The following is a 57,671-nucleotide window of genomic DNA, read 5'->3' as shown; positions in this document are numbered from 1 at the left end:
GGGACCACGCCATGAACCGATCCGCTGATTTCGGCCCGCGCGCCATCACCTGCTTCAAGGCGTATGACATCAGGGGCGAGTTGGGCATCGATTTGGACGCCGACATCGCCTATCGCACCGGCCGCGCCTTCACGCAGGCGCGCGGTGCGCGCAACGTCGTCGTCGGTCGCGACAGTCGCGAATCTTCACCCCTCCTCGCCAATGCGCTGATCCGAGGCCTGACCGAGGGTGGCGCCGACGTGCTGGACCTGGGCCTTGCCGGCACGGAAGAGGTCTATTTTGCCACCGGCCATCTGGGGGCTGATGGCGGGATCGAGGTCACCGCGTCCCACAATCCGATCAGCTATAACGGCATGAAGCTTGTCGGTGTCGGGTCCGCCCCCCTTGATCCGGACAGTGAATTGCCTGCCGTGGCCGAGTTGGCGCGATCTGGCGACTTCGTGCCGGCAGCGCGCATGGGCCAAGTCCGCGATGCCCGCGAAACGCGCGCCGACTACGCACGGGCCCTGGTGAACATGATCGACGTCTCTGCGCTGCGGCCGATGAGGGTGCTGGTCAATGCTGGAAACGGCACTGCCGGTCCGACCTTCGACGCTATCGCCATGGAACTCGACCGCCGTGGTTCGCCGCTCGACTTCGTACGAATCCACCACGAGGTCGATCCCTCTTTTCCGAACGGTATTCCCAACCCGCTGCTGCCGGAAAACCAGCCCCCGACGGCGGAAGCCGTGCGTGAAGCCGGTGCCGATCTGGGCATCGCCTGGGACGGCGATTTCGATCGCTGTTTCTTCTTTGACAGCACCGGGCGGTTCATCGCCGGCGAATACATTGTCGGTCTGCTGGCTGCGGCGTTTCTTGAAAAATTCCCGGGCGAAAAAATCGTTCACGACCCCCGCGTCGTTCTGAATACGCGCGATGTAGTCGCGGCCAGCGGCGGTGTCGCGGTCCAGTCGCGCACCGGTCACGCCTTCATCAAGCGGAAGATGCGTGAGACCGGCGCGATCTATGGCGGCGAGATGTCGGCGCACCATTATTTTCGCGACTTCTATCACTGCGACAGCGGCATGATCCCCTGGCTGCTGGTCGTCGAACTGCTGTCGCGCGAAGGTCGCGGTCTCGACGCGCTACTGTCCGAGCGGATGACGCGGTTTCCATCCTCTGGCGAGATCAACTGGCGATTGGATGATCCGGACGCGGCGATCGCGCGTGTGCTGGCGCATTATGCACCCGAGGCGCAGTCGCGCGACGACAGCGACGGTGTGTCGCTCGAATTCAAAGACTGGCGCTTCAACCTGAGGCAATCGAACACCGAACCGGTCGTCCGCCTGAACGTCGAGTCGCTGGGTGATGCCGCGCTGGTCGCCGAAAAACAGGCGGAGATCGCGGCAATCCTGACCGGCACTGGCTTCTAGACCAGATCTTCGAAACCGAAGGTGATGTAATCTCGCAGGTAAGCCGCGCGCGCCGCCGCGATATGAGCGCGGACGGTGATAAATGCGGGCCATTCCTGGGGGGCCAAGTCATTTGAGGTCGGAGGATTGATACCGACCGCGCGAGCCAGCCAGCCCATGTCCTCCGCCAGACGATCCTCTCGTACGATCGCGTCGGGGCTGCCGAAGCGCGCGAAACCTGCCACCACCTCGGACTGGCTGGCCCAGCCGGGATGTGTGGGCAGGCTGGTCTGACCGTTCAGATTGCGGCGCAGGAAATCCAGGAACTCGCCGAAATGCCGACTTTGCTGATCGTCGGTCATTGATCCCAGCCCATCATCCGGGGGCAAAGACACCCGATGAACATCGCGCAGCACCTGCCGCAACTCGGGCTTGGCGTCGACGATCAGCGTGCGGAAGGCCTGCCAGGCGCGCAGCAGCGGATGGCGCAGGATCGTGAAGCTGCGATGGCCTGGATGTCCGCGTTTCCATTGACGCAAGGTCTTCTGGGTGAAGTCCCGCTGCACATCGCCCTGAGTTGCCAGCCACTGCGCAATCCTATCCGACGGCGCGCCTCGGACCGGCATGAACAGCAGGCCGCGACCCGCATCGGACGCCATGTAGGACGGTACCGCGGGCCCGCGGCTCGTTTCAAAACTGGGGATCCGCGTCGTGCCAAACAGGTCCATCTCGACCAGCGCGCGCTGCATGTCGTCGTAATTCGTCACCTTGTCGCGCATCTCGCGCGGATTCTGCGGCACCTGATCCTGCGCGGGACGAACCTCTTCAAGGTCGGTGCGTCCCAGCCAATGCAGCAGCCCCCGCAGGACGTCCGCATCGCGCAGGTCGGCATAGTCCAGCAGGAACGGAACCTGACCGCTGCGTTGCAGCGCCCCCAGGATGCGAGACTGGAATGCCGCGTTCTCTGCCGCAACCTGCCTGAATTCGTCGGCCTTGAATTCGATCGCTGCGGGGACCGGCACCTCGCTTTCGTTCAGCTTCCACTGGTTGGTTTCCCAAGCAAGCCGGGTAGAGACGTAGCTGTCGAGAATAGAACGGCTGAGAATGATCTTGGCGCAGGACCGATCCTCGATGATTGCATCGAACACGCGCGGATCGTGATCGTGGAAGTAGCGGAAGCCGGGCAGATGATCCGGTCTGTCGAAGAGCGTGGCGAGCAACCGGTGGGGATCGGCCTCGCGCTCGGCCATCGTAATTCCTTGAAGCTCGGCCTTTCCTGGCCAGCCCAGCATGTAGGGGTTGAATGCCTCGCCGAAGCAGGTGACGCCGCGGAGGCCGTTCAGCGTCGCCTCGAGCAGGTTCGAACCGGTGCGCATGCCTGCAAAGATGACGAAGCGGCCGAACGGCTCAGCCAAGTCCGCCCCCTTTGCTGCTGTCGGAGCGTTCGTGAAACAGCCCGGTGACGCGCTGATGCAGTCCAGCGTTGCGCAGCCGACGCAGGAAATCCGGCAACCCCGCCACGTCGCGCATGACCGGCAGATCTTCGCCGGGCTCGGCGCGAGGGTCGGCCATTTGCACGGCGGTTTTCAGGGCTCGTTCAGGATCGTCGAGGAACTCCGACAGATCCCAGCTGCGGACCTGCGCCTTGACCCACACTGAACGCAGCGCCGTCTGCTGGTCCAGTTCGATCCGCTGCAACTGCGCGGCAACCCTGCGTATATCGTCGAACGGCATATCGGATTGAAGCAACGGAACAACCCAAGCGCCGGTGACGACCATCAGGCGGGCGTTCGGATCCGTGACGATGAACCAGTTCAGCGCTTGATTGTCGCGCGGGCTGAATTGGAACGCCTGCATCCGTCTGGTGATGCGGATCAGCGCGGACAGGAAACCTTGTGGGTCATGGTCGCGCAGGACGGGGTGCGTCGACAACGCACCGGGGCCAACTTCTGGACGGCCCGAGAACTCGACCTCACCCGGCCCCAGAAGGTGTCCGTGGACATCGGCATCGATCCGGGTGGCCAGCCAGTCCTCAAATTGCGGAAAGAGATCGCTGAACCCCTGGAAGACGGCGTAGGGGGCCGAGGTCTTGCCGTTCTCCCGATCCTTCGCGGGAAACCGGCTCTGCATGTAAAGTCCGGGTCGACCCAATCGACGACGGGCCACCGCGCGGTCAAAGACGCTCGCCATGAGCGAGGAGTCAGGTTGCGTGGCCGCGTCCCGACCATCGCCCGCGTCTGTCGTAGCCGGGAAATGCGCATAAAGGCCACGCGCATCGGCCCAGATTTTGCGCGCAACGAAACAGCGCGATTCCGCCAGCAACTGCAGGTGATCATCGTAAAGCAGATAGGGCCGTCCGAACGGGTCGAACTTTGCAAGTGTCAGCGAGTGGTTTTCGATCCGGATCGAATGGATGCGCGCAAGGGACTGGAAATAGCTTTCGTCGGGAATCCAGCTGAAGCGGAAGAACGCCTCGAAGGTCGATCGCCGCGGATCATCCAGAATCGCGCGCAGCGTCGAAGCCGTCAGGCACCACCACTGGGAGCCCAGATGCGGCGACAGGCCGGCGGGCAGGCGGCGTCGGATGCGCAGTCTCCGCTGCACTTGCACCAGCCGATCGAAAAGGATCCGTCGCCGCCGCCAGTCAACGGGAAACCAGAGCAGAAACCGTTCCATGTCGAACCCGCCTGCTGTCCACCGTCCTTCGCGGGCATCGACGCTTTCGATATGATCGGCGGTTGGATCCTGGGCCAGATACGCCCGCAGTTCGGAAACGGGACGCAATGGCAGGCAGGCGCCAGAGGCCAGATAGACATGCGTCGTGTCCGGCCACTCGTCCAGCAATTGCCGGGCCGCGTTCTGGGTTGCATGAACCAGGCTCATGTCACCCCAGGTGCAGGCTATGCGATGGCTGAAGCGAACCGTATCCAGATCGGCCAGCGCGCTGCGCATCTTCGCAACGTCGTTTTTCGACGCCTTGCTGTCTACGTGGATCATGACCACCGCGCCGCCGCTGGCCCAGATGCGCGCCATTCTCGCGGCCAGATCCAGCGCCGCGTGACACAACATCACGACGCCCAATCGAACGGCATCGGACGCGCCGGAATTATTCGCGACGGGGTTGTGGTTTCGCGCCGCGGCCGGGACGCGGGCGTTCCAGGTTGCCGCGTCCGGGGCGAGGGTGCCGCGGACGTTCACGCCCAGTGCCCGCGCGACATCAGGCCAAGGTCCTCAAGCTGATGCCAGTCACGATATTCCTGCGACTGCGCGCACCACAATCGTGAGCGGCCCATCAGCCCCGCCTGGTAAGCACGGTATTCGCGACTGTTGGCATAGTGCTGCCGCCGGTCCAGTTCCTCTGTCGCCTTCGCGCCGAAAGTGGACAGAAACTTCGCATGCAGCAGACAGCCAGAGGCCATCTCACCGCCCTCCTCATCATAGGTTCGGTTCAGGCCCCGGGGAAGCAGCATGTGCGTGGAACTGACGTAGGCGTAGCGGCGATTCCACTTCACCAGCGGAATCTTGTTCAGCGCCGGGCCGGCCAGCGGGTCATCGGCGAAGAAGGTCCGCGAACGCGGTCCCCCTTGTATCCATAGGTTGTCATAGGTTCGGTTCTTGCGAATCGTGTAGTTCGCCGGATCGAACCAGCGCGCGATCGAGAACGGGTCTTCGCCTGGCGCGTAGGGCTTCGCGTCCAGCGCATCGTCGGGATACATGTCGAGCAGCATCGCCGGAAAGCTGCGGGTCCCCGACGATTCCAGCCAGTCGGTAAGCGCGCGCAGGGGGCGTGCATCGCAGTGGGGGTAGACAAGGAATTCGTCCGGATCGACCGTCAGACACCAATGGCCATGGCCGTGCCGAAAAAGCAGCCAGCCCAGCCAATCCATGCCAAAGCGTGCGGCCTTGTAGCTGGCCTGCGTCCGCCAAAGCGATACGTCGGGCTGTTGCGCAAGGAAGTCCGAACCACCATCGGTGCTGGCGTTGTCGACGATCAGGAAGTGGTCGATGCCAATCTTGCGATAGTAATCCAGGAAATAAGGTAGGCGGGCGGCCTCGTTGCGCAGGGTGGTGAACACCAGCAGATCACGCGGTCCAATCCCTCCGGTCCGGTCCCGGACGATTGTGATCTGACGGCGGCGGCGAATCGCACGGGCCAACAGGCGCTGCCGCTCGGCGCGACGACGCAACTGCTTCAGCGCGGCTCGAATGCGCGCGATCAACCCATGCCTCCCGGTTGTGCCCTTTCAACTTTACAATCAAGCGTTGTCTGCAAACTGGCGCAACCGGATCGGCAATCGCAAGGATTTTTCGCATCATATTTCTTAGTGCCAGTCGCCTGTGCCCATCAGCCCGGCGGACACGAAATCGCGCCAATCGCCGAGCTGACGAGATCTTGAATGCCAAAGGCACGGAGCGCTTGCGAGCGCATCATAATAAGGTCGGAACGCGTCGGGGTCGGCGAAGTGCTGACGGCGACTGATATCCTCCCGACCCCGGGCAATCGCATCGGGCAGGAATTTCGTGTGCAGCAGAATGCCTGACAGGCGCGGATCGCCGGGGCCGTCCCACGCGTCGTTCAGGCGGGGCGGCAGCGCCGCATGGGTCGAATTGGTATAGGCGAAGCGCCTGTTCCAGCGCACCAATGGCAGCTTGTTCAAAGTCGGTGCGCGATGCGGGCGGTCGCTGAAGAAGACGCGCGCCCTGACCCCGCCCCGCGTCCAGCGGTTGCGCCTTGGTTGCTGGATCTGAGTCTCGTAGGGGCCTGCATCGAACCAGCCCAAATAATCCAGTGGCGACTGACCCCCGTCCATCGGTGTTCCCAGCGACGCGCGCGGATAGAGATCGACCATGAGCGCGCCCATCGCCGGAACGCCCATCGCCTCGAGCTGTGTGACGAGCTTCCTCAGATCGTGGCTGTCATGATGCGGGTAGATCAGCAATTCGTCCGCATCGACGGTCAGACACCAGTGACCGTGTCCATAGCGGAGAAGCAGCCAACTCAGCCAATCCATGCCGAATCTAGCCGACCGGTAGGCGTGATCAGTGGACCACAGCGAGACATCGGGCTGCCCAGCAAGCATTTCTGTCGAACCGTCGTGGCTTGCGTTGTCCACGATCAGGAAATGCGCCACCCCCAACGAGCGATAATGATCGAGCCAATGCGGTAAACGCTGGATCTCGTTGCGCAGGCAGCAAAAGGCCAACACGTCACCTCGGCGGATTTGATCCGTCCAGTTCTTGACGAGCGACAACGCTCCCTTTGCTCGGATCGCGCGCCACAAAAGCTGGCGTCGCTTCCAGCGCAACCGCCAAGCCGACCACAAACGTCGTAGTCGCGCGGCAGAGCGATCGCTCAACGGTCGTAATGTCCGTTCTGGTGCCACCGCCATGCGTCAGCGATCATCTGCGCCATGGTCGATCGGTCGGCTTGCCAGCCCAGTTCGGTGCGCGCGCGCTCGCTACCGCAGACCAGCGTCACTGCATCGCCGGGGCGACGCGGACCGTCCTGCATCGGCACCGTACGGTTTGTGACATGGCGCGTCTCGGCCACCACCTCTCGAACCGAAAAGCCCGTCCCTGTGCCAAGGCAGAAGACACGGCTTCCCTTGCCTGCGCGCAACCAGTCCAGCCCGGCCACATGTGCCTCCACCAGGTCCATGACGTGGACATAATCGCGGATGCAGGTGCCATCCGCCGTCGGATAATCGGTCCCGTTGATGGTCAGCGCAGGTCTGCGTCCGTCCACGGCATCGAGGATCAAGGGGATGAGATGCGTTTCGGGTTGATGATGCTCGCCGACCTCTCCTTCAGGGTCGGCACCCGCCACGTTGAAATAGCGAAAGATGACGCTTTCCAATCCATCCGACACAGCAAAATCCGCCAGCATGTCTTCGATCGCACGCTTGCTGGCCCCGTAGGCGTTGAGTGGTGCTTGCGGCGTATCCTCGGTCAGGACGACACCATCCTGATCGCCGTAAGTCGCGCAGGTCGAAGAAAAGACGAAGCGTTTGACACCCGCGGCCAAGGCCGCTTCGATCAGGTTCAGCGAACCGCCGACGTTCACGCGCCAGTACAGGCCCGGCTCTCTTACCGCTTCGCCGACTTGGCTCAGCGCCGCGAAATGCATCACCGCGTCAGGGCGGTGCTTTTCAAACGCTGCGTCCAGTGCGCCGCGGTCCAGCAGGTCACCCTCGACCATTGGACCAAAGCGAACGGCGTCGCGCCAGCCGGTCGAGAAATTGTCGAATGTGACTGGGATGTGGCCCGCCCGAGCCAGTGCCTTGCAAGCATGCGAGCCGATATAACCCGCGCCGCCGGTGACCAAAACTTTCTCGGGCATGACCCTATTCTGCGGCGCGACGCATCGCCATGACGTCGGCAAGGTAGTCGCCGAACTCATCCTTCAGCTCATCCCGTGCCAGTCCGAAGGCGACCGTTGCCTGAAGGAATCCAGCTTTGGACCCGCAGTCGAAGCGCTGCCCACGGAAGCGAAGGCCATAGACGTCCCGGCCTTCCTGAATGTCGTCGGCGATGGCGTCCGTCAACTGGATTTCGCCGCCCGAGCCCTGCTTCAGCTTGTTGAGGTTTTGCATCACGGTCGGCGAAAGAATGTAGCGTCCGATGACCGCGAGGTTTGAGGGCGCAGTACCGGGCGCGGGCTTTTCGACCACGCCACGCGCACGGACGATTGCGCCCATATCTTCAACCACGTCGAGAACGCCGTAGGCCTGCGTCTTGTCGGCGGCGACCTCCATCGTGGCGACCATACTGCCGCCGGTCTCCTCATGCGCTTCGATCATCTGCTGCAGGCAGGGCGGTTCGCCCATGATCACGTCATCGGTCAGAATCACCGCGAATGGCTCGTTGTGGACCAAACGGCGCGCACACCAGACCGCGTGCCCCAGGCCGAGCGCCTTGTGCTGCCGGATATAGGCAATTGCGCCCGACTCCATGTTCGTGGTGCGCAGGATGTCGAGAAGCTCGTTCTTGCCTGACTTTCGCAGGCTGGCTTCCAGTTCGTGCGCGTGGTCGAAGTAATCTTCCAGCGCGCCCTTCCCGCGCGACGTGACGAAGATGAATTCCTTGATACCGGCAGCGCGGGCTTCATCGATCGCGTATTGGATCAAGGGCCGGTCGACCAGCGTCATGATCTCTTTCGGGATGCTCTTGGTTGCGGGCAGGAAACGCGTTCCTAGACCGGCGACGGGGAAGATCGCCTTCGTGACCTTGCGACTCATTCGGACAACTCCTGTCTGAGCGGCCGTCGCGAGGACGGTTCCGTTTCGGTTCGTTTATGGTGCGCCCAACGGCGCGGATCAAGGTTCTAACAGAAGTAGGGTAAACTGGCCGATCTTGTTTTGTCCAATATGCACGCCAACAAGCGAGATGACGCGTTGTGAATACACTTGGCGATCACCTGCCACATGAATTTCAACTGATCGACATATCCGCCATCATCCGTTCCAGACGCGGAACGTCTTCAGGGTTGTTCAGTTCCCAGAACTGACGGCCACGGGCCTCGACACGAACGCAAAGGACGCGACGTCCGTTTTCCAGGAAGCGCAGCTGTTCAAGCCCCTCCAGCCGTTCAAGCGGCCCTTCGGCCCAGGTCGGATAGGCTTTCAGCGCGTCTGGACGGTAAGCATAGACACCGACGTGGTGAAAAACCGGGCTTGGCTCGGCAGGATCGAACGAGCCGGCCGCGAACGGGATCACCTCTTTGGAAAAGTAGAGGGCGCCCATGTCAGCGGCGAAGACGGCCGTGGTGCCGCCCACCCGGCCCGCATGGCGATCGGCGATCAGGTCCTGACGCATGGCTCCCGAAGTCGGCAGAACCGGCGTCGCCACGCCTGCGGTGGCGTCTGCGCGAAGGCCGGCGACCAAGTCCTCGATGAACCATGCGGGTGTCAGTGGCGCATCGCCCTGCAGGTTGACGACGATATCAGCGCTCAGGCCAAGATTTTCCACGGCTTCGGCACAGCGCTCGGTTCCGTTTCTGCAGGAGGTCGACGTCATCGCGACGTCCGCTCCAAAATCGTGCGCATGGGCAGCGATGCGCTCATCGTCGGTCGCCACGATGACGCGGTCGATGCCGGCAACCTCCATCGCGGCATCCCAGCTGCGACGGATCAGGCTGCGCGCCTCGCCCGTCGCACCGCGGAGCTCGACAAGCGGTTTGCCCGGATAGCGGGTCGAGGCGAAGCGGGCGGGAATGACGATGACGACGCCCGACATAGGCTCAGTCCTTGACCAGCAAAACGCCGGGCGCGAAGGAGATAAAGAACGGGTTCTCGAAGCCCGGCTTGCCGTAGGCGAGCGGGGTGTGATCGTCGAAGCGCACCACTTCGCCGCCCGCGCCGCGCAGGACGGCGTCGCCAGCCGCCGTGTCCCATTCCATCGTCCGGCCAAGCCGCGGATACAGGTCCGCCTCACCCGTCGCCACCAGGCAGAACTTCAGCGAGGAGCCGGCCGACGTCATGTCGCGCACGCCGTATTGCGCGATATACGCATCGGTCGCGGCATCACGATGTGATTTCGATGCAACGACCATGAGGCCACGATTGTCGGGCGTCGGATTGACGCCCACGGGCTCGACGCTACCTGGTGCCTCACCGAACGGCCCCTTTTCCTCGACCGAGCGGCCGTCCGCAGTCGTGTAAAAAAGCCGTTCTTTCGCAGGCGCATAGACGACGCCGCGAACCGGTACGCCGTTTTCGACATAAGCGATGTTGACGGTAAAATCGCCGCGACGCTGAACGAACTCCTTCGTGCCGTCCAGCGGATCGACGATCAGGAAGGTCTGCGCCTTTTCGTCGTGCGTCGCCGATTGCTCTTCGGTCACCAGCGGGATGTCGGGGAAGGCTGCGCGCAGCCCCTCGGCGATCAGGGCGTCCGCCGCCTCGTCGGCCTCTGTCACTGGGGAATCGTCGGATTTCGAGCGGACCTCGAAATCCTCGGCCGAATAGACCGCCATGATCCGATCGCCGGCGGCGATGGCGAGGCGACGCATCTCGGCTGTCAATCGTTCGAAATCCATCTACTTTCCCTCGGTCGTACGGGCCCTGCCGGCGCGGCGCAGGTTGAGTTTGCGACCCTGTTTGCCTATGATTTCGAGGAATGCAATGGGCAAGCGCTTGTTTGCCGGCACCCTCATCGAGCGACAGCGCCTGCCATGTTCGTCCCGCGCAAGAATCAGAACCTGGCCCAGGCGGCATTGACGACGCTGGCGTTGTCCTATCACCAGACCGTCTACAACCTGCGCCAGAACGATCGCAACGCGATCCTCGGGCTTCTGATGGTGATCGCCCAGAACCTGCTGATGCTTCTGGGCTTCCTGCTGATGTTCTACCTGATCCGCGTCCGCACGTCGCCCGTGCGCGGGGACTTCATCATCTACCTTTTCAGTGGGATCATCATGTTCATGACCCACATCAAGGCGGTCGGTGCCGTTTCCGGCTCGGGTGCCCTGACCTCGGGAATGAACAACCACGCGCCCTTGAACAGCGTGATCCTGATGGCCGGTGCGGCGCTGGCAGCGTTGTATCATCAGATCATCGCCTGTTTCGCGTTGCTCATCCTGTACCACGTCGTCTTTCAACCGGTGCATCTGGAAAACTGGCGCGCCTGCCTTGCGATGCTGATCCTTGCCTGGACTTCGGGCTGCGCGGTGGGTCTGGTCTTCCTTGCGATCAAGCCCTGGTGGCCAAGGGGAACGAAGCTGCTGACGCTGGTCTATCAGCGTCTGAACATGGTCGCTTCGGGCAAGATGTTCGTGGCTAACCTGATGCCGACAGCGCTGATGCCATACTTCGCGTGGAACCCGCTGTTCCATCTGATCGACCAGACCCGCGGATTCGCGTTCATCAATTATTCACCGCATCGGACATGGGTCCTGTATCCTGTCTATTTCACGCTCGCCGTGCTGATGGTCGGCTTGATGCTCGAATTCACGACGCGCCGTAAGGTCTCGCTCAGCTGGTCTGCCGGGCAGTGACGAGGTTGTCGCGCCCCGGGTGAAGGGCGAGCGTGCCGCGGCGCTTGCAGCCGTAAAATCGCCTTCCTATATACCCTTCCGAACCAACCGGCCCCCTGGCCGGACACGTCAAGGGATAGGTCCGCGGGGGCCGATCTGGACCCGAAGACCATATATCGCCGCAAGAAAGGTTGTGAGAAACATGTCCAAAGTCATCGGCATCGACCTCGGCACGACGAACAGCTGCGTCGCCATCATGGACGGCAGCCAGCCGAAGGTTATCGAGAACTCCGAAGGGGCGCGCACCACGCCGTCGATCGTCGCCTTCACCGACAGCGAACGTCTGGTCGGCCAGCCTGCCAAGCGCCAGGCGGTGACGAACCCCACCAACACCATCTTCGCCGTCAAGCGTCTCGTCGGGCGCCGTCTGACCGACCCCGAGGTCGAGAAGGACAAGAAACTCGTCCCCTACACGATCGTCGATGGCGGCAATGGCGACGCCTGGGTCGAGGCGAAAGGCGAGAACTATTCGCCCGCGCAGATCAGCGCCATGATCCTGCAGAAGATGAAGGCCACCGCCGAAAGCTATCTGGGTGAAAAGGTCGAGCAGGCCGTCATCACCGTTCCGGCCTATTTCAACGACGCCCAGCGTCAGGCGACCAAGGACGCCGGCAAGATTGCCGGTCTTGAAGTGCTGCGCATCATCAACGAGCCGACCGCCGCCGCGCTGGCCTACGGGCTCGACAAGAAGGAAAGCAAGACGATTGCGGTCTATGACCTCGGCGGCGGCACCTTCGACATCACCATCCTGGAAATCGACGACGGCCTTTTCGAGGTGAAGTCGACCAACGGGGACACGTTCCTCGGCGGCGAAGACTTCGACATGCGGATCGTCAATTACCTCGCCGACGAGTTCAAGAAAGAGCACGGCGTCGATCTGACCAAGGACAAGATGGCATTGCAGCGGCTGAAGGAAGCCGCCGAAAAGGCCAAGATCGAGCTGTCGTCCTCCAGCCAGACCGAGATCAACCAGCCGTTCATCTCGATGGACAAGGACACCGGCACGCCGCTGCACATGGTCATGAAGCTGACCCGCGCGAAGCTGGAATCGCTGGTGGGTGAGCTGGTCAAGCGCACGCTGAAGCCCTGTCAGGACGCGATGAAGGACGCCGGCGTCAAGAAGGACGACATCGACGAGGTGATCCTCGTCGGCGGTCAGACACGGATGCCGATGGTGGTCGAGGAAGTGACCAAGTTCTTCGGCAAGGAGCCGCATAAGGGCGTCAACCCCGACGAGGTCGTGGCACTTGGCGCTGCGGTTCAGGGCGGTGTTCTGCAGGGTGACGTCAAGGACGTCGTGCTGCTGGACGTGACCCCGCTGTCCCTGGGCATCGAGACGCTGGGTGGCGTGTTCACTCGCCTGATCGATCGCAACACCACGATCCCGACCAAGAAGAGCCAGATCTTCTCGACCGCCGAAGACAACCAGAACGCGGTGACGATCCGTGTCTTCCAGGGCGAGCGCGAGATGGCTGCGGACAACAAGATGCTGGGCCAGTTCAATCTGGAGGACATCCCACCCGCACCGCGCGGCATGCCCCAGATCGAGGTGACGTTCGACATCGACGCCAACGGCATCGTTTCGGTCAGTGCCCGCGACAAGGGAACCGGCAAGGAACAGAAGATCACCATCCAGGCGTCGGGCGGTCTGTCCGATGAGGACATTGAACAGATGGTCAAGGACGCCGAGGACAATGCCGAGGCTGACAAGGGTCGCCGCGAGCTGGTCGAGGCCAAGAACCAGGCGGAAAGCCTGATTCATTCGACCCGCAAGTCGCTGGAAGAGCACGGTGACAAGGTCGACGGCTCGACCGTCGAGGCGATCGAACTCTCGATCGGGGCGCTGGAAGAGGCGCTGAAATCCGAGGATTCCGGCAAGATCAAGTCGGGCATTCAGAACGTGATGGAAGCCTCGATGAAGCTCGGCGAAGCGATCTACAAGTCGCAGCAATCCGAGGGTGAGGCCGGTGAGTCCGACGAAGACAGCCCGCGCGATGTGGACGACGACATCGTCGACGCCGATTTCGAGGACCTCGACGACGACAACAAGAAACGCGGCTGATCCCAGGCCGCAACGCTTGGGCCGGCCCGGTTGAAACCGAGGGCCGGCCCTTCTTCATTCAGGACGTGACGACGCCATGGCCAAACGCTGTTATTACGAGGTTCTGGGGATCACGCGCGGTGCATCCGTCGACGAGATCAAGCGCGCCTATCGCCAGAAGGCGAAGGAGCTGCATCCCGACCGAAACCGCGGAAACGAACAGTCCGAAGCCCAGTTCAAGGAGGTGAACGAGGCTTATGACTGTCTCAAGGACGACCAGCGCAAGGCCGCCTATGATCGTTTCGGCCATGCTGCCTTCGAGGGCGGGCAAGGTTTCGGGCAGGGCTTTGGCGGCGCGCGCGGCGGAAACGCCGATTTCGGTAGCGCTTTTGCCGACGTTTTCGAGGATCTGTTCGGCGACATGATGGGGGGCCGTCGTGGCCCCGGTGGCGGCGGGCGCTCGCGCGCCCAGCGCGGTCAGGATCTGCGATACAACCTGCGCGTTACGCTGGAAGAGGCTTTCGGCGGGCTGCAGAAATCCATCACCGTTCCGGGCTCGATCGCCTGCAGCGAATGCGAGGGCACCGGGGCCGAGGGCGCGACCCAGCCTGCCACCTGTCCGACCTGTGCGGGCATGGGCAAGGTGCGCGCCCAGCAGGGTTTCTTTACCGTCGAGCGCAGCTGCCCGACTTGCGGCGGCCAGGGCCAGATCGTCAAGAACCCGTGCACCTCCTGCGCCGGCGCTGGCCGGGTGCAGAAGGATCGCACACTGTCCGTCACCATTCCCGCGGGTGTCGAGACCGGCACCCGAATCCGCCTTGCTGGCGAGGGCGAGGCCGGCCTGCGTGGCGGACCAGCGGGCGATCTCTACATCTTCATCGAGGTGCAGGAGCACGCGATCTTCCTGCGCGACGGCAAGATTCTGGCGTGCCAGGTGCCGGTGAGCATGGCCTCGGCCGCACTGGGTGGTGAAGTCGAGGTTCCGACCATCGATGGCGGTCGCTCGCGCGTGAAGGTTCCGGCGGGCAGCCAGTCTGGCCGCCAGATGCGCCTGCGCGGCAAGGGGATGCCGCCCCTGCGGCACGGGCCGGGTGCGCATGGCGAGGCAGGCGACATGCTGATCGAGCTGATCGTCGAGACGCCGGTCAATCTGACCCCGCGGCAGCGCGAACTCTTGCGGGAATTCGACGCGGTCAAGGCGGACAACAGCCCCCAATCCGACAACTTCTTCCGCAAGGTTAAGAACTTCTGGGACGGCATGACCCGCGCCTGAGCGGGTTAACCGTTTGTTCACCCTGCATGTGCGAACGTCGCGCGTATGGGTGATCCGAATCGCAGTTTTGCCGAAGCACCGATGCCGCTGTTCTCACCGGCAGAGGATGAGGTCGTGCCGACCGCGCTTCCCGCAGCGTCGGTTCGTGGCAAGCAGCCTTCCTACCTCGCAGACCACCGCGCCCGTCTTCGCGACCGCTTCATGCAGGGTGGCGCGGACGCCCTGCCGGATTACGAATTGCTGGAACTGGTTCTGTTCCGGGCGATACCGCGACAGGACGTCAAGCCGCTGGCGCGCCGCCTCATCGATCACTTCGGCGACTTCAACCGGGTGCTGTCGGCGACGCCCGCGAGGCTGGCAGACGTGCCTGGGGTCGGGCAGGCTGTCGTGACAGAATTCAAGATTGTCGAGGCTGCCGCGCAGCGCTTGGCGCGTGCGCGGGTGATGAACCGCCCGATCCTGTCCAGCTGGGACAGCCTGCTGGACTACTGCCATACCGCGATGGCGCATCGGGAAACCGAACAATTTCGGGTTCTTTATCTAGACCGCAAGAATGTGCTGATCGCCGACGAAGCGCAGGCGCAGGGCACCGTCGATCATGTGCCGGTGTATCCGCGTGAAATCGTGCGCCGCGCGTTGGAACTGAATGCCTCGGCCCTGATCCTGGTCCACAACCACCCATCGGGGGACCCGACACCGTCGCAATCGGACATCGCGATGACTGCCCGCATCGAAGCGGCGGCCGGCAGCATGGACATCACGGTCCACGACCATCTCATCATCGGCAAGTCGCGAGAGCTGAGTTTCCGCGCGCAGGGGCTGCTTTAGTGCGGACCTTCGCTTAGCGGTGCCACCGCCGTCGGTCTGACGCGGTATCGCAACAGGTAGGCTGGTTGCACCCTCCATCGCGACGAGCACGCTGATAACGTGCCCGAACCCGCTGGACTGGCGCGGAATTGGCCGCTACAACCGCCCCCGCACAGGCTGCGGTTTTCCGCGGCCTCACCATATGCATCGCCCGGTTGCGCGGCTTGAGAACTGGAGAAAAACCCGTGTCCCACGCAGAAGACCACGTAGGCACCCGGAGGGACTTCCTCTATTACGTCACCGCAGGCGCAGGCGCCGTCGCCGCCGGGGCTGCGGGCTGGACCCTGGTCAACCAGATGAATCCCTCGGCCGACGTTCAGGCCCTGGCCTCGATCCAGGTCGATGTAAGCGGCGTCGAGGTCGGCCAGCAGCTGACCGTGAAATGGCTGGGCAAGCCCGTCTTCGTCCGTCGCCGCACCCCCGAAGAGATCGAGGCCGGTCGTGCCGTCGATCTGTCCGAACTGATCGATCCAAGCGCCGAGAACGCAAACCTGCCGGGCGAGCCTGCGACCGACGAAAACCGGACCTTGGACGAGGCCGGCGAGTGGCTGGTTCAGATCGGCGTCTGCACCCATCTGGGCTGCGTGCCGATCGGTGACGGCGCGGGTGATTTCGGCGGCTGGTTCTGCCCCTGCCACGGTTCGCACTATGACACGGCGGGGCGCATCCGCCGCGGCCCGGCGCCGCAGAACCTGCATATCCCCGTCGCGGAATTCCTCGACGAAACCACCATTCAGCTGGGTTGAGGAGAGACGCCGATGGCCGGAATCCCGCACGACCATTACGAGCCGAAGACCGCGCCCGAGCGCTGGCTTAATCGCCGTCTTCCGATCGGGGGCATCATCTACGACACGCTGATGATCCCGACGCCGAAAAACCTGAACTGGATGTGGATCTGGGGCATCGTCTTGGCTTTCTGCCTGGCGCTGCAGATCATCACCGGTATCGTTCTGGCAATGCACTACACGCCGCATGTCGACATGGCCTTCGCCAGCGTCGAGCACATCATGCGTAACGTGAATGGCGGCTACATGCTGCGCTATCTGCATGCGAACGGCGCCTCGCTGTTCTTCCTGGCCGTCTACATCCACATTTTCCGCGGTCTTTACTACGGGTCGTACAAGGCCCCGCGCGAGGTGACGTGGATCGTCGGTATGCTGATTTATCTGTGCATGATGGGCACCGCCTTCATGGGCTACGTGCTGCCCTGGGGTCAGATGTCCTTCTGGGGCGCGACCGTGATCACCGGCCTCTTCGGCGCCATTCCGGGCATCGGGCCGTCGATCCAGCAATGGCTGCTGGGCGGACCAGCCGTCGACAACGCGACGCTGAACCGCTTCTTCAGCCTTCACTACCTGCTGCCATTCATCATCGCGGGTCTGGTCGTCGTCCATATCTGGGCGTTCCATACCACCGGCAACAACAACCCGACCGGGATCGAGGTGCGTCGCACCAGCAAGGAAGAGGCAAAGAAGGACACGCTGCCGTTCTGGCCGTACTTCGTCATCAAGGACTTCTTCGCGCTCGCGGTCGTTCTGGTCGTCTTCTTCGCGATCGTCGGCTTCATGCCGAACTATCTGGGCCACCCCGACAACTATATCGAGGCGAATCCGCTGGCGACGCCCGCCCACATCGTCCCCGAATGGTACTTCCTGCCGTTCTACGCGATCCTGCGCGCTTTCACCGCTGATGTCTGGCTGGTTCAGCTGGTCAATTTCCTGTCGTTCCGCATCATCGATGCCAAGTTCTTCGGGGTGATCGCGATGTTCGGCGCGATCCTGGTCATGGCGCTGGTGCCTTGGCTGGATACCAGCCGCGTCCGTTCGGGCCGCTACCGGCCCCAGTTCAAGTGGTGGTTCTGGCTGCTCGTCGCGGACTTCATGATCCTGATGTGGACTGGCGGGCTGTCGCCGGACGCGCTCGGGGGCTACGTCCCGGCGATTTCGCTGGCCGCGACGGCCTACTGGTTCGGATACTTCCTCGTCATCCTGCCGCTTCTTGGCGTGATCGAGAAACCCGAGCCGATGCCCGCAACGATCGAGGAAGATTATCTGAGGCACCGCGGCGAAGCCACGCGGATGGCCGAGTAAGGAGAGCCGTCAATGAATCTGAGAACCACGACTCTCTCGGCCGTCTCGGCCCTTCTGATCGGCAGCGCGGGTGCGCTCTGGGCGCAGGATGCGGCCACGACCGAACCGGCGCCCGAGGCTGAACAGCAGGCGCCGGCGACGGGTGACACCGCGACCGAAACCCCTGCGGAAACGGAACCGGCAGCAGCGCCGGAGCCCGAAGCAGCGCCAGCCGAAGAACCGGCGGCGGCGGAACCCGCCGCCGAAACTGCAGAGGAGCCCGCGGCGGCGGCCGAGCCTGCCGAGAATGCTTCGGCCACTGAGGAACCGGCGGCTGAGGGTGCAGAGCCCTCTTCCGAGGAACCAGCGGCTGAATCGGCTGAGCCTGCTGCTGATGCAGCTGCCCCTGCAGATGAGGCTCCGGCCGAAGAACCCGCTGCGGCGGACGCCGCGACCGAGGAACCTGCCGCGACCGAGGATGCCTCGGCTGAAGAACCTGCTGCGGAAACAGAGCCGGCGCCCGCCGATGGCGAGGCAATGCCAGAGGACGAAGCGGCTGCCGAGGGCGAGCACGCGGCCGAGGAAGATCACGCTGCGGGTGGCCATGGCGCCGCTCATATCGAGGACATCACCTTCAGCTTCGAAGGTCCTCTGGGCAATTACGACCAGTTCCAGCTGCAGCGCGGTCTTCAAGTCTACACCGAAGTCTGCTCGGCCTGTCACGGACTGCGCTATGTCCCCCTGCGCACGCTGGGTGACGAAGGCGGCCCCGGCCTGCCCGAGGATCAGGTCCGCGCTTATGCGGCGAACTTCAGCATCATCGATGCCGATACCGAGGAAGAGCGTCCGCGCGCCCCGACCGATGCCTTCCCGACGGTCAGCGGTGACGGAATGGGCCCGGATCTGTCGCTGATGGCCAAGGCGCGTGCCGGCTTCCACGGCCCGGTGGGCACCGGGATTTCGCAACTGTTCCGCGGCATTGGCGGTCCAGAATACATCCATGCGCTGCTGACCAGCTACACGGGTGAAGAGATCGAACAGGCGGGGTCGGTGCTTTACGAAAACACCGCTTTCTCGACCGGTGCGCTGTCGATGCCGCCGCCGTTGTCGGACGATATCGTCACCTACGAAGACGGCACACCTGCGACGGTCGACCAGATGTCACGCGACGTCGCCGCTTTCCTGATGTGGACGGCAGAGCCGAAGATGATGGCACGCAAGTCCGTCGGGCTGGTGTCGGTCCTGTTCCTGATCGTGTTGGCCGGACTGCTGTACTACACCAACAAGGCGCTTTGGTCGCCGCACAAGCCCAAGCACTGATCGGACGCTCAAAAGACAAAACGCGCCCCGAGGGGCGCGTTTTTTCGTTTCCAGACCTCAGCGCGTTAGCCGATCTGACCGCGTCGACCGCCGGTCTGGGCGCGGTCCATGAGCAGATGATCCAGGATCACGCAGGCGGCCATCGCCTCTGCCACCGGGACCGCGCGGATGCCGACGCAGGGATCGTGCCGGCCCTTGGTGATCAGGTCGATCTCCTCGCCCGCTTCGTTGATCGTCTGGCGTGGAGTCGTGATCGATGAGGTGGCCTTGACCGCGAACCGGACGACGATGTCCTGTCCGGTCGAGATGCCGCCCAGAATGCCCCCAGCATGGTTCGACAGGAACCGAGGCCCGTCATTGCCCATCCTCATTTCGTCGGCATTCGCGGTGCCGGTGAGCGACGCGGCACCCATCCCTTCGCCGATCTCGACGCCCTTGACCGCGTTGATCGACATCATCGCCGCCGCAAGATCCGTGTCGAGCTTGGCATAGACCGGCGCGCCGAGACCTGGTGGGCAGCCGCGAACCAGAACCTCGATCGCGGCCCCGACGCTGTTCTGGTCTTTGCGGATCCCGTCGAGATAGTCGGACCAAGCGTCGACGCTTTCCGCGTCGGGTAGAAAAAACGGATTGTCCGGAATCGCGCCGATATCGAAGCGGCTCCGGTCCAGATGCATGTCGCCCATCTGCACCATGTAGCCGATGATCTGAAGGTCCGGCAGCATCTGATGCAGAACCGCCTGCGCGACGCCGCCCGCAGCCACCCGTGCCGCGGTCTCGCGTGCGCTGGATCGTCCGCCGCCGCGATGATCCCGCAGCCCGTATTTCAGATGATAGGTGATGTCCGCATGGCCAGGTCGGAAGCTTTGCGCGATCGTGCCATAATCCTTGCTGCGCTGGTCTGTGTTCTCGATCATCAGCTGGATCGGGGTGCCGGTCGTGTGGCCTTCAAACACGCCGGACAGGATCCGCACCTGGTCGGCCTCGCGCCGCTGTGTCGTATGCTTGCTGGTGCCAGGACGGCGGCGATCCATGAACTGTTGGATGAACGCCTCGTCCAACGGGACGCCGGGTGGCGTGCCATCGACCGTCGCGCCAAGCGCCGGGCCATGGCTTTCGCCCCAGGTGGTGAAGCGGAATTCGCGCCCGAAGGTGTTGTAGCTCATGCGTCCTCGCGGGTCAGGGATTTCAACTCGTAGATCAGGTCCAGCGCCTCGCGAGGCGAGAGCGAGTCAGGATGAATGTCCTTCATCCGGCCATCAAGGGCGCTGTCCTTCGCCTTTGCGGGCGCCGGTGCCGGCGGGGCCGCGCGAAACAGGGGCAGGTCGTCGATCAGCGCCGTGGGGCGGGCAGCGCCCTCGCGTTCGCCTGATTCCAGCGCATCCAGAACCTCGCGCGCACGATCCACGACGCTGGCCGGCAGGCCGGCAAGCCGCGCGACCTGGACGCCGTAGCTGCGATCTGCGGCACCCTTGCGGACCTCGTGCAGGAAGATCACGTCACCCTCCCATTCGCGCACCGCGACGGTCGCGTTCTCGACCCCGTCAAGACGCGCGCTGAGCGCTGTCATCTCGTGGTAATGCGTCGCGAAGAGCGCCCGGCAGCGGTTCACCGCGTGCAGATGCTCCATCACCGCCCAAGCGATCGACAACCCGTCCCAGGTCGCGGTGCCGCGTCCGATCTCGTCCAGGATCACCAATGCATGGTCGTCGGCCTGGTTGAGGATCGCGGCGGTCTCGACCATCTCGACCATGAAGGTGGACCGTCCGCGCGCCAGATCGTCGGCCGCGCCGACGCGGCTGAAGAGCTGGCTGACCAATCCGATATGCGCGACCCGTGCAGGCACGAAACTGCCCGCCTGCGCCAATACCGCGATCAGCGCGTTCTGACGGAGAAACGTCGATTTACCCGCCATGTTCGGCCCGGTCAGCAGCCAGATCGCGGGCGTGTCGCCCGTGGTAAGCGCGCAATCGTTGGCAACGAAACTGCCCGACTTGCGCTTCAGCGCGCGTTCCACGACCGGGTGACGGCCGCCTTCGATCTGGAAGGCCCGGCTTTCGTCAACCTTGGGACGGGACCAGTTCTCGCCCGTCGCCAGATCGGCGAAGGCGGCCGTCAGGTCGATCTCTGCCAGCGCGCGGGCGGCCTGACCAACCTGCGGCGCGGCGTCAAGGATCGCGGCACGCAGTCGCTCGAAGACACCGCGTTCGATCTCCAAGGCGCGGTCACGAGCGTTGAGGATACGTGTTTCCAGTTCCGACAACGCGACGGTCGTAAACCGGATCTGGTTGGCGGTGGTCTGGCGATGGATGAACGTGTCGGGCAAGGCGCGCATCCGCTCTTCATGCGTCGCCGTGGTTTCGATGAAGTAGCCCAGCACGTTGTTGTGCTTGATCTTCAGGCCAGGGACACCGGCCTGAGCCGCGTAATCCGCCTGCATCCCGGCGATTACGCCGCGCCCCTCGTCACGAAGGCGACGCGTCTCGTCCAGATCGGGGTCATGGCCTTCGGCCACAAATCCACCATCGCGCGCCAGAAGGGGCGGCTCGGCCACCAGCGCATCGTTCAGGAGGTCGATCAGGGCGTCGTGACCGGTCAGGGCCGCTGCTGCGTCAGAGAGGACCGTGACCGTGTTGGCAGGCAGGCGAGACGCAATCGCGGCGCCCTGCGTCAGACCTGCTCGGATCGCGGCAAGATCGCGAGGGCCCCCACGGTCCAGTGCGAGCCGCGACAGCGCCCGGTCGATGTCGGGCACGCGCGACAGCGCATCCCGCAAATCGGCCGCAAGTCGCGTGTCATCGGCCAGTTGTGCCACCGCATCATGGCGCGCGTGGATCAGGGTAAGGTCCCGTGATGGCGCAGAAATCCGTCGTTCCAGCAACCGGGCGCCGCCGGCGGTAACGGTGCGGTCGATCGCTGTCAGCAGCGACCCCTCGCGCCCGCCCGACAGCGCTTGTGTCAGTTCCAGATTGCGCCGGGTCGAGGCATCGATCTGCATCGTGCCGCCCGATCGTTCCTTCGACGGCGGCCGCAGCAGCGGCAGCTTTCCCTTCTGGGTCAGCTCCAGATAATCGACGATCGCGCCCATCGCCGACAGCTCGGCACGCTCGAAATTGCCGAAACCGTCCAGCGTCTCGACCCCGTAAAGCGAGCAAAGCCGCCGCGTGGCCGACGCGCTGTCGAAGCTTCCAGCATGACAATCGGTCAGAGCCGCCCCAGCCTCGGCCGCCAGATCGTCCAGACCCGAGCCGTCCACAGCCAACAACTCTCGCGGTGAAAGCCGGGCGAGCTCGGGCGCCAGCCGTGGCAGCGCACAAGGCATCACCTGGAAGGCGCCGGTCGAGATGTCGACCCAGGCCAGCGCGCTGTCGTCGCGCACCGTTGCGAAGGCGGCGAGAAAATTGTGGCGCCGCGCGTCCAGCAGGGCGTCCTCTGTCAATGTGCCGGGCGTGACCAGACGCACCACGTCGCGCGCGACCACAGACTTGGCACCTCGCTTCTTCGCCTCGGCCGGATCCTCCATCTGTTCGGCAATGGCGACGCGAAAGCCCTTGCGGATCAGCGTCAGAAGATAGCTTTCGGCGGCATGAACGGGGACCCCGCACATCGGAATCGGCTGGCCCGCATGGGTGCCGCGCTTCGTCAGCGCGATGTCCAGCGCCGCAGCGGCAGCGACCGCGTCGTCGAAAAACATCTCGTAGAAGTCGCCCATCCGATAGAACAGCAGCGCACCGGGATTGGCGTCCCGGATCGCCAGATACTGCGCCATCATCGGTGTCGGCTCATCGCTCATGCCGGCCGTTCTAGCCGTGTGCGCGAGGCTTGCAAACCGCCGCCTTGCGCTGGCCCGCGAAACCCTTACATTTCGCCTTACCTCGGGGTGCCCAAGCTGGGCTGAGACGCGAAAGCGGACCCGTTGAACCTGATCCGGCTCATCACCGGCGGAGGGAAGGTGTCGCGATCCTTCTTTTCGGCAATCGAAACCTAGGAGGATGCGATGCGATTTCGACCATTGATGCTGGCCTTGTTGGCCGCGACCCCGGCCGCCGCGCAGGACAAGCCTGTGCTGACCGTCTATGCCGGCGACTACATCACCAGCGAATGGGGCCCCGGCCCGAAGATCGAGGAAGGGTTCGAAGCCTTCTGCAACTGCGACCTGCAATTCGTCACCGGCGATGTCCTGCCGCGCGTGCTGATGGAAGGCGAAGGGACCGAAGCCGACATCGTCTTCGGCCTGAACACCGACGTGACGGCGCGCGCCCGCGCCTCGGGGCTGTTTGCGCCGCACGGGCAGGACACGACCGACATGTCGCTGCCGATCGAATGGACCGACGATGTCTTCCTTCCCTACAACTGGGGTGAGACGGCGTTCATCTATGACGAGACCCGGCTGGAAAATCCGCCCGCCAGCTTCCAAGAATTGCTCGACGCGCCCGACGATCTGAAGATCGTGATCCAGGACCCCCGCTCGTCGATCTCGGGGCTGGCGATGCTTTTGTGGGTCAAGGCGGTCTATGGCGATCAGGCGCCAGAGGCGTGGGCAAAGCTGGCCCCCAAGGTGCTGACCGTGACCAAGGGCTGGTCCGAAAGCTACGGCATGTTCACCGAGGGCGAGGCGGATATGGTCCTGTCCTACACCACCTCGCCTGCCTACCATATCGAGGCCGAAGGGGATGAGACCAAGCACGCCGCGATCTTCGCCGAGGGGCATTACTTCATGGCCGAACTGGCCGCGCAGGTCGCGGGCACCGATCAGCCGGAACTGGCTCAGGCTTTCATGGACTGGATCCTGACGCCGGACTTCCAGACGACCGTCCCGATCGCGAACTGGTCGCTTCCCTCCAAGTTGCCAGAGGATCAGTGGCCCGAGGTCATGCGGAACCTGCCGCGCCCCGACAAGACGATCTTCTACACCGAGGATGAGGCCGAGGCGCTGCGAAAGCCTGCGCTGGACGAATGGCTCGCCGCATTCTCGCGCTAAGGCGACCCTGGGCGGTGCTGGCGACGGCTGCGGCGCTGGCCGCGCTGATCCTCGGGACGTTGGCGGCGGTCGCGACCTTCGCTGGCGGTCTGGGGGGCTTGGGACCGTGGGATTGGCGCGCGGTCTGGTTCACGCTGTGGCAGGCGGTCGCGTCGGCGTCGCTGTCGGCCCTGCTGGCCATTCCCGTGGCGCGGGCGTTGGCGCGGCGGCGCTTTCCGGGACGCGCGGTGCTGGTCATCCTGCTCGGCGCGCCTTTCATCCTGCCGGTGATCGTGGCGATCATGGGGCTGATCTCGGTCTTCGGGCGCACGGGCGCGCTGAACGGCCTGGTCCGGTCTGTGGGTCTGCCGGAAATCAGCATCTACGGCTGGCAAGGTGTGATCCTGGCGCATGTGTTCTTCAACCTGCCGCTTGCGGTGCGAATGATCCTGCAAGGCTGGCAGGCGATCCCGGCCGAGCGCTTTCGTCTTGCTGAAAGCCTCGACTTCGCGCCCGCCGACCTCGCGCGGCATCTGGAGCGTCCGATGCTGCGCGCGGTCCTGCCCGGCGTCTGGCTGGCGATCTTTCTCGTCTGCCTGACCTCGTTCACCGTCGCCTTGGCGCTTGGCGGCGGGCCGCGCGCGACGACGGTGGAACTGGCGATCTATCAGGCGTTCCGTTTCGATTTCGATCTTGGCCGCGCGGCCACCCTGGGGCTGGTTCAGGTCGGGCTTTGCCTTGCCGCACTCGCGCTTGCATCACGCGTCACGCTTCCCTCGGCCTTCGGCGCCGGGCTGGATGCTGGGCACTCTCCCGCCGCACCCAGGGGTTGGCGCCGGGCTGGCGATGCGATGGCGATCGGCCTGGCGGCAGGCTTTCTGTTATGGCCGATGGCGGCCGTGACACTGCGCGGGCTGCCGCGAATGGCGGCGCTTTCAAGTGACGTCTGGGCCGCGGCGGGACGGTCGGTTGCGATGGCGCTTGGATCGGCGGGCTTGACGCTGGTCGTCGCACTGGTTCTGGCGCTCGCGATGACGCGGGCCGGTCGCGCGCGTGGCTGGATCGAGGCTGCGGGGATGCTGCCGATCGTCGCCTCGCCGCTGGTTCTCGGAACGGGTCTTTACCTGATCCTGCGACGTTGGGCGGGGCCTGACGATCTGGCGTTGCCGGTGACGATGGCGATCAATGCGGTGATGGCGCTGCCCTTTGCGTTGCGGATCCTGATCCCGGCGGCACGGGTGATGGAGATGGATTACGGCCGTCTCGCCGCGTCGCTGGATCTGCGTGGCTGGGCGAGGCTGCGCGTGCTGGTTCTGCCGCGGCTGAGCGGCCCGCTGGGCTTCGCTGGCGGGCTGGCGGCGGCGCTGGCGATGGGCGATCTGGGGGTGATCACCCTGTTCGCGAACGACAATCCGACACTGCCGCTGAAGCTGTATCAGCTGATGAACGCCTACCGGATGGAGGATGCGGCGGCGTGCGCCGTGTTGCTGATGGCGATCAGTTTCGCCTTGTTCTGGGGGTTCGACAGGATGGGCCGACGTGCTTGAGTTTCGCGATGTCTCTGTTTCGCTGGGGGAATTCCGGCTGAGCGCGGATTTCGCGGTCCGGCCGGGCGCGCGGGTCGCGGTGATCGGGCCGTCGGGGTCGGGGAAGTCCACGCTGCTGTCTCTGGTTGCGGGATTTCTGATGCCGGATCAGGGGGTTGTCGCCTGGGACGGGCGCGATCTGGGCGGGGTGGCGCCGGGGAAGCGGCCGGTGTCGATCCTGTTTCAGGATCAGAACCTGTTTCCGCATCTGAGTGTGGCGCAGAATGTCGGATTGGGGGTGCGGCCAGATCTGAGGCTGAGTGCCGAGCAGACGGATCGTGTCTCGCAAGCAATTGAAAGGGTTGGGCTTTCGGGGATGGAGGATCGGCGGCCCTCGGCGCTGTCGGGCGGGCAGCAGAGCCGCGTGGCGTTGGCGCGGGTGCTGTTGCGCGCGCGGCCGGTGCTGCTGCTGGACGAGCCGTTCGGAGCGCTGGGTCCGGCGCTGAAGATCGAGATGCTGAACCTGCTGTCCGAGATCGCGCGCGAGAGCGGGGCGACGGTGCTGATGGTCACGCATGATCCTGAAGACGCACGGTTTTTCGCACCCGAGACGGTGGTGGTCGAAGGCGGGGTCGCGCATGCGCCGACCGCGACGGGGCCGCTTCTGGACGATCCGCCGCCGGGGCTGCGGGCCTATCTGGGTTAACCCGTCTTAACGGCAACACCAGCGTACGGAAGGGCGCAACAGCGCAACACCAGGCGGCGTCGAAAGCCCAGCATGTGCTGGGCCGAAGGCTGTGACATCCGTACACCGGGCGTACACAGGCCGTACACAACCTGTACACAGGCTGCGCACGCGCGGTTCGGGGATCGTTAACCCTTGATGTGCAGAATGGGCGCCATCGACAAAAGGGTTCCTGCGATGGCGATCACCAAGGCGGCCGAGGCGCGGCGGCGCAATTACCACTACATGGCCGACGCGATGCGGAAGCTGGAATGGGACCTGCACCAGGCGGTGTTCCGCGACTTGCGCATCCCGGCGGACTGGCACGCGATCGCGAAGGAGAAGGGCGCGGAGGGCAAGACCCGCGTCACGCTGCGGCTGGACGACGACGTGCTGAAATTCTTCCGCTCGATGGGCTCGGACTGGCAGCCGCGGATGAACCGGGTGCTGTCGGTCTGGATGCACGCGCGACTGGCCGGGCTGATCGACGGGGCCGAGACGATGGACTACCTGCGCCGCACCAGCGACGACGACATCGACTTCGACGGCAAGCGCCCGGACTGGGCGGACCAGTCCCGCGATCTGGAGGAGTTCGGCGAGGACATCGCCTGGGGCGATTTCGGCCGCGACAATCCGGGCGTGCCGATGGAGACGCCGGAGGGCGTGAAGAAGGGGCGCGAGTCCGTGGCGCAGCGCTACGCACGGATGAAGGCGGAGTGGGGGGTGAAGTGAGACTATGATTGACTCGCGGCACAAGCGCTTAAAGTAATAGCATCCTAAGACTGTCGCAGACTACAGCGAGCTTTGCCGTGGGGAAGCCGGACGGGCGGCCGCATATGGGTCGTGGCATGGCTTAATTAAGCTTGTAGAGCGGGATTACTCTCAGGATGCCAACACTTGTTCCGATCGATACACTCGACTTGCTAAGGAGGAGCATTCATTCAAGTCAATCCACGCCCTTGACCAGTTCTAATTTTGATATTGGTCAGTGGCAGCGCATAATTGACGAAGCTGATGCAGCAACCGTTGTCGATATGGATCTTTTTAATATTGCTGACTGTTTAAGCAGTAAGTATAAGACTGAGCGAGCAAAGCTTACCAAATTAAGTAAATACGCTACAGATGGTTTGGTCGAACTAATCCTTTCTGAACTCGACAACGTGGTGAAAGAGGCTAGGCACAAATTTAATCCTCTGTTATCAAATACACCGGGGGTCGCGCAGAAGCTATATCAAGCTACAATCACCTCTGCCGTCGACAGTGCAAGTCAACTTGTGTCATATGCACTTTTGTCAGATGGGTCATTAAACCCTAATAGTCTTAATCTTGACGATCTGTACCAAGCAAATCAGAGGGTTCAAATGATTCAAAGCCTCTGGGAGCAGGCAATCTGGGAGAATTCGCACGTTTACTTAAAGGATCAATCCTTCTGGATCGAACCGCAGGATGTTCATCTTGCGAAGCACTGGGAGGCCGCGAGAATTCTCGAGGAAGTTAGGGATGAGAGCCTTGGAAACCAGCCGAATAAAATCCTAGAATTTTCATATCTTAGCAAGAAGATTATACGAGTTTCTGATGAGGGTGAGCGATTTATTATTGAACACGCGCCAATGAATAATGGCGAAGTTCTAGATCTTGGTTATTTGTCAGGCGATTCCCGATCTGAACTATTCGATATTCCATTTCGTTACCAACAAGAGGAAATTACTCTCAGGGAAGTCCTCAGCGCATGGCATGTCATTGCTCGATATGTTTTGCTAACCGTCAAAAAGCGTCAGTCGACAGGAAGTCAGAACCGCATATTTGAAACTAAGACACTTTTAGATGCATTGGCGGCTGTCATGTTCAGTGGGATACGCGAGAGCTATCCTAGATTTTATCAGCTTCCGGCCCTTTCCAGATCGATCGGGGCTATGGTCTTCGCCCATTATACCTCTCAAACATGAGCGAACGGCGATCTGTCATCAGGCCCTATACATAACGAACATGCAGACTAGATTTTCAGACTGGTGTTCCCGCGCAAAATTGTTTTCCGGAAAAAGTAATCCGGCGAAATCTCTTTTTGAAAAAAATATGCGACTAAATCTTTTAGAAAAGAGAAAAGATATGAACGAGGAAGACTTTTTCCCGCTAGCGCACGCTTTTGATGCGGGTGAAAGTGGCGATATCGATCTAGTGCTCAGGGTCGGTCCTATCGTATTAGTCTGCGAGATTAAAACCTACCTTAACGCTAATGAGCCAAGAAGACGGCACCGCATCCTTGAAAGTCTGAGAGATGCAGGCGGCCAGTTAGAAAGCAAGCTAAGCTGGGTCAGGCATAATCGCGCGGTCTTAAGTCAGGCTATTAAATGAAATGGCGACGTCAAGAAACTTCAATTTATTGGGTTAATTGTGGTTAATAAATTCTCAGGTCATGGGCTTTCTGTAAACGGAATACCAGTAGTTAGAGGCAGCTACCTTCTAGATTCGCTGACTGACATCGTTGTCGCCGCTCAAGATAGTGCTGATCCAAGCGGTAAAATTGCAAATATACTAGCAGAGCCCTTTGACATTCGGTCAAAGGAGTCCTCACTTACGATGATGCTAGACCGGGTCGGATTTAACTTTTTCGCCCGAGTGGCCTTCGACACCAGTTCAAGCCTGCAAACTTCGCACCCCAACTTCACCCTCTTCCCGTGACTTGATCGCCGCGACGGCCGCGATGCTTCCCGCCGCCGTCGTGTAATACGGGATCTTGTCATAGAGGGCGACGGCACGGATCTCTCGGCTGTCGGCGATGGCCTGGGCGCCCTCTGTCGTGTTCAGGACCATCGCGATGTCGCCGTTCTTCAGGCGGTCGACGATGTTCGGGCGGCCCTCGTAGACCTTGTTCACGCGTTGCGCCTGAACCCCGTGGGCGGCGAGCCAGTCGGCGGTGCCGCCGGTCGCGACGATGTCGAATCCCATCGCGATCAGGTCGCGGCTGGCCGCGGCCAGCGCATCGGACTTGTCGGCATCCTTGATCGAGACGAAAACCATCCCCTCGGACGGCAGGATCGTGCCCGCGCCCATCTGCGATTTCAGGAAGGCGCGGGGGAAGTTGCGGTCCCAGCCCATGACTTCGCCGGTCGAGCGCATTTCCGGGCCCAGCAGCGTATCGACGCCGGGGAAGCGGGCGAAGGGCAGCACGGCTTCCTTCACGGAAAACCAGGGCGTGATCGGATCGGCGAGCGTGAGGGGGTCGGCGAAGGGCAGGTCGTCTTCGGGGCCGACCCCTTCCGGGTAGGGGTCGCGCGCGGGGAAGTTCGCCATCGGCTCGCCCGCCATCAGGCGCGCGGCGATCGACGCGATGGCGCTGTCGGTGGCCTTGGCGACGAAGGGGACGGTGCGGCTGGCGCGGGGATTGACCTCGAGCACGTAGATCTCGCCGTCCTTCAGCGCGAATTGCACGTTCATCAGGCCGACGACGTGCAGCGCGCGGGCCATCGCGACGGTCTGGCGCTTGAGTTCGTCGATGGTCGCGGCGTCCAGCGTGTGCGGGGGGAGCGAGCAGGCGCTGTCGCCGGAATGGACGCCCGCCTCCTCGATATGTTCCATGATGCCGGCGACGTGGACATCGGTGCCGTCCGAGAGCGCGTCGACATCGACCTCGATCGCGCCGGAAAGGTAGCTGTCGAGCAGGACGGGGTTACGCCCCGAGACGGTCACGGCCTCGGTGATGTAGCGCTTGAGGTGGTCCATGTCGCGCACGATCTCCATCGCGCGGCCGCCGAGCACGTAGGAGGGGCGGATGACGAGGGGGAAGCCGATGCGGCGGGCGATGTCGAGCGCCTCGGCATCGCTGTGGGCGATGCCGTTGACGGGCTGCTTGAGGCCGAGGCGGTTGAGCAGGTCTTGGAAGCGCTCGCGGTCCTCGGCCAGGTCGATCGCGTCGGGTGTGGTGCCGAGGATCGGGATGCCCTCTGCCTCCAGCGCGTTGGCGAGTTTCAGCGGCGTCTGGCCGCCGAACTGGACGATGACGCCGTGAAGGGTGCCGTTCTCCTGCTCCACCCGAAGGATTTCGAGGACGTGTTCGAGGGTCAACGGCTCGAAATAGAGGCGGTCCGAGGTGTCGTAATCGGTGCTGACGGTTTCGGGGTTGCAGTTGACCATGATGGTCTCGAACCCGGCATCGGTCAGCGCGAAACAGGCGTGGCAGCAGCAATAGTCGAATTCGATCCCCTGGCCGATGCGGTTGGGGCCGCCGCCGAGGATCACGACCTTGCGGGCGTCGGTGGGGCGCGACTCGCATTCGACGTCGCCCATCGCGGGGGCTTCGTAGGTGGAATACATGTAAGGGGTTTGCGCCTCGAACTCGGCGGCGCAGGTGTCGATGCGCTTGAAGACGGGGCGGATGCCGGCGCCGGTGCGGGCGCGGCGGATGTCGGCTTCGTCGCGGTCGGTCAGATGAGCGAGACGGGCATCGGTGAAGCCCATCATCTTGAGCCGGCGCAGACCGTCCGTGTCGGTGGGCAGGCCGTGGTGGCGGACCTGATGTTCGGCGTCCACGATCTCGCGCAGGCGCGACAGGAACCACGGGTCGAAGCGGGTGACGCGCTGGATCTCATCGTCCGAAAGACCGAAGCGCATCGCTTCGGCGATGATGCGGATGCGGTCGGGCGTCTGTTCGGACAGCGCCTTGATGACCGCGGGCTTGCCTTCGTCGGCGGCACCGGGGATGGCGATCTCGTCAAGGCCGGTCAGGCCGTTTTCCATCGAGGTCAGCGCCTTTTGCAGCGATTCGTGGAAGCTGCGGCCGATCGCCATGACCTCACCCACCGATTTCATCGCGGTGGTGAGCTCGGGCTTGGAGCCCGGGAATTTTTCGAAGGCGAAACGGGGGATCTTGGTCACGACATAGTCGATCGACGGCTCGAAACTTGCCGGCGTGACCTTGGTAATGTCGTTGTCGAGTTCGTCCAGCGTGTAGCCGACCGCCAGTTTCGCGGCGATCTTGGCGATCGGGAAGCCGGTCGCCTTCGAGGCCAGCGCCGAGGAACGCGAGACTCGCGGGTTCATCTCGATCACGACCATGCGGCCGTCATCGGGATTGATCGCCCACTGGACGTTGGAGCCGCCGGTTTCGACACCGATTTCGCGCAGGACCGCGATCGAGCCGTTGCGCATCCGCTGGTATTCGCGGTCGGTGAGCGTCAACGCGGGGGCCACGGTGATCGAATCGCCGGTGTGGACGCCCATCGGATCGACGTTTTCGATGGCACAGACGATGATGGCGTTGTCGTTGCGGTCGCGCACGACCTCCATCTCGAATTCCTTCCAGCCGAGCAGGCTTTCGTCGATCAGGACCTGGGCGACGGGGCTGGCATCGAGGCCGGAGCGGACGATCCGTTCGTAGTCGTCGCGGTTGTAGGCGACGCCGCCGCCGGTGCCGCCCAGCGTGAAGGCGGGTCGGATGATCGCGGGCAGGCCGATCTCTTCCAGCGCCTCTACCGCCTGGGCGACGCCGGCCTTGATGTCGTATTTGCCGGTTGGCAGCTTCGGCGCGCTGATGATGGTCGCGCGCGGGTTTTCCAGTCCGATCCGGTCCATCGCCTCGCGGAACAGCTTGCGATCCTCAGCCATCTCGATCGCGGTGCGCTGGGCGCCGATCAGCTCGACACCGTAGCGGTTCAGCACACCTGCATCGGCCAAAGCCAGCGCGGTGTTCAGACCCGTCTGACCGCCCATCGTGGGCAGCAGCGCGTCGGGACGTTCCTTGGCGATGATCTTTTCGACGACGGCCGGCGTGATCGGCTCGATATAGGTCGCGTCGGCCATTTCCGGGTCGGTCATGATCGTCGCGGGGTTGGAGTTGACCAGGATGACCCGGTAGCCTTCCTCGCGCAGCGCCTTGCAGGCCTGTGCGCCTGAATAATCGAACTCGCAGGCCTGCCCGATCACGATCGGCCCGGCGCCGATGATCAGGATCGACGAGATATCCGTACGTTTCGGCATGAGTGTCCCCGGCTGGCTGTCATCGGCGCAAATCGTCCGGGGTTATAGCCATGGAGGTCTTGGGCGCAAGGGCAGGTGAGGGCGAAGCCCGCCGGAAGCTCGACCGTGCCCGCCGCAAGTGACGGAAGAGTATCGCCGAAAGATCCGGGGGCATGTGGTTCGCGGTCGCCGGCAACCGCTGGCCAGGCTCGGCGGCACGTCAGGTGCGGACCAGTCTAGCCCCGCGTCAGCAGTGCCAGCGCGTTGGCATAGCGCGACGTGTTCACGCCGCCGCCTTCGGCCAGCTGCGCCCGGACGAGAAAGGTGCGGATCAGTTTTTCCGATCCCGCTGCCTCGGCATATCCCTTGAACGAGGTCGTCCCCGTCACCTTCACGGCACGGGTCATGAATTCTTCGACCTGGCGGTCCACCGGCAGTTTGGCGTAGGCGGGACCGAAGCCGAAGGCGGTTTCGAAGAACTGGCGCAGGGGCGGATTTCCCAGGACCTCGAACCACAGCGTTCGGTCGGTCGAATTGCGCGTCGCCATGCCCGAAAGCTCGCGCTGAGCGTTCATGGCCAGCCGCAGCGTCTCGTCCGCCTCGCCGACGCGACGTTCGAATTCGCGGGTGATATAGAGTGCGGCGAAACGGTCACCGAACCCGGGCTTGCTCGTCTGTTCGGTGCCGCGATCCATCTGCAGCGCATCGGCGAGACGCCGATAGCGCTTGTCGCTCAGCCGGTTGACCAGCGACGTGTCGTCGTTGCGGTCTGATTCCAGCACCTTTCGGATGAAGGCCTTGTTGGCAATGTCGCCCTCGAGCCCGAAGGCGCCGAGAGCGACGGAGAGCATCCGGTAATCACCGACCAGGGATTCCGGCGTGGCCTTTGCGATATTCGCGCGGAAATGATCCACCGCCCGATTGACCACAGGATCGCGCGCCATCGCCTGTCGCTGGGCATCGCCCGAACGTTTGAGAACGGCCCAACCGGTCAGACCCCCTGCGCCGATGGCGATGGGCGGGCTCATTGGACCCGGCTGGCCATCAGGCGCGCCTCGCGGGGCAGCAGATCACGCAGCTTGCGCAGCGCCTGGTAGACATTGCCCGCGATCGCGTGATCGCTGGCTGCGGTCAGCAGGGTCCGGCTGTCGCGATCGTCGAACACCTGCGTCAGCTGCTCGATCCCGCGCAGCAATTGCCTTTGTCCTTCTTCGGGGTCGGCATCGCCTGACAGGATCAGCTGGGCGACGTAGCAGACGCGCGCGGTGGGCGTCCTGACCGCCTCGGGGTGTATCGCGTCCTTGAGGCGCAGCACATGGGCGTTCGGCGTCATGATCGAGATGCGCGAGCGGCGGTCCCCGTTCTCGACCACAGCGCCGTTGATCAGCACGCGTTCGTTCGGGGCGAGCTTGATGACCAGGCCGCTCATCGGCTGACCTCGGGGCGCAGGCCTGCGAGGATCGCCCGGTTGATGTCGATCAGCGCACCGACCTGCGCCTGACGGCGGATGACCGCCATGCCGTGGCGGATCGAGAAGATCGCGAGCGAGGCCAGTTCGGCCCTGAGCGACCGGGGCAGCGCATTGTCCGGATTGGCCAGGTCGGCCGCCAGCGTCGTCCACAGCTCGTTGTTCTTGTGGACAGCGGTGATCCGCTCGATCTCGGTCTGGGCGTTGCTCATCATGCGCGTAACCCGCGCGAAGGCTTCGTATTCGTTGTCACGGGGATTGCGCACGGCGTTCATGCCGTAGCCGTTCTGGTGGAGGGGGGTCACCGCGTTCAAGGCTCGGGTTCCGATCTTCTGGGGTCAGGGAAATTCAGTCTGGGTCGTCGTTCCGGAACGTGTCCGGATCAGGCAGAAAGGGGGCGCCCTGACGGACGCCCCCGTTGAGGATCAGCGGAACAGGGCCAGGATCGAGGACGGCGCCTGGTTTGCGATCGACAGCGACTGGATGCCCAGCTGCTGCTGCGTCTGCAGCGCCTGCAGGCGGGCAGAGGCCTCTTCCATGTTCGCGTCGACCAGCGCGCCGATGCCCATCGTCAGGGTGTCGGTCAGCTTCGACAGGAAGCCGATCTGGGTATCGATCCGCTTGCCCGACGAGCCGAAATCCGACGCCGCGGCGATGACGTCCTGCATCATCGTCTCGATATTCGCCAGCGCGGTCGAGGCATTGGCCGGGGTGTCGACGGTGATCGTGCTCAGAAGGCCAAGTCCGCCGGCGCCGGCGTTCTTGTACTGCGCCGAAACACCCAGATCGCTGGCCCCGCCGTTGGTCAGGACCAGGGTCCCGGCGGTGCCGCTGTCGTAATCGACCGTCAGATCGGCGATGCCCAGGGCTTCGATCGCGCCTTTCAGGCCCACTGCCGCAAGATCGGCGGGGGTCGTCGAGGCGACATCGGCGGCGCTGAACGTGTAGGACGCGGTCTTGCCGCCGATCGTGACCTGCAGCTTGTCGCCGGCCGCGTAGGTGGCGCCCGCATCGACCACCAGCGTGCCGGTGCCCGTCGCCGCATCCATGGTGAAGGCCGCGGTGTCGGCCGCCGTCGACGCGCCGGTCGAGCCGGTGAAGGCCGCTTGCGCCACGTAAGCGCCTTGCGACAGGTCGTGTCCGGTCACGTCGATCGTGCCGGCGGTGACGGTGCCGCCCGCGCTGCGGTCCAGCGAGGCGAGGAAGCCGAACGAGGCGGTCGAGCCGTCAAGCAGGTTCATCCCGTTGATCTGGGCGCTGCTGACGATCGTGCCGATCTGACCCACCAGTTGGTCGATATCGGCCTGGACCTTGTCGCGCGACGAGGTGTCGCCGGCGCCGAGGTTCTGCGCCGCGATGACCGCGTCGCGCATCTGGGTCATCAGCGCGCTGATCTGTTCGGCGCCGTTCTGCGCCGTCGCGACCGCCGAGGAGGCCATCGACAGGTTGCTGGAGATGGTCTTGAACCCGCTGACTTCCGCTTCCATCACCTTCGAGATCGACCAGACGGCGGCGTTGTCCTTGGCGGTGGCGACGCTTTTGCCGGTAGAGATCTCGTTCTGGGTCTTGGTCAGGCTGGAATTGATGTTCTTCAGGGTCTGCAGCGCGACGATGGCGCCGTTATTGGTCAGAATGCTGGACATGAAGTCCTCCATTGGAAAGGCGCTTTTGCGCCTGATTTTCGGAAAGGACGGCCTTCTGACCGGGTGGGCGTCTTGCCCCGCACCATCCAGTGCGTTCCCCCTTATTACGGGTGGAGTGTCAATGAATAATGAATGGGTTCCTCTTCGGCAAAAGCTTCGAACCGAACATTTTATTCAATACCGCCGCGCCGTGGCGGCCTGGATCGAGGTGCTGCGGCGCTGACCGGCCTGATCGTAGGTTTGCAGCGATCGGGCGCAGTCAAAGATCGCCTGAATGTGCTCGACCGCCGCGCGGGTCCCCGCAAGGGCGGCCTCGGACATGGCGCGCAGTTCGGTCAGCGCGGCCTCGACCGCGGGTCGTTCGGCCGAGGGCAATCCCGATTTCTCCAGCGACGCCGTGAAAGAATCGAGCAGGTTCTGCGCGGTAGCGGAATCGCCCTGACGCAGTGCCTTGCGGATCTCGGACAACGACCGTGTTGCAGCGGTGGCCATTACAGATTCCCCTTCATCGCTTGGGCGAGACCAAGATCGAGCGAGCCGGTCAGCAGACCGGCATATGATTCGGTCAGGAAGGACGCGAACTGTTCCTCGCCGATGCCACCCGAAAAGCTGCCTTCGCCCGGCTTGGGTCCGGCATATTTCAGCATCTCCTGGAGGAACGCCCGTTCAAGTTTTTCAGCCACGATTTCGGTGTCGCCGGAGCGGGACGCGGGCATTAAAGAAAGCTGGTTTGAATTGATCTGCATTTTTCCAACCGGGTGAATGTCATGGGGTTTGGATAACAGGCAACGGTAAACAAATTGGCAATGCTTTGGGGTTATCACCGATGAAAGCGAATCGATTGGACGGCGATGGAAAACTTGCTCAACCTGATCCTCGGTCCCCTGCGCCAGCCCGCCGCGTTGCCCGGTGCCGGCGACGGCGTTGAAACCGTCAGCGGCGATGTCGCGGCTTGGCTGGAGGCTGTCGCACCAGAGGCTGATGGGATCGACGCGCGCGATGATCTCGCAGGTTCGGAAGCCGAAACATCCGCAGAGGACGACGACCAGGATCACTGGATCACTGTCGGCTCGGCGATCGAACGCGAGGTCTGGGCCTGGACCGGTATCTCTGGCGGCGTCGCTGCCAGCCTGGATGGCAGCGACATTGCGGGTGAAGCAGAAATATTGACCGCGGAAAGCGGTCGTTTGCTTGGCCTGGCATCGAACCCGGCGCCGACAGCGGTGGCCGTCGAGCATGGGGGCAGTGTTCGTCGGGAGGCTGAAGGAGAAATGGCGGTCACGCCGCCTGGTGCGGCTGCACCCAAAGCCGTCGATGATGGCGCCCTGTTCGTTCAGCGCGAAGGTTTAGGTGCGGGCTTTGGAACGGACGACAAACCGAAACTGCCTGAAGCCAGTGTTCTCGGAGGGGGCACGACCCAGGGTGAGACGACGGATCCAGCTATCGATCAGATCGCTTCGCGGACGCGGCGGGCCGGAGGCGCCGAAGCCGCGGCGGTGTTTACGGGACCAGCGGCTGCTGGTGTTTCGGCGGATGATCGGACGCCCTCTGAGAGTGGTCCTGTCGCTGCTGTCCAAGGTTCGCGTGACGATGCCGAACGGCTTGAAGGTGATCGAGTGGTGCGGCGAGCAAATGCCGATTCTGTCGACAATTCCCGTCCCGCCGATCCGCGTGTGCACCATGCGCCGCTAGTGTTGGCGAGGCGCGATACGCTCGATGGGGGTCAGCACGATTTTCTCGACCCGGCCGCCAAGCCAGGCTTTGCCGGCGATGATGTGGCCATCGGCGCGGTTGCGGCCAGAATCGACGGCGCGACCGTAAGCGCCTCGGATTCCGCCGCGCTTACCGCTCATGGCCGTTCGCCCGAGGTCACCGCCCAGAATGTCGCGCGACAGATCGGCGAGGCGACGCTGAGGCATCGGCAGGGCGAGATCGAGATCGCGCTGTCACCCGAGGAGCTGGGCCGCGTTCGCCTAGTGGTCAGCGGCGGAGAGCGGGGTGCGATCGTCACGGTTTTCTTCGACCGGGCGGATGTTCTGGATCTGATGCGCCGCCATCCCGAACAGCTGCTGCAGGATCTGCGCGACAGCGGCTTTGCCGATGCGCGGCTGGATCTTCGCGACGGATCAGGCGGACAGCGCCAGCGACCCGAACAACCGGGGTCCCGGACCGACAGGACGCCGTCCGATCCCGTCGAGTCGCTGGCCGCCGCTGCGCGCGCCGCCAATCCGATCCGCCCTGCCGCACAAGTGGTAGCGAGCGATCGTCATCTTGATATTCGTCTGTAGGGAACGATCATGGTCACATCCGTCAACACATCGCCCACCGTCGCCGGCACCACATCGCAGGCAAAGGCTGCATCCGGCGAGGCGGCGCGCGGCGCCTTCGCGAACGGGGACTTCGAAACCTTTCTGCGCATGCTGACGACTCAGCTGAAGAATCAGGACCCGCTCAATCCGATGGAAGGGTCGGATTTCGCGGTCCAGCTTGCCACTTTCTCGGGGGTCGAACAGCAGGCGCAGACCAACAAGCTTCTGACGCAGATGGTCGGGCAAAGCGGCGGCTCCAGCCTGACGGAGCTTTCGGGATGGATCGGCAAGGAGGCGCGGACCACGGCGCCGGTCTGGTTCGGGGCCGATCCGCTGACGCTGGATGTTGCGCCCGATTCGCGGGCCGACAGCGTGATCTTGGTCACGAAGGATGCGGCCGGACGCGAGATCATGCGCGAAGAGATCGGGCCCGGCGCGGGTCAGGTGGACTGGCTGGGACGCGATGCCTCGGGTGTGAAGCTGCCTGACGGCGTCTATGCCTTCTCGATCGAAAGCTGGGCCAAGGGCGAGAAGATCGGTGAAAGCAAGGTCGGTGCCTATGGCCGCGTGATCGAGGCCGAAACCGGCCCCGAGGGCGCCACCCTGACCTTCGAAGGCGGCGGCTCGGCCCTGGCTGACGACGTGACGGCCATCCGGGAGCCGGATGCGGCCTGATCGGGACGTTCAGGATAGACGATCACACGCCTTGGACGATGGAAGACTGCCACAGCGACGGAACCAGAGGCTGGGTGCCCGCTGTCGATCGATCCTTAACCGAGCATCGCGCCCAGTGCGATCCCGCCCAAGGCCAGCGCGGCGCCACCCAGCCACAGCCTCGATCGGTCGTGCGAGGGCGGCGGAGTTTCCGGCGCTTCGCGCCGCGCCATGTCCCACAGCACCTGATCCACGATGCGGGGCAGCAGCGGGCCGTAGCGGCTGATGGTCTGGGCCACCAGATGCAGGTCGCGTCCGATCGCCCGCGGACCCAGGGCATCGCGGATGTAATCCTCGACCACCGGCCGCGCGGCCTGCCAGATGTTGATGTTGGGATCGAGTGAACGGGCCACGCCTTCGACCACCACCATCGTGCGCTGCAGCAGGATCAGTTCGGTTCGGGTCTGCATGCCGAAGCGTTCCGTGACCTCGAACAGATAGCCCAGCAGGCTCGCCATCGAGATGCGGGAGGCGTCGGCGCCGAAGATCGGCTCGCCCACGGCGCGCAAGGCGCGGGCGAAGGCGGCCTCGTCCCGGTCGCGGGGGACGTAGCCCGCCTCGAAATGGACCCGCGCGACACGGTGATAGTCGCGCTGGATGAAGCCCATCAGGATTTCCGCATAGATGCGGCGCGTATAGGCGTCGATCTGACCCATGATGCCGAAATCATAGGCGATGATGTCGCCGGACGCCGCGACCTTGAGGTTGCCCTGATGCATGTCGGCATGAAAGAAACCGTCGCGAAGCGCATGACGCAGGAACAGCTGCAGCACGCGCTCGGCCAGCCCGTGCAGGTCATGGCCGGCTTCGCGCAGCGCCGGGACATCGCCCATCGGCAGGCCCTCTGCCCAGTCGCTGGTCAGCACCCGGCGGCCCGAAAGGTCCCAGTGCGGCGACGGCAGCGCGAATCCCTGATCCTGCGCGGTATTCTCGATATATTGCGAGGCCGAGGCCGCTTCGAGCCGCAGGTCCAACTCGCCCGTCACCACCGACTCGAAATGGGCGATGACATCGCGGGGCCGCAGGCGGCGGCTTTGCGGCAGCAGCCGCTCGATCAGGCCGGCGGCGAAATGGAACGCGTCGATGTCGCGGCGGAAGGCGGCCTCGATCCCGGGGCGCAGCACCTTGACCGCCACCTCCTGCCCGGTATCGGCGCGGCGCGCATGGTGAACCTGCGCAATCGAGGCGGCGGCGACGGGGTCGGAAAATTCCGAAAACAGCGCCTCGACCGGCTGGCGCAGTTCGGTGGCGATCATCGTGCGCGCCACGTCGGTCGAGAAGGGCGGCAGGCGATCCTGCAGCATGCGCAGCTGATCGGCCAGTTCCACTCCCACGACATCGGCGCGCGTCGACATGATCTGGCCGAACTTGATGTAGGCGGGCCCCAGTGCGGTGATCGCACGGGTGATCGGCGGCAACGCGGGATCGCCTTTGTAGCCGAGCCAGGCGAAGGGCCAGCCCAGCATCCGCGCAGCCAGTCGCAGGCGCGGCGGCGCATCGACCGCATCCAGCGCCGCGCCCATCGCGCCGGTGCGCTGGAAGGTCGCGCCGGTGCGGATCAGGCGCCACAGGTTGTGCGGCCCGCGCATCCTAGATCTTCCAGCCCGAATGCAGCGCGGCGATGCCCATGCTGAGATTGCGGTAATCGACGCGCGCGAACCCCGCCTCGCGGATCATCGCGGCAAAGCTGTCCTGGTCGGGAAAGCGGCGGATCGATTCGACCAGATACTGATAGCTGTCGCGATCGCCGGTCACCGCCTGCCCCATCGCCGGAATGACGTTGAAGGAATAGCGGTCATAGGCCCATTGCAGTGCGGGCACGGGAAGCTGCGAAAACTCCAGCACCATCAGCCGGCCGCCGGGGCGCAGGACGCGGAACGCCTCGGCCAGAGCATCGGCGATGCGGGTAACGTTGCGGATGCCGAAGCTGATCGTGTAGCGGTCGAAGCTGGCGTCAGTGAAGGGCAGCGCCATCGCATCGCCCGTCACCCAGTCAAGCCTGTCGGCGACGCGGTCGGCCTCGGCCCGCTTGCGGCCCTCGATCAGCATCGCCTCGGTCATGTCGCAGACGGTCGCCTTCGCGCCCGGCGCGCGGTCGAGGAAACGGAACGCGATGTCGCCCGTGCCGCCCGCCACATCCAGAAGGCGCTGACCGTCGCGCGGCGCAAGCCAGTCCATCATCGCGGATTTCCACAGCCGGTGGACGCCGCCGCTCATCAGGTCGTTCATCACGTCGTAGCGGCTGGCGACGCTCGAGAAGACGCCATGGACCAGTCCGGCCTTGTCGCCCTCGTCCACGGTCCTGAAACCGAAATGGGTTGTCTTGTGATCGCTCATGCCGCTTGCCGTTCGTGCCTTGCGCCGCCAGATAAGCTTGGGCGCGCCGGGCACAATGGCCGGGATGGCGTCTGGGCGCAATCCGATCGGCGCCATGCGGTCATTGCAGGCGGAAAGGAAAACGTTTGCCCGAACTTCCCGAGGTCGAGACGGTCCGCCAGGGCCTGATCCCGCATCTGGAGGGTGCAGAGATCGCACGTGTCGAGGTCAGGCGGCCGGATCTGCGCTGGCCCATGCCGCCCGATCTGGTGCAGGTGCTGACCGGCGCGCGGGTCACGGCGCTGCGGCGGCGGTCGAAATACCTGCTGGCCGATCTGGACGGCCGCGGCAGCCTGCTGATGCATCTGGGCATGTCGGGCCGGCTGCTGGTCGAAGATCTGTCACTGGCCGAGTTCCACCGAGATCCGGCGATCCTGCCGCAGCATGATCATGTTGTGCTGGAAACCGGAGCGGGGACCCGGATCACATTCAACGATGCGCGCCGGTTCGGCATGGTCGATCTGGTGCGCGAGGGAGAGATCCATCCGCTGCTGGCCCATATCGGGCCCGAGCCGTTGGAAGACGGCTTCGATGCAGCCGTGCTGGCCCGTGCCTTTGCCGGTCGTCGGGCGCCGGTCAAACAGGTTCTGCTGGACCAGCGTATCGTTGCGGGGCTGGGCAACATCTACGTCAACGAGGCGCTGTTCCGCGCCGGCATCGATCCGCGTCGCGCGGCGGGCCGGATCGGGCCGGCCAGGATTGCCGCGCTGACCGGGCATATCCGCGATGTGCTGACGGACGCCATCGCCGCAGGCGGGTCGTCCCTGCGCGATCACCGGCAGGCGACGGGCGAGCTGGGCTATTTCCAACATCGATTCCAGGTCTATGACCGCGAGGGCGCGCCCTGCCCGCGACCCGGCTGCGACGGGATCGTGCGGCGCATCGTGCAATCGGGCCGGTCGAGCTTTTACTGCCCGCGATGCCAGAGGTAGCGTCCGGTCGCAGCGCCTGATAGGTAGGCCGGCAAGCTCGGCGCGAGTCCCGCGCCCCACCCGAGCCGCGCCAGCGGCGCCAACCCTTGCGAGGCAATAGGATGGCTTACGAAACGATCATCGTCGAGATCGAGGATTACGTCGCGACGATCCGCCTGAACCGTCCCGAAGCCCTGAACGCGCTGAACGCCAAGCTGATGGACGAGCTGTCGCGCGCGCTAGCCGAGGCAGACCGCAGCGACAAGGTCCGCTGCATGATCGTCACCGGCAGCGAGAAGGCCTTTGCCGCGGGCGCCGACATCAAGGAAATGTCGGAGAAAAGCTTTACCGACGTCTATCTGGACAACCTGTTCACCGGTCCGACCGAAAAGATCATGGCGGTCCGCAAGCCGATCATCGCGGCCGTCAGCGGTTACGCGCTGGGCGGCGGGTGCGAGCTGGCGATGCTGTGCGATTTCATTATTGCAGCGGATACAGCCAAATTCGGCCAGCCTGAGATCAATCTGGGCATCGTCGCGGGAATCGGCGGCACGCAGCGGCTGACCCGCTTCGTGGGCAAGGCCAAGGCGATGGACATGAACCTGACCGGCCGCTTCATGGACGCCGCGGAAGCCGAACGGTCCGGCCTCGTCAGTCGCGTCGTTCCGGCCGCCAAGCTGATGGCCGAGGCGACGGGCGCGGCCAAGAAGATCGCCGAGAAGTCTTTGCTCGCGACGATGGTCGTCAAGGAGGCGGTGAACCGGTCCTACGAGACGACGCTGCGCGAGGGCCTGCTGTTCGAGCGGCAGACCTTCTATTCGCTGTTCGCGACCGAGGACCAGAAAGAGGGCATGGCCGCCTTTCTGGAAAAGCGTGAGCCGCAGTTCCGCGACAAATAGGGCTTTCCTTCCGGACTTTGCTGCCTTATAGGCGGCGCCCACATGCGCGTGGGCCCGCTTAGGCAAGAATCGACTCCGATCCCGGCTTTGGGATTCGGTCCTGTCGGGTCTGTTGCGCGATCGGGAAGCAATCAGACCGCAGGACAAGAGCAATGGCCAATACCCTTCAATCCAAGAAACGCGCCCGCCAGATCGAGCGCAAGACCGCTGTGAACAAGGCGCGTCGTTCGCGCATCCGCACCTTCCTGCGCCGCGTCGAAGAGGCGCTGGCCAAGGGCGACGCAACGGCAGCTTCGGACGCGCTGAAAAACGCGCAGCCTGAACTGATGCGTGGTGTGACCAAAGGCATCTATCACAAAAACACCGCATCGCGGAAAATCTCGCGTCTCGCGTCGCGGGTGAAGGCGATTTCTAAGGCCTGAACGGGGTTGCGCCCATCGTCGATCCGGAGCCTTCGGAAGGTCCGGATCGGGGCTGTGCGAGCCAGCATTTAAAGGGTCCGTCCACAAGGGCGGACCCTTTTGCGTGGACATATCAAGAATTCGTTAACCTTTAGTTTTCAGCAACTTACCTGCCCGAAACGAAAATATGCAGGCGCTTCAAGCCGCTTTGAGATTCGTCCGGGCAAAGTTTCTGTCAAGCGCGAAGATCGGTTGCGCGCCGGGTGCGCCTTGCTAGTTTGTCCAAGCGATTCACCTCGCATATGGGGGACATGTCGCGAACTCGGGCTCTGCCAGGCCCAAGCATCGTTCGCGACAGGCTGCTTCGGATGATAAGCGCCCCGTGACTCGGTTTTATGACAGGCGCTGCCATTGCCTGACGTGAGCCATGACACGGGATTGCCGATCGGTGCTCAAGGCTGCGTTTTTTGCGGCCGGACACCGGCATCCCTGGTCGTCCAACACCCCGAAGACGAGGGCGTCGCTGTCCCGCCGGTCTGTCCGGCGGGGGTTGGGGACAATGACAGGAAAGACAGATGGACGAACTCTGGATGCAGGTGTCGGCGAAGCTTGAAGGCGCGGTCGGGGCGAACAACCATGACCGATGGATCAAGCCCTTGCGTCTGACCGCGCTGGATCAGGGCGTCGCGGCCTTCGACGCGCCCACGCGTTTCGTCTCGGACTGGGTGAACCGGCATTTCGCGCGCCAGATCCTCGACGGGCTGGCCGAGGCAAGCGGCACCCGTGTCGAGCGGCTGCGCTTCGAAATCCGACCCGAGCGTGTTGCCAACAATCCCGAGCGTGCCCCGGCCGACAGCGCGTCCCGCGCGGCTGCGCCGGCTGCAGTTGCGACGAACGATCTGGGCGCGCCGCTGGACCAGCGCTTTACCTTTGACAATTTCGTCGTCGGCAAACCCAACGAGCTGGCCCATGCCGCCGCGCGCCGCGTGGCCGAGGGTGAGCGTGTCAGCTTCAACCCGCTGTTTCTTTACGGCGGTGTCGGGTTGGGCAAGACCCACCTGATGCACGCGATCGCGCATGAATTTCAGCGCAACCACCCGGATGCGAAGGTCCTCTACCTGTCGGCCGAGCAATTCATGTACCGCTTCATCCAGGCGCTGCGCGAAAGCACGATCATGGACTTCAAGGAGATGTTCCGGAACGTGCATCTGCTGATGGTCGATGACGTCCAGTTCATCGCGGGCAAGGAAAGCACGCAGGAAGAATTCTTCCATACGTTCAACGCGCTGGTCGACAAGGGCAAGCAGATCGTGATTTCGGCCGACCGCGCGCCGGGCGAGATCAAGGGCCTGGAAGAGCGGATCAAGTCGCGGCTGTCCTGCGGTCTGCTGGTCGATCTTCATCCGACCACCTACGAGTTGCGTCTGGGCATTCTGCAGTCCAAGACCGACGCCTTCCGTGCCCAATATCCGGGCCTGTCCATCGCGCCGGGTGTGCTGGAATTCCTCGCCCATCGGATCACCTCGAACGTGCGTGTGCTGGAAGGGGCGTTGCAGCGCCTGTTCGCGGTGGCCAATCTCACCCACCGCGAGATCACGCAGGATCTGACGCAGGATTGCCTCGCGGACATCCTGCGCGCGTCTGACCGCCGCGTCTCGGTCGAGGAAATCCAGCGCAAGGTCGCCGATCACTACAACATCCGCCTGTCGGACATGATCGGGCCCAAGCGCGTACGCAACGTCGCCCGCCCCCGTCAGATCGCGATGTATCTGTCGAAGCAGTTGACCAGCCGCAGCCTGCCCGAGATCGGGCGCCGCTTCGGTGGTCGCGACCACACCACGATCATGCACGGCGTGCGCAAGGTCGAGGAACTGGCCGCGGGCGACGAGACGCTGGCCGAGGATCTGGACCTGCTGCGCCGCCTGCTTGAGGCATAGGCACGTCGCGAGGCGGAGCCGGCCAAGACCCAGTCTCGACATGAAATTCTTGTGAGCAAGCCTTCGGGCGGTTAACAAGGCGCTCCGGGGCCGACACCTGTAGCGGGCGATGAGGGAACGCTGATGAAACTTTCGATCGAACGCGCGGTGCTGGTAAAGGCCGTCAATCAGGCGCAATCGGTGGTCGAGCGGCGCAACACGATCCCGATCTTGGCCAACGTCCTGATCGAGGCGACACCCGACGGCGTCAGCTTTCGCGCGACAGATCTGGACACCGAGGTCGTGGACCGCGCCCCCGCGCAGGTCGAACGCCCCGGCGCCACCACGGTCAGCGCGATGATGCTGAACGAGATCGCACGAAAGCTTCCGGACGGCGCACTGGTCAGCATCAGTGCCGATCCCTCGACCGCGCGGCTGACCGTCCAGGCAGGGCGATCGAACTTCAGCCTCGCCACGCTGCCGCGCGAAGATTTCCCGGTCATGGCGACGACCGAATATACCGCAAATTTCAGCGCCAAGGCGGCCGAATTGCGGCGCCTGTTCGACAAGTCGAAATTCGCGATCTCGACCGAAGAGACGCGCTATTACCTGAACGGCGTCTACATGCATGTCGCGAAGTCGGAAGATGGGCCCGTCCTGCGTTGCGTGGCGACCGACGGCCATCGGCTGGCGCGGATCGATGCGCCGCTTCCGGATGGTGCCGAAGAGATGCCGGGCGTCATCGTGCCGCGCAAGACGGTGGCCGAATTGCGCAAGCTTCTGGAAGACGACGACGCGGCGATCGCAGTCTCGGTCAGTGAAACCAAGGTGCGCTTCGCGACGGCCGACATCACGCTGACCAGCAAGGTGATCGACGGCACATTCCCCGATTATGCGCGTGTGATTCCGAACGGAAATTCCCGAAAGCTTGAAGTCGACGCGACCGATCTGGCGCGTGCGGTGGACCGCGTGGCGACCGTCAGCTCCGAACGCTCGCGTGCGGTCAAGCTGGCGCTTGACGAAGATCGGCTGGTCCTGTCCGTCAACGCGCCGGATGCCGGTGCCGCCGACGAGGAACTGGCCGTGGCCTATGCCGACGAGCCGCTGGAGATCGGCTTCAACGCCAAGTACCTGCAGGAAATCGCCAGCCAGGTGGACCGCGAGAATGCGGTGTTCCTGTTCAACGGGTCCGGCGATGCGGCATTGATCCGCGAGGGCGGCGATACCAGCGCCGTCTATGTCGTCATGCCGATGCGGGTGTGACGCTCAGCCAGCTTTCCCTTGCGCAATTCCGGTCCTGGCGACGGCTCGATCTGACGCTGGACGAACGCCCCGTTGCGATTTTCGGGCCGAACGGATCGGGCAAGACCAACATCTTGGAAGCCGTGTCGATGCTGGCGCCTGGCCGCGGTCTGCGGGGGGCGCAGGCCGCCGAACAGGCGCGGCAGGATGCCGGCGCGGGCTGGCGCATCCGGGCGCAGATCGGGGACCGCCCGGTCGAGACCGCTGCACTGCCCGGCGAGACGCGCAGTGTCACCATCGACGACAAGACGGCCCCGCAGACAGCGCTGGGCAGGCTGACGAGGGTGATCTGGCTGGTTCCCGCAATGGATCGGCTGTGGACCGACAGTCCCGAGGCGCGGCGGCGCTTTCTGGACCGCGTGACGCTGAGCCTGCATCCAGACCATGCCGAGGCATCGCTGGCCTACGAAAAGGCGATGCGGGAACGTAACCGTCTGCTGCGCGATCAGGTTGGTGATCTGGGCTGGTACCGTGCGGTCGAGGCGCGGATGGCGGAATCCGGTGCGATCATTACCCGCAACCGCCTGGCCGCGCTGGCCGCGATCACCAAGGCACAGCGCGCCCGTGCCACGGTGTTTCCCGCCGCCCATCTGGAATTGCTGCCGGGCGAAGGCCATGCCGACGACCCCCATGCCAGCACCATCGCCGCGCGTCTGGCCGACATGCGCGCCCGCGATCTGGCGGCCGGACGCAGCCTGTCCGGGCCGCATCGCGCCGATCTGGGCGCGATCTGGGGTCCGGGTGACATGCCCGCCGCGCTGGCATCGACCGGTGAGCAGAAGGCACTGCTTCTGTCGATGATCCTGGCCAATGCGCGCGCGCTTGCGGCAGAGCGACCGCTTCTGCTGCTGGACGAAGTGGCGGCGCATCTGGATGCCGACCGCCGTGCGCTGCTTTACGACGAGATCGTGGCGATGCGCGCGCAGGCCTTCATGACCGGAACCGGGGCCGAGTTGTTCAAGGCGGCGGCCGATCGTGCGCGGATGCTGTCGGTCGCACGCGAGGACGGGGTTTCGCGGCTGGAGGAGGTCGCATGACCGTCAGTGCCGAGGCGATCTGGCTTTACGCGGGCGCCATGGTCGCGATCTGGCTGACCCCCGGCCCGGTCTGGGTCGCGATCATGGCTCGCGCCCTGTCCCACGGCTTCAGCGGTATCTGGCCCCTGGCGCTGGGCGTCGCCATCGGCGATGCGATCTGGCCGCTGGTCGCGATTTTTGGCCTGTCCCTCCTGGTCGAGGACAGCGCGGCGCTGATCCATGCGCTGCGCTGGGTCGCGGCGGCGGTGTTCATCCTCATGGGCGCAGCCCTGATCCGCCACGCGCGCCAGCCGATCGAGACCGACCGCCGCCTGACCCGTGCCGGCGGCTGGGCGGGCTTCAGCGCGGGTCTGCTGGCGATCGCGGGCAACCCCAAGGCTGCCCTGTTCTACGTGGGCGTCTTGCCGGGCTTCTTCGATCTGCGCCACCTGACGGGCGGCGACATAGCTGTGATCGTCGTGATGTCGGCGGCGATCCCCTTCGCGCTGAACATGGCGATGGGGGCAATGGTCTCGGCGGCACGGGCGCGGCTGGCGACGCCGCGCGGGATGCGGCTGATGTCGCTGACCTCGGGCGGGCTTCTGATCGCCGTCGGGCTTGCCATCGGCGTGTCGGCCCTGGTCGCCGACTGAGCCCTTGCGAAGACGGGCCCGATCCCGCCCAAAGCCCCGATATCCTGTGCCTTTCCCGTGACAATCCCGGCCCGGGACACTATATCATGGGCAAGCAAACAGGATCAGATACGCATGAACGAGACCGCTGCGCAAAGCAACGCCTACGGCGCGGATTCCATCAAGGTTCTCAAGGGGCTGGAGGCGGTGCGCAAGCGCCCCGGGATGTATATTGGCGATACCGACGACGGGTCGGGCCTGCATCACATGGTCTACGAGGTCGTGGACAACGGGATCGACGAGGCGCTCGCCGGTCACGCCGATTATGTCCGGGTGAAGATCCACGCCGACAACAGCGTCTCGGTCCGCGACAACGGTCGCGGCATCCCGGTCGACATGCATCCGTCCGAGGGCGTCAGTGCGGCCGAGGTCATCATGACCCAGCTTCATGCCGGCGGGAAATTCGACCAGAACAGCTACAAGGTTTCGGGCGGGTTGCATGGCGTCGGCGTGTCGGTTGTCAACGCGCTTTCCGACTGGCTGGAACTGCGCGTCTGGCGCAACGGCAAGGAGCATTACGCCCGGTTCGAGCATGGCGATACCGTCGAGCATCTGCGCGTGGTGGAGGATGCGCCCGGTCAATCGGGGACGGAGGTGCGGTTCCTCGCCTCGAACCGGCAGCTGGACCCGAACGGGACGTTCAGCAATCTCGACTACAGCTTCAAGACGCTGGAAAACCGGCTGCGGGAACTGGCCTTTCTGAACAGCGGCGTGAAGATCATCCTGGAAGACGACCGGCCGGCCGAACCGCTTCGGACAGAGCTGTTCTACGAAGGCGGTGTGCGCGAATTCGTCAAATATCTCGACCGCAGCAAGCAGGCCGTCCTGCCAGAGCCGATCTTCATGACAGGCGAGCGTGGCGGCATCGGCGTCGAGGTCGCGATGTGGTGGAACGACAGCTACCATGAGACGGTGCTGCCCTTCACCAACAACATCCCGCAGCGAGACGGCGGCACGCACATGGCGGGCTTTCGCGGCGCGCTGACGCGGGTGATCCAGAAATACGCGCAGGACAGCGGTATCGCGAAACGCGAAAAGGTCGACTTCACCGGCGATGACGCCCGCGAAGGGTTGACCTGCGTGCTGTCCGTCAAGGTGCCCGATCCGAAATTCTCCAGCCAGACCAAGGACAAGCTGGTCTCGTCCGAAGTGCGTCCCGCGGTCGAAGGGCTGGTGGGGGAGAAGCTGGGCGAGTGGTTCGAGGAAAACCCGGCGGAAGCCAAGCAGATCATCGGAAAGATCATCGAAGCCGCCCTGGCCCGCGAGGCGGCGCGCAAGGCGCGCGAGCTGACCCGGCGCAAGTCGGTGATGGACGTGGCCTCGCTGCCCGGCAAGCTGGCGGATTGTCAGGAAAAGGACCCGGCGCTCAGCGAGCTGTTCATCGTCGAGGGTGACTCGGCGGGCGGTTCGGCCAAGCAGGGCCGGTCGCGCCAGAACCAGGCGGTGCTGCCGCTTCGCGGCAAGATTCTGAACGTCGAACGGGCGCGATTCGACCGGATGCTGTCGAGCGATCAGATCGGCACGTTGATCACCGCACTGGGCACGGGGATCGGGCGCGACGAATTCAACCTGAACAAGCTGCGTTACCACAAGATCGTTATCATGACGGATGCCGACGTGGACGGCGCGCATATCCGCACGCTGCTGCTGACATTCTTCTTCCGACAGATGCCCGATCTGATCGAGGCGGGCCATCTCTATATCGCGCAGCCGCCGCTTTATAAGGTCGGCCGGGGGCGGTCCGAGGTCTATTTGAAAAACGAAGCCGCGCTGGAGGATTATCTGATCCAGCAAGGTGTCGACGGTGCGACGTTACGCTTGGATTCCGGTGAAGAAATCACCGGAAACGATCTTGCCCGGGTGGTCGAGGAGGCAAGGGCGGCACGGCGGATTCTGCGCGCCTATCCGACGCATTATCCGGCCCATATCACCGAACAGGCCGCAATCGCCGGCGCGCTTCTGCCGGGAAGGATCGATCAGGACGCACAGGGGGTCGCATCCGCGGTGGCCCAGCGACTGGATCTGGTGGCCGAGGAATATGAGCGGGGCTGGACCGGTCGGCCCACGCAGGACGGCGGTATTCGGGTTGCGCGTGTGTTGCGTGGCGTCGAGGAAAGCCGTTTGCTGGATGGCCCGATGCTGCGCAGCGGAGAAAGCCGTCGGCTGGGCGAGATGACCCAGGTGCTGCAGGATATCTATGGCCAGCCCGCACGGCTGGTACGCAAGGACCGTGGCATCCCGATCAACGGGCCGCTGGACTTGCTGTCGGCAATCTTCCTCGAAGGCGAAAAGGGTCTGTCCCTTCAACGCTACAAGGGTCTGGGCGAAATGAACCCCGATCAGTTGTGGGAAACCACGCTGGATCCGGTTGTGCGCACGATGCTGCAGGTGCGAATCGAGGATGTGGCCGACGCCGAGGATTTGTTCACCAAACTGATGGGCGATGTGGTCGAGCCGCGGCGTGAATTCATTCAGCAGAACGCATTGAACGTCGAAAACCTGGATACCTGACGGGCAAGTCGGGCGCGATATTTGTGCCCTTTTTGTCGCGTCAGCGCAAAAAGGATACAAAACAAACAAATCAAAAGACCTGCGGCATTGCTTGGTTCGGCGCGAATGATCTAGTTTCAGACTGATTATCGGCGCTCTGCCGGCGTCGGCCTATCAATGCTGGAGTGACCTATGCCAAGCACGCTGAAAACCTCATCCGTCGTGGCCGGACTTGCCCTGATGGCAACGCAGGCCGCAAATGCTGGCGGATATACTGCGCCCGTCGTGGCAACCGCGCCGATCGTCGCGCCTGAAGTCCAGATGGAACCTGCTTCGAATTGGGCGGGCGGATACGCCGGCGGTTCGCTTGGTTACAGTTTCAGCGGGGACGATGAAGTCGGTCTGGACGTGGTCGAAGACGGCGTGACGACGGCTCGCGGAACCGAACTGGGCAATCTGGAGCTTTCGGGCGCGACCGCCGGGGTTCATGCCGGCTATCGCTGGCAGCGCGATCGTCTGGTTTTCGGCCCGGAACTCGGGGTAGAATTCGGCAATGTCGACGATGAAATTGACCTGACCGCCAGCGCGGTTTCGACCGGCGTGACGGCGTCGACCGAGGTGAACAACATCCTCTCGCTGCGCTTCAAGACCGGCTATCTGCTGAACGATCAGACGATGCTCTTCGGCTCTGCCGGTGTCGTTCGCGGCGACTTTGATGTAACGCTTGCCAGCGACGGCGACAGCGCCACCGAAAGCTACAACGCGACGGGCTATTCGCTGGGCTTGGGTGTCGAGCGCAAGCTGAGCAACCGCATGTCGCTGACCGCAGCCTACGAATATCGTGATTTCGGCCGGACCGACGTCGACTTCACCGATGGTGAAACGACGATCGAGACGATCGCCACGCCCGAGCATCACAATGTCAGCCTTGGGCTGAACTTCAGCTTCTGATCGCTGCGAACAGCGCAAGACAGGCCGGCCGCTGCGCGCGCCGGCCTTTTTTATGCGTCCGGATGTCTTAGCGCAGCGCACAGGTCTGACATGACGACCCTTCCTTTTAAGCCCGAAGGCGGGGCATGATCGGAACCGGTATCGCGCGGTCTGCGCAGGCGACGGCCAGGCCTGCGGGAACCAAGGAAGTCAGGGCTGGCGAGTCGACCGGCAACCCGCCGGTATACGCACCGAAAGCGGGTAGGATGAGGTGGTCGCGCCCGATCAGGAATGCGCGCCGTCTGGCGCCCCCCAGTCTGATGCAGGGATGGAAATGGCCAGATATGTCGGGCCCGCTTGCCGCCTCATGTCGCAGGATCAGATCGTCCTCGACCTCGGCATGATTGGTGCCGGGCATACGCGCGCAGGGCGGGCCGGGATCATGGTTGCCGCTGATCCAGAGCCATTTCCGGCCATGCGCCATTGCGTGCAATCGGTCGCAGATCGCATCGGGTAGCGCTCGTCCCGCTGCGTCGTCGTCGAACCCGTCCCCAAGGCTGACAATCACCTCGGGGCGGGTGGCGGAGATTTCGTCTTCCAGCCGTTCCAGCGTCGCCTGAACCTCATAGGGTGGCAGCAGGGCACCGCCCCGGCGTGCCATGCGCTCTGACTTGCCCAGATGCAGGTCGGCCACGATCAGCCAGTCACGCTCGGGCCAATGCAGCGCGCCGGAGGGGCGGGCCTGCAGCACATGGCCCGAAAATCGGAAGGCGAAGCCCGTCATCGCGAGCGCGGCACCGTGGCCGGACGCGGCGCGCGCCGCGGCGGAACGTCGCCTGATCGGGCCGGCCGGTCGCGCTTGCGATCGCGAAGGCCGGTCGCGGGCCGGTTCACGCCGTCACCGATGCCGGCGAGCCGAGCGACCTCTGCCGGCTCTGCACCAAGATCGATGCCGGCTTCGGCCATCATGGCGGCAGCCTCTTCCTCGGCCAGCCGCATCCTTCCCTGTCCGTCGATGCGCACCCGGCCCATTTCCAGCATCAGCGGTGCCGCAAGCGGCGAGACGCGGTCCAGCATCACGTGCTGCAGGCGCGGTGAGCGGTCCAGCATCTCGTCGATCCGGCCGAAATCGACCAGCCCGCGCTGCGCCTCGTCGGCCGTGATGCGCAGCAGCAGGTGATCGGGATCGTATTTGCGCAGCGTGTCGTAAAGGATGTCGCTGGAAAAGGTCGCCTGTTTCCCGGTGGACCGGCTGCCCGGCATGTTGCGCTGGATCAGACCGGCGATGATCGCGACGTTCCGGAAGCTGCGCTTCATCACCGCGTTGCCCTGCAGCCAATCGCCCAGACCCTCGCGCAGCGACGCGCGGTCCAGCAGCGGGGCGGGGTCCTCGACCGGATCGACCGACCAGATCAGCAGCGCGTAATCGGTGGCGAGGAATCCCAGCGGCCCCAGCCCCGCGACCTCCATCGTGCGGGTCAGCAGCAGGCCCAGTGTTTGCAGCGCGTTGCGGCCGGCGAACCCATACAGCGCGAAGTGCCAGCGCCCGTCGTAGCGGAAGCTTTCAGACAACAGCGTTCCCGGTACCGGCAACGCGGATTGTTCCGCCTGCAGTGCCAGCCAGTCGCGACTGTCCGGCGGCAGCACGTCCCATTCGGACGGATCGCCGATCAGCGCCTGCACCCGTTGCGACAACTGGGTCGAGGTCGCGAGCTTCAGCCCGTTGAAGGTAGCGATGCGCGGTTCCTTGTGGGGGTTCGGCACCACCTCGAGCGTCAGTTCACGCAGGCCTTCATAGCGCACGGTCTGGCCACCGATCAGGAATGTGTCGCCAGGGACCAGCGTCGCGGCGAAGCCCTCCTCGACCTCGCCCAGCAGCGGGCCGCCGCGACCCTTGAAGCGGACCTTCAGCGTTTCCGGGTCGATGATCGTGCCGATGTTCATGCGGATCAGCCGGGCCGCGCGCGGGTCGCGCAGGAACCACAACCTGTCCCGTTCCATCAACCGCTGCCAGCGGTCATAGGCGCGCAGCGCATAGCCGCCGGTCGCCGCGAATTCCAGGCAATCGTCGAAGGCGGCACGGGATAGCGAACGGTAGGGGCCGACCGCCGTCACCTCGGCATAGAGCGCATCGGCCGAAAACGGCCCGGCGCAGGCGGTCAGCAGGATGTGCTGGCACAGGACGTCCAACGGTCCCGGACCGCGCGGATCGCCGTCCAGATCACGTTCTGCCACGGCTTCCAGCGCGGCGACGCATTCGATGACCTCGAACCGGTTCGCCGGGACGATCCGCGCGCGGCTTGGCGCGTTGTAGCGGTGATTGGCGCGCCCGATGCGCTGGACCAGGCGCTTCACGTTCTTCGGCGCGCCGACCTGAATGACCAGATCGACGGCGCCCCAGTCGATCCCCAGATCAAGGCTGCCCGTCGCCACGACCGCGCGCAGTTCGCCCGCCGCCATCGCGGCCTCGACCCGCTGACGGGCCTCGCGCGAGAGGCTGCCGTGATGCAAGCCGATGGGCAGGTTCTCCTCGTTCGCGGCCCAGAGCTGCTGGAAATACAGCTCCGCCTGCGCGCGGGTGTTGATGAAGACGATGGTCGTGTTGGCCTGCCGTATCTGGTCGAGGACCTCGGGCACGGCGTAATGGCCATTGCCGCCGGCCCAGGGCGCGGGGCGGGCGGTGGGCAGCATCGCGATGTCCGGATCGGGACCGGGATCGGCGTTGATGATCGTGGCGCCGCCCATGAAATCCGCCAGTGCCTGCGGATCCTCGACCGTCGCCGACAGGCCGATGGCCGACAAGTCCGGCGACAGCGCGCGCAGCCGCGACAGGCCCAGCATCAGTTGGTCGCCGCGCTTGTTCTCGGCCAGCGCGTGCAACTCATCCAGAACCACGCGGCGCACACCACCGAAGATCGCGGGCGCCTGTTCGTAGGACAGCATCAGCGCCAGGCTTTCGGGCGTGGTCAGCAGGATGTCGGGCGGATCGACCTTCTGGCGCGCGCGCTGGCTGCCCTTGGTATCGCCCGTCCGGTCCTCGATGCGGATGTCCAGGCCCAGTTCCGCGACCGGGAGGGCGAGGTTGCGCGCGATGTCCGCCGTCAATGCCTTCAAGGGCGAGACGTAGAGCGTGTGCAGCCCCTTCGGCCGGTCGCCGCGCGCCAGATCGACGAGGCTGGGCAGGAAGCCCGCCAGCGTCTTGCCGCCGCCGGTCGGCGCGATCAGCAGGCTGTCGCCTTGCGCGCCCAGCAGCGCGAGCTGGTGGGGATGCGGCTCCCATCCCTGGGTGGCGAACCAGTCCTGGAAGGCTTTGGGCAGGCTCACGGCAGCATGTCCTTCAGCGTCGCCAGGTGGTCGGCCTCGGCCGCGGGCTTGTCCCAGCGGATACGACTGATGCGGGGAAAGCGCATGGCGACGCCGGACTTGTGGCGGCCGGATTCGTTCAACCCCTCGAAGGCGACTTCCAGGACGAGGCTCGGCTTCAGCGCCCGGACGGGGCCGAAGCGGTCCACCGTGTTGTTGCGCACGAAGCGGTCGAGTTCGCGCAATTCCTCATCGGTGAAGCCGAAATAGGCCTTGCCCACGGGCACCAGATCCTTGTCGTCCCACAGCCCGAAGGTGAAATCGCTGTAAAAGCCGCTGCGCTTGCCGTGGCCGCGCTGCGCGTAAAGCAGCACGGCGTCGACCACCATCGGATCGCGCTTCCACTTGAACCACGGCCCACGCGGGCGGCCGCCGACATAGGCGCTGTCGCGGCGCTTGATCATCACGCCTTCGATCACAGTGCTGGGCGGATCGGCGCGCAACGCCGCCAGATCGTCCCAAGTGGTGAAGTCGAGAAGCGGCGAGACGTCGATCCTCTCGCTGCCGAAATCGGCGCCTTCCAATACCGCGCGGCGTTCGGCAAAAGGCAATTCGCGCAGGTCCTGCCCCTGCCAGATCATCAGGTCATAGACGCGCAGCCCGGCGGGGTGGCTATCGAGCATGGTCTTGCTGATGGTCTTGCGGTTCAGGCGCTTCTGCAGATCGCCGAAGACGGCGACCTCGTCGTCGCGGCGGACCAGCAACTCGCCGTCGGCCGCGCCCTCGAAATTCAGCGCCTCGATCACGTCGGGAAAGCTGCCGCTGATATCCTCGCCCGTGCGGGAATACAGCCGCCGCACGCCGTCATCGTTGATCGCCTGGACGCGGATGCCATCCCATTTCCATTCCGCCATGTATTCGGCCGGGTCAAAGGCCTGAAGCTGGTCCAGATCGACCGGGGTCGACAGCATGACCGGGCGGAACGGCGCCTTCGCCGCGTGTTCGGGTCGCTCGCCGCCAGCGATCCAGTCGAAAAGCGGCTGGTAGGGCGCGCGCAGCCCGTGCCAGATCTCCTCGATATCGGCGACCTCGGGCTGGCCCATCTGCGCCAGCGCCATCCGCGCCATCCGCGCTGAAAGTCCCACGCGCATGTTGCCAGTGGCAAGCTTCAGGAACGCCAGCCGTTCGGACGCGCCCAAACGGTCCAGCATTGCGCTGATCGCCGCGGGCAAACCGGCCTTGCCGGTGTCCGACAGCAGCGCGACAGCATCGCGCAGCGGGACGTCCTCGTCGGTCTCGGCCTCCCACAGCAGCGCGATGGTTTCCGCCAGATCGCCGACGAAATCGTAGGAAAGCGCCAGAAGCTGGTCGTCCACGCGTTCCGCCATCAGCCCGCGCAGCAGGCTGGGCGTGACGGTCCGCAGCTTCAGATCGCCGGTCAGCGCGGCCAGCGCATAGCCGCGATCGGGGTCTGGCGTCTCATCCAGATAATGACGCAGGATCTGCAGCTTTGCGTTGCGCGCCGGCGTAAAGGCCAGCCGTTCCAGAAGGTTCGCAAATCCCTTCATTCCGGCTCGTCCTCGTAACCGACAAGCCGCAGCGGGCGGGCGGGGATCTGGTGCAACTCGCACCAGCGCATCAGCCCGTCCTCGGTGCCGTGGGTGATCCAGACCTCGGACGGGGCCAGTTCGCGGATCGTCTGCGTGACCTGCGGCCAATCGACATGGTCGCTGACCACCAGTGGCAGTTCGACCCCGCGCTGACGGGCGCGGGCGCGGACCTGCATCCAGCCCGAGGCGAAGCCGATCACCGGATCGCGGAACCGCTGCACCCAGGCCGAGGCGAAAGCCGAGGGTGGCGCGATCACCAGCTGCGCGGGTACGTCCTTCGCCGTGGCGGGGATCAACTCGCCCAGATCGATGCCCTGCTCGATGTGGTAATCGCACAGCCGCTGCAGCGCGCCATGGATAGCGATCGGGCCCTCGATACCGGCCTCGCGCGCCAGCATAATGAGGCGCTGCGCCTTGCCAAGCGCATAAGCGCCGATCAGGTGATGGCGGTCGGGAAATTCGGCCATGCTTTTCAGCAGGCGCGCCATCTCGCTCGCCGGATCGGGATGTTTGAAGACCGGCAGGCCGAAAGTTGCCTCGGTCACGAAGATGTCGCAGGGCACCGGTTCGTAGGGTGCGCAGACCGGGTTCGCTCGGCGGCAGTAATCGCCCGAGACGACGATCTTCGGTCCCGCCGTCGGTGTGATCGCGATCTGCGCCGAGCCGAGGATGTGACCCGCCGGATGGAAGCTGACCCGAGTGTCGCCGACGGTGATCTCTCCGTCCGCCACCTGCCGCGTGGCGGTGAAATCCTCGCCATAGCGGATCGCCATGATCTCGAGCGTTTCGCGAGTCGCCATGACTGATCCGTGACCAGAACGTGCATGATCGCCGTGGGCATGGGTGATCAGCGCACGTTCGACCGGGCGCACCGGATCGATAAAGAAATCGCCCGGCGGGCAATAGAGGCCCGCATCAGTGGGGTGCAGAATCTGGTCGGCGCGCATCAGGGGAATATGCGGAACATTTCGTGAAAATCAACGCGGGTCGTGCAGATCAACCCGTCGCGTCCGGTGATGTTCCGTGTTCGTGGCGTTGCAGGCTGCGGTATTCGCGCGCCAGCGCAGCACGGTGCGGACGGAATGACCCGCCGGTCGGCCGCATGGCGGCGATCCGGTGAACGTGGAAGACCCGGAAATCCATCCGCAGCCGACAATGCGCCAACAGCATCAGCGTGCGTTCGGTCACGGACAATCCCAGCGGCCAGATCGTGCGGACCGTCTGCCGGTCCGAAAGATCGGTATAGGTGATCTCGACCTCTTCCTCGTTCCAGCAGGCGGCGCGCAGACGCGACAGGTCGATCCGGGGCGAATCGCGGTCGGGCGGCTGCGTGAAACTGTGCATGATCGCGTGCAGCGCCTGCTGCGACTGGCGTTCCGGCAGCGTCGCGATAATCCGCGCCAAGGCCGCCTGGCCAGCGTCGGTCAGTTCCGCATCGCCGATCCGCCCCAGCGATTGAACCGCCAGATGCAGCGCCTCGATCTCCAGCCGTGAAAAGCTTTGCGGTGGCAGGGCCGGGTCTTCGGTCAGCGTGT

At 64.2% G+C, this 57,671-nt stretch carries 49 protein-coding genes and 1 riboswitch (1 of these 50 running past the window's edge); of the genes, 25 read left to right on the top strand and 24 right to left on the bottom strand.

Annotated elements, in window-relative coordinates; genetic code table 11:
- The first annotated feature begins 11 nt into the window (after window positions 1-11).
- A complete protein-coding gene (locus tag MLD63_RS02235) occupies window positions 12-1,412 on the top strand; it encodes a phosphohexomutase domain-containing protein (protein WP_255328207.1) in 1,401 nt (466 codons plus the stop codon).
- Here the strand turns inward: MLD63_RS02235 and MLD63_RS02230 are convergent.
- From MLD63_RS02230 to cysQ, 8 genes are all read right to left on the bottom strand, one after another.
- Complete coding sequence (locus MLD63_RS02230) at window positions 1,409-2,806, bottom strand: hypothetical protein (RefSeq protein WP_255328206.1); 1,398 nt, start codon at window positions 2,804-2,806, stop codon at window positions 1,409-1,411. The two genes, MLD63_RS02235 and MLD63_RS02230, sit on opposite strands and share 4 nt — an antisense overlap.
- Window positions 2,799-4,460, bottom strand: coding sequence for a DUF5927 domain-containing protein (locus tag MLD63_RS02225; protein WP_439957616.1), 1,662 nt, complete (start codon window positions 4,458-4,460; stop codon window positions 2,799-2,801). Before MLD63_RS02225 ends, MLD63_RS02230 begins: the two co-directional genes overlap by 8 nt.
- A gap of 125 nt (window positions 4,461-4,585) precedes the next feature.
- A complete protein-coding gene (locus MLD63_RS02220) occupies window positions 4,586-5,611 on the bottom strand; it encodes a glycosyltransferase family 2 protein (protein ID WP_255328204.1) in 1,026 nt (341 codons plus the stop codon).
- 102 nt (window positions 5,612-5,713) lie between these two features.
- On the bottom strand, window positions 5,714-6,598 hold the full coding sequence (locus MLD63_RS02215; RefSeq protein WP_255328490.1) for a glycosyltransferase family 2 protein: 885 nt from the start codon (window positions 6,596-6,598) through the stop codon (window positions 5,714-5,716).
- A gap of 146 nt (window positions 6,599-6,744) precedes the next feature.
- Window positions 6,745-7,731 carry a UDP-glucose 4-epimerase GalE gene (gene galE / locus MLD63_RS02210; RefSeq protein ID WP_255328203.1) on the bottom strand — a complete coding sequence of 329 codons (987 nt, stop codon included), beginning with the start codon at window positions 7,729-7,731 and terminating at the stop codon, window positions 6,745-6,747.
- A 4-nt stretch (window positions 7,732-7,735) separates the two neighbouring features.
- Complete coding sequence (locus tag MLD63_RS02205; RefSeq protein WP_255328202.1) at window positions 7,736-8,629, bottom strand: UTP--glucose-1-phosphate uridylyltransferase; 894 nt, start codon at window positions 8,627-8,629, stop codon at window positions 7,736-7,738.
- Between the two features lie 193 nt (window positions 8,630-8,822).
- Window positions 8,823-9,626, bottom strand: coding sequence for a 3-deoxy-manno-octulosonate cytidylyltransferase (locus MLD63_RS02200; protein ID WP_255328201.1), 804 nt, complete (start codon window positions 9,624-9,626; stop codon window positions 8,823-8,825).
- Window positions 9,627-9,630: 4 nt separating this feature from the next.
- Complete coding sequence (cysQ, locus tag MLD63_RS02195) at window positions 9,631-10,428, bottom strand: 3'(2'),5'-bisphosphate nucleotidase CysQ (protein WP_255328200.1); 798 nt, start codon at window positions 10,426-10,428, stop codon at window positions 9,631-9,633.
- Between the two features lie 135 nt (window positions 10,429-10,563).
- Here cysQ and MLD63_RS02190 point away from each other — a divergent pair, with 135 nt between their 5' ends.
- The 7 genes from MLD63_RS02190 to MLD63_RS02160 all read left to right on the top strand — a co-directional run bounded on the left by MLD63_RS02190 (window position 10,564) and on the right by MLD63_RS02160 (window position 18,994).
- A complete protein-coding gene (locus MLD63_RS02190) occupies window positions 10,564-11,385 on the top strand; it encodes an ABC transporter permease (protein ID WP_255328199.1) in 822 nt (273 codons plus the stop codon).
- Between the two features lie 181 nt (window positions 11,386-11,566).
- A complete protein-coding gene (gene dnaK / locus MLD63_RS02185) occupies window positions 11,567-13,486 on the top strand; it encodes a molecular chaperone DnaK (RefSeq protein ID WP_255328198.1) in 1,920 nt (639 codons plus the stop codon).
- Window positions 13,487-13,562: 76 nt separating this feature from the next.
- Complete coding sequence (dnaJ, locus tag MLD63_RS02180; RefSeq protein ID WP_255328197.1) at window positions 13,563-14,738, top strand: molecular chaperone DnaJ; 1,176 nt, start codon at window positions 13,563-13,565, stop codon at window positions 14,736-14,738.
- Window positions 14,739-14,783: 45 nt separating this feature from the next.
- The gene (gene radC / locus MLD63_RS02175; RefSeq protein WP_255328196.1) at window positions 14,784-15,566 is read left to right on the top strand and encodes a RadC family protein; all 783 of its coding nucleotides are present in this window, start codon (window positions 14,784-14,786) and stop codon (window positions 15,564-15,566) included.
- Between the two features lie 224 nt (window positions 15,567-15,790).
- The gene (gene petA / locus MLD63_RS02170) at window positions 15,791-16,351 is read left to right on the top strand and encodes a ubiquinol-cytochrome c reductase iron-sulfur subunit (protein ID WP_255328195.1); all 561 of its coding nucleotides are present in this window, start codon (window positions 15,791-15,793) and stop codon (window positions 16,349-16,351) included.
- Window positions 16,352-16,363: 12 nt separating this feature from the next.
- Window positions 16,364-17,695: a cytochrome b gene (gene petB, locus MLD63_RS02165; protein ID WP_255328194.1), complete on the top strand. Its 1,332-nt coding sequence runs from the start codon at window positions 16,364-16,366 to the stop codon at window positions 17,693-17,695.
- A gap of 516 nt (window positions 17,696-18,211) precedes the next feature.
- Complete coding sequence (locus MLD63_RS02160) at window positions 18,212-18,994, top strand: cytochrome c1 (protein WP_255328489.1); 783 nt, start codon at window positions 18,212-18,214, stop codon at window positions 18,992-18,994.
- Between the two features lie 65 nt (window positions 18,995-19,059).
- Here the strand turns inward: MLD63_RS02160 and aroC are convergent, their stop codons facing one another.
- Both aroC and mutS read right to left on the bottom strand, forming a co-directional pair.
- The gene (aroC, locus tag MLD63_RS02155) at window positions 19,060-20,160 is read right to left on the bottom strand and encodes a chorismate synthase (protein WP_255328193.1); all 1,101 of its coding nucleotides are present in this window, start codon (window positions 20,158-20,160) and stop codon (window positions 19,060-19,062) included.
- A complete protein-coding gene (gene mutS / locus MLD63_RS02150; protein WP_255328192.1) occupies window positions 20,157-22,787 on the bottom strand; it encodes a DNA mismatch repair protein MutS in 2,631 nt (876 codons plus the stop codon). Before mutS ends, aroC begins: the two co-directional genes overlap by 4 nt.
- 73 nt (window positions 22,788-22,860) lie before the next feature.
- A riboswitch (TPP riboswitch) is annotated at window positions 22,861-22,961 on the top strand.
- A gap of 30 nt (window positions 22,962-22,991) precedes the next feature.
- On the opposite strand from mutS, the gene MLD63_RS02145 reads away from it, so the two are divergent.
- The 6 genes from MLD63_RS02145 to MLD63_RS02120 all read left to right on the top strand — a co-directional run bounded on the left by MLD63_RS02145 (window position 22,992) and on the right by MLD63_RS02120 (window position 28,556).
- Window positions 22,992-23,975 (top strand): thiamine ABC transporter substrate-binding protein, encoded by a 984-nt coding sequence (locus tag MLD63_RS02145; RefSeq protein WP_255328191.1) that lies wholly within the window; start codon window positions 22,992-22,994, stop codon window positions 23,973-23,975.
- The gene (locus MLD63_RS02140; protein WP_255328190.1) at window positions 23,951-25,501 is read left to right on the top strand and encodes a thiamine/thiamine pyrophosphate ABC transporter permease ThiP; all 1,551 of its coding nucleotides are present in this window, start codon (window positions 23,951-23,953) and stop codon (window positions 25,499-25,501) included. The genes MLD63_RS02145 and MLD63_RS02140 overlap by 25 nt, the downstream gene beginning before the upstream one ends.
- Window positions 25,494-26,186 carry a thiamine ABC transporter ATP-binding protein gene (locus tag MLD63_RS02135; RefSeq protein ID WP_439957607.1) on the top strand — a complete coding sequence of 231 codons (693 nt, stop codon included), beginning with the start codon at window positions 25,494-25,496 and terminating at the stop codon, window positions 26,184-26,186. The genes MLD63_RS02140 and MLD63_RS02135 overlap by 8 nt, the downstream gene beginning before the upstream one ends.
- 216 nt (window positions 26,187-26,402) lie before the next feature.
- On the top strand, window positions 26,403-26,936 hold the full coding sequence (locus MLD63_RS02130) for a BrnA antitoxin family protein (protein ID WP_255328189.1): 534 nt from the start codon (window positions 26,403-26,405) through the stop codon (window positions 26,934-26,936).
- A 155-nt stretch (window positions 26,937-27,091) separates the two neighbouring features.
- Window positions 27,092-28,150 carry a hypothetical protein gene (locus MLD63_RS02125; RefSeq protein ID WP_255328188.1) on the top strand — a complete coding sequence of 353 codons (1,059 nt, stop codon included), beginning with the start codon at window positions 27,092-27,094 and terminating at the stop codon, window positions 28,148-28,150.
- 40 nt (window positions 28,151-28,190) lie between these two features.
- Window positions 28,191-28,556 carry a hypothetical protein gene (locus tag MLD63_RS02120; protein ID WP_255328187.1) on the top strand — a complete coding sequence of 122 codons (366 nt, stop codon included), beginning with the start codon at window positions 28,191-28,193 and terminating at the stop codon, window positions 28,554-28,556.
- Window positions 28,557-28,838: 282 nt separating this feature from the next.
- Here the strand turns inward: MLD63_RS02120 and carB are convergent, their stop codons facing one another.
- From carB to MLD63_RS02085, 7 genes are all read right to left on the bottom strand, one after another.
- On the bottom strand, window positions 28,839-32,177 hold the full coding sequence (gene carB, locus MLD63_RS02115; RefSeq protein WP_255328186.1) for a carbamoyl-phosphate synthase large subunit: 3,339 nt from the start codon (window positions 32,175-32,177) through the stop codon (window positions 28,839-28,841).
- Window positions 32,178-32,392: 215 nt separating this feature from the next.
- Complete coding sequence (locus tag MLD63_RS02110) at window positions 32,393-33,184, bottom strand: DUF1217 domain-containing protein (protein WP_255328185.1); 792 nt, start codon at window positions 33,182-33,184, stop codon at window positions 32,393-32,395.
- Window positions 33,181-33,585, bottom strand: coding sequence for a flagellar biosynthesis repressor FlbT (flbT, locus tag MLD63_RS02105; protein ID WP_255328184.1), 405 nt, complete (start codon window positions 33,583-33,585; stop codon window positions 33,181-33,183). Before flbT ends, MLD63_RS02110 begins: the two co-directional genes overlap by 4 nt.
- Window positions 33,582-33,929, bottom strand: a complete 348-nt coding sequence (flaF, locus tag MLD63_RS02100) for a flagellar biosynthesis regulator FlaF (protein ID WP_255328183.1) — start codon at window positions 33,927-33,929, stop codon at window positions 33,582-33,584. The genes flbT and flaF overlap by 4 nt, the downstream gene beginning before the upstream one ends.
- Before the next feature lie 120 nt (window positions 33,930-34,049).
- Window positions 34,050-35,267 carry a flagellin N-terminal helical domain-containing protein gene (locus MLD63_RS02095; RefSeq protein ID WP_255328182.1) on the bottom strand — a complete coding sequence of 406 codons (1,218 nt, stop codon included), beginning with the start codon at window positions 35,265-35,267 and terminating at the stop codon, window positions 34,050-34,052.
- 174 nt (window positions 35,268-35,441) lie between these two features.
- Complete coding sequence (locus MLD63_RS02090) at window positions 35,442-35,759, bottom strand: hypothetical protein (RefSeq protein WP_255328181.1); 318 nt, start codon at window positions 35,757-35,759, stop codon at window positions 35,442-35,444.
- Window positions 35,759-35,983 carry a hypothetical protein gene (locus MLD63_RS02085; RefSeq protein ID WP_255328180.1) on the bottom strand — a complete coding sequence of 75 codons (225 nt, stop codon included), beginning with the start codon at window positions 35,981-35,983 and terminating at the stop codon, window positions 35,759-35,761. The genes MLD63_RS02090 and MLD63_RS02085 overlap by 1 nt, the downstream gene beginning before the upstream one ends.
- Before the next feature lie 135 nt (window positions 35,984-36,118).
- Here MLD63_RS02085 and fliK point away from each other — a divergent pair, with 135 nt between their 5' ends.
- A complete protein-coding gene (gene fliK, locus MLD63_RS02080) occupies window positions 36,119-37,555 on the top strand; it encodes a flagellar hook-length control protein FliK (protein ID WP_255328179.1) in 1,437 nt (478 codons plus the stop codon).
- Between the two features lie 9 nt (window positions 37,556-37,564).
- On the top strand, window positions 37,565-38,251 hold the full coding sequence (locus tag MLD63_RS02075) for a flagellar hook capping FlgD N-terminal domain-containing protein (protein WP_255328178.1): 687 nt from the start codon (window positions 37,565-37,567) through the stop codon (window positions 38,249-38,251).
- Window positions 38,252-38,346: 95 nt separating this feature from the next.
- Here the strand turns inward: MLD63_RS02075 and ubiB are convergent, their stop codons facing one another.
- Together ubiB and ubiE are read right to left on the bottom strand one after the other, a co-directional pair.
- Window positions 38,347-39,879: a 2-polyprenylphenol 6-hydroxylase gene (gene ubiB / locus MLD63_RS02070; RefSeq protein ID WP_255328177.1), complete on the bottom strand. Its 1,533-nt coding sequence runs from the start codon at window positions 39,877-39,879 to the stop codon at window positions 38,347-38,349.
- Window position 39,880: 1 nt separating this feature from the next.
- Entirely contained in the window at window positions 39,881-40,627 is a 747-nt protein-coding gene (gene ubiE / locus MLD63_RS02065; RefSeq protein WP_255328176.1) for a bifunctional demethylmenaquinone methyltransferase/2-methoxy-6-polyprenyl-1,4-benzoquinol methylase UbiE, read from the bottom strand.
- A gap of 125 nt (window positions 40,628-40,752) precedes the next feature.
- Here ubiE and mutM point away from each other — a divergent pair, with 125 nt between their 5' ends.
- The 9 genes from mutM (at window position 40,753) to MLD63_RS02020 (ending at window position 51,244) form a co-directional block, all read left to right on the top strand.
- Entirely contained in the window at window positions 40,753-41,598 is an 846-nt protein-coding gene (gene mutM / locus MLD63_RS02060) for a bifunctional DNA-formamidopyrimidine glycosylase/DNA-(apurinic or apyrimidinic site) lyase (protein WP_255328175.1), read from the top strand.
- A gap of 101 nt (window positions 41,599-41,699) precedes the next feature.
- On the top strand, window positions 41,700-42,476 hold the full coding sequence (locus tag MLD63_RS02055; protein WP_255328174.1) for an enoyl-CoA hydratase: 777 nt from the start codon (window positions 41,700-41,702) through the stop codon (window positions 42,474-42,476).
- 152 nt (window positions 42,477-42,628) lie between these two features.
- The gene (rpsT, locus tag MLD63_RS02050; RefSeq protein ID WP_255328172.1) at window positions 42,629-42,898 is read left to right on the top strand and encodes a 30S ribosomal protein S20; all 270 of its coding nucleotides are present in this window, start codon (window positions 42,629-42,631) and stop codon (window positions 42,896-42,898) included.
- A 554-nt stretch (window positions 42,899-43,452) separates the two neighbouring features.
- Window positions 43,453-44,814 carry a chromosomal replication initiator protein DnaA gene (gene dnaA / locus MLD63_RS02045; RefSeq protein WP_255328171.1) on the top strand — a complete coding sequence of 454 codons (1,362 nt, stop codon included), beginning with the start codon at window positions 43,453-43,455 and terminating at the stop codon, window positions 44,812-44,814.
- A 123-nt stretch (window positions 44,815-44,937) separates the two neighbouring features.
- Window positions 44,938-46,056, top strand: a complete 1,119-nt coding sequence (gene dnaN / locus MLD63_RS02040; RefSeq protein ID WP_255328170.1) for a DNA polymerase III subunit beta — start codon at window positions 44,938-44,940, stop codon at window positions 46,054-46,056.
- A complete protein-coding gene (gene recF / locus MLD63_RS02035; RefSeq protein WP_255328169.1) occupies window positions 46,053-47,132 on the top strand; it encodes a DNA replication/repair protein RecF in 1,080 nt (359 codons plus the stop codon). Before dnaN ends, recF begins: the two co-directional genes overlap by 4 nt.
- Window positions 47,129-47,764: a LysE family translocator gene (locus MLD63_RS02030; protein WP_255328168.1), complete on the top strand. Its 636-nt coding sequence runs from the start codon at window positions 47,129-47,131 to the stop codon at window positions 47,762-47,764. The genes recF and MLD63_RS02030 overlap by 4 nt, the downstream gene beginning before the upstream one ends.
- Before the next feature lie 114 nt (window positions 47,765-47,878).
- Entirely contained in the window at window positions 47,879-50,314 is a 2,436-nt protein-coding gene (gene gyrB, locus MLD63_RS02025; protein ID WP_255328167.1) for a DNA topoisomerase (ATP-hydrolyzing) subunit B, read from the top strand.
- A 171-nt stretch (window positions 50,315-50,485) separates the two neighbouring features.
- A complete protein-coding gene (locus tag MLD63_RS02020; RefSeq protein ID WP_255328166.1) occupies window positions 50,486-51,244 on the top strand; it encodes an outer membrane protein in 759 nt (252 codons plus the stop codon).
- A gap of 106 nt (window positions 51,245-51,350) precedes the next feature.
- On the opposite strand, the gene pdeM is transcribed toward MLD63_RS02020, so the two are convergent.
- The 5 genes in view from pdeM to MLD63_RS01995 are tightly spaced (at most 49 nt apart) and all read right to left on the bottom strand, a layout consistent with a single transcriptional unit that may run on beyond the window.
- Entirely contained in the window at window positions 51,351-52,007 is a 657-nt protein-coding gene (gene pdeM, locus MLD63_RS02015; RefSeq protein ID WP_255328165.1) for a ligase-associated DNA damage response endonuclease PdeM, read from the bottom strand.
- Window positions 52,004-54,547, bottom strand: a complete 2,544-nt coding sequence (locus tag MLD63_RS02010) for a ligase-associated DNA damage response DEXH box helicase (RefSeq protein ID WP_255328164.1) — start codon at window positions 54,545-54,547, stop codon at window positions 52,004-52,006. The genes pdeM and MLD63_RS02010 overlap by 4 nt, the downstream gene beginning before the upstream one ends.
- Window positions 54,544-56,094, bottom strand: a complete 1,551-nt coding sequence (locus MLD63_RS02005) for a cisplatin damage response ATP-dependent DNA ligase (RefSeq protein ID WP_255328163.1) — start codon at window positions 56,092-56,094, stop codon at window positions 54,544-54,546. The genes MLD63_RS02010 and MLD63_RS02005 overlap by 4 nt, the downstream gene beginning before the upstream one ends.
- Complete coding sequence (locus MLD63_RS02000) at window positions 56,091-57,083, bottom strand: ligase-associated DNA damage response exonuclease (protein WP_255328162.1); 993 nt, start codon at window positions 57,081-57,083, stop codon at window positions 56,091-56,093. Before MLD63_RS02000 ends, MLD63_RS02005 begins: the two co-directional genes overlap by 4 nt.
- Window positions 57,084-57,132: 49 nt before the next feature.
- Window positions 57,133-57,671, bottom strand: the 3' portion of a protein-coding gene (locus MLD63_RS01995) for a helix-turn-helix transcriptional regulator (RefSeq protein ID WP_255328161.1). Its footprint extends 175 nt past the window's final position; the window shows 539 of its 714 coding nt (coding positions 176-714); the start codon falls outside the window, past its right edge — the gene reads right to left on this strand; the stop codon is at window positions 57,133-57,135.

It is taken from the genome of Paracoccus albicereus (genome assembly GCF_024359525.1).
GTDB classification, from domain to species: Bacteria; Pseudomonadota; Alphaproteobacteria; order Rhodobacterales; family Rhodobacteraceae; genus Paracoccus; species Paracoccus albicereus.
The sequence above is the reverse complement of the archived record's forward strand: the minus strand, read 5'-3'. Positions and strand labels throughout refer to the sequence as shown.

Bases quoted from the DNA above. Each gene is read 5' to 3' on its own strand.
- MLD63_RS02055 (WP_255328174.1), top strand. From the start codon at position 41,700: ATGGCTTACGAAACGATCATCGTCGAGATCGAGGATTACGTCGCGACG.
- radC (WP_255328196.1), top strand. From the start codon at position 14,784: ATGGGTGATCCGAATCGCAGTTTTGCCGAAGCACCGATGCCGCTGTTC.
- MLD63_RS02160 (WP_255328489.1), top strand. From the start codon at position 18,212: ATGCCAGAGGACGAAGCGGCTGCCGAGGGCGAGCACGCGGCCGAGGAA.
- dnaA (WP_255328171.1), top strand. From the start codon at position 43,453: ATGGACGAACTCTGGATGCAGGTGTCGGCGAAGCTTGAAGGCGCGGTC.
- aroC (WP_255328193.1), bottom strand. From the start codon at position 20,160: ATGAGCTACAACACCTTCGGGCGCGAATTCCGCTTCACCACCTGGGGC.
- MLD63_RS02075 (WP_255328178.1), top strand. From the start codon at position 37,565: ATGGTCACATCCGTCAACACATCGCCCACCGTCGCCGGCACCACATCG.
- MLD63_RS02205 (WP_255328202.1), bottom strand. From the start codon at position 8,629: ATGAGTCGCAAGGTCACGAAGGCGATCTTCCCCGTCGCCGGTCTAGGA.
- petB (WP_255328194.1), top strand. From the start codon at position 16,364: ATGGCCGGAATCCCGCACGACCATTACGAGCCGAAGACCGCGCCCGAG.
- MLD63_RS02190 (WP_255328199.1), top strand. From the start codon at position 10,564: ATGTTCGTCCCGCGCAAGAATCAGAACCTGGCCCAGGCGGCATTGACG.
- mutS (WP_255328192.1), bottom strand. From the start codon at position 22,787: ATGAGCGATGAGCCGACACCGATGATGGCGCAGTATCTGGCGATCCGG.
- MLD63_RS02120 (WP_255328187.1), top strand. From the start codon at position 28,191: ATGCAGACTAGATTTTCAGACTGGTGTTCCCGCGCAAAATTGTTTTCC.
- MLD63_RS02145 (WP_255328191.1), top strand. From the start codon at position 22,992: ATGCGATTTCGACCATTGATGCTGGCCTTGTTGGCCGCGACCCCGGCC.
- MLD63_RS02090 (WP_255328181.1), bottom strand. From the start codon at position 35,759: ATGGCCACCGCTGCAACACGGTCGTTGTCCGAGATCCGCAAGGCACTG.
- dnaK (WP_255328198.1), top strand. From the start codon at position 11,567: ATGTCCAAAGTCATCGGCATCGACCTCGGCACGACGAACAGCTGCGTC.
- pdeM (WP_255328165.1), bottom strand. From the start codon at position 52,007: ATGACGGGCTTCGCCTTCCGATTTTCGGGCCATGTGCTGCAGGCCCGC.
- ubiB (WP_255328177.1), bottom strand. From the start codon at position 39,879: ATGCGCGGGCCGCACAACCTGTGGCGCCTGATCCGCACCGGCGCGACC.
- MLD63_RS02125 (WP_255328188.1), top strand. From the start codon at position 27,092: ATGCCAACACTTGTTCCGATCGATACACTCGACTTGCTAAGGAGGAGC.
- fliK (WP_255328179.1), top strand. From the start codon at position 36,119: ATGGAAAACTTGCTCAACCTGATCCTCGGTCCCCTGCGCCAGCCCGCC.
- galE (WP_255328203.1), bottom strand. From the start codon at position 7,731: ATGCCCGAGAAAGTTTTGGTCACCGGCGGCGCGGGTTATATCGGCTCG.
- MLD63_RS02235 (WP_255328207.1), top strand. From the start codon at position 12: ATGAACCGATCCGCTGATTTCGGCCCGCGCGCCATCACCTGCTTCAAG.
- MLD63_RS02020 (WP_255328166.1), top strand. From the start codon at position 50,486: ATGCCAAGCACGCTGAAAACCTCATCCGTCGTGGCCGGACTTGCCCTG.
- MLD63_RS02200 (WP_255328201.1), bottom strand. From the start codon at position 9,626: ATGTCGGGCGTCGTCATCGTCATTCCCGCCCGCTTCGCCTCGACCCGC.
- MLD63_RS02095 (WP_255328182.1), bottom strand. From the start codon at position 35,267: ATGTCCAGCATTCTGACCAATAACGGCGCCATCGTCGCGCTGCAGACC.
- carB (WP_255328186.1), bottom strand. From the start codon at position 32,177: ATGCCGAAACGTACGGATATCTCGTCGATCCTGATCATCGGCGCCGGG.
- flbT (WP_255328184.1), bottom strand. From the start codon at position 33,585: ATGAGCGGCCTGGTCATCAAGCTCGCCCCGAACGAACGCGTGCTGATC.
- MLD63_RS02030 (WP_255328168.1), top strand. From the start codon at position 47,129: ATGACCGTCAGTGCCGAGGCGATCTGGCTTTACGCGGGCGCCATGGTC.
- rpsT (WP_255328172.1), top strand. From the start codon at position 42,629: ATGGCCAATACCCTTCAATCCAAGAAACGCGCCCGCCAGATCGAGCGC.
- MLD63_RS02000 (WP_255328162.1), bottom strand. From the start codon at position 57,083: ATGCGCGCCGACCAGATTCTGCACCCCACTGATGCGGGCCTCTATTGC.
- MLD63_RS02130 (WP_255328189.1), top strand. From the start codon at position 26,403: ATGGCGATCACCAAGGCGGCCGAGGCGCGGCGGCGCAATTACCACTAC.
- MLD63_RS02140 (WP_255328190.1), top strand. From the start codon at position 23,951: ATGGCTCGCCGCATTCTCGCGCTAAGGCGACCCTGGGCGGTGCTGGCG.
- MLD63_RS02085 (WP_255328180.1), bottom strand. From the start codon at position 35,983: ATGCCCGCGTCCCGCTCCGGCGACACCGAAATCGTGGCTGAAAAACTT.
- dnaN (WP_255328170.1), top strand. From the start codon at position 44,938: ATGAAACTTTCGATCGAACGCGCGGTGCTGGTAAAGGCCGTCAATCAG.
- gyrB (WP_255328167.1), top strand. From the start codon at position 47,879: ATGAACGAGACCGCTGCGCAAAGCAACGCCTACGGCGCGGATTCCATC.
- MLD63_RS02225 (WP_439957616.1), bottom strand. From the start codon at position 4,460: ATGTTGTGTCACGCGGCGCTGGATCTGGCCGCGAGAATGGCGCGCATC.
- dnaJ (WP_255328197.1), top strand. From the start codon at position 13,563: ATGGCCAAACGCTGTTATTACGAGGTTCTGGGGATCACGCGCGGTGCA.
- cysQ (WP_255328200.1), bottom strand. From the start codon at position 10,428: ATGGATTTCGAACGATTGACAGCCGAGATGCGTCGCCTCGCCATCGCC.
- MLD63_RS02110 (WP_255328185.1), bottom strand. From the start codon at position 33,184: ATGAGCCCGCCCATCGCCATCGGCGCAGGGGGTCTGACCGGTTGGGCC.
- ubiE (WP_255328176.1), bottom strand. From the start codon at position 40,627: ATGAGCGATCACAAGACAACCCATTTCGGTTTCAGGACCGTGGACGAG.
- MLD63_RS02005 (WP_255328163.1), bottom strand. From the start codon at position 56,094: ATGAAGGGATTTGCGAACCTTCTGGAACGGCTGGCCTTTACGCCGGCG.